This is a genomic window from Mesorhizobium australafricanum, assembly GCF_033977265.1.
Lineage (GTDB): Bacteria > Pseudomonadota > Alphaproteobacteria > Rhizobiales > Rhizobiaceae > Mesorhizobium > Mesorhizobium australafricanum.
The window spans coordinates 54,098-109,298 of the sequence record NZ_JAVIIT010000018.1 but is presented as its reverse complement, the minus strand read 5'-3'; the positions used below and the strand labels follow the sequence as shown (position 1 = coordinate 109,298).

The following is a 55,201-nucleotide window of genomic DNA, read 5'->3' as shown; positions in this document are numbered from 1 at the left end:
GGCAGCGCGCCGAAATAGCTCTCTAGGCTCGAAATGGCAGTCTCTCCTCAGTTCGACTGCCTGCCCAAAGAATCTCTTCCTAGCCCAACTTCAAGTCCCAAAAAGCCATATGCGATTCCCCTGCCCTTGCGGGGGAGATGCCCGGCAGGGCAGAGGGGGGTGCCTCGCGCCGGCATTGCAACGGTGTCGTTGCGCCGCGCAGCCCTTAAGCCAGAAACACCCTCTCGAACGCCTGCCTGCCTTTCGGCGAGAACACCACGGCGCGGCTGTCCTTTTCGCGCCGCGCCCATTTCTCGGCGATGATCTTGTCGAGGATGGCCGCGCCCAGCGTGCCGGCGAGATGCGAGCGCCGCACGCTCCAGTCGAGGCAGGCGCGGCACACCGGCCGCCTGGCCTTGGCATGGATCTCGATGCCGAGCGTGGAAAAATGCGAAGCGCCGGATGACGAGAGCCTGATCTCGCTGTCCTCTCGCAGCAAAAGTTTCTTGTCGAAGAGCCGGTCGAGCATGGCCACCGCCTGTTCGCCGGCGAGGTGATCGTAGCAGACCCGCGCCACTCGCATGGCCGCATCGCGCGGGCCGGGCCGTACCCGCTTGGGACCGACCGCCTCGGCGACACCGATGATCGCCTCGATCATGCCGGCCACCTGCGCGCTGGCGAGGCCGTAATAGCGATGGCGGCCTTGGCTCGCCAAAGTCAGCAACCCGCCATCCATCAGCTTCGACAGATGCGAGGACGCGGTGGGCAGCGACACGCCGGCTTCGAGCGCCAGTTCGGACGCGGTCAGCGCCGTGCCGCCCATCAGCGCATTCAGCATATTGGCACGCGCCGGATCGCCGACCAGGCTGGCGATGCGGGCGATGTCCGGTCCTTCACGCATGGTTCGATCTCCATCGAAGCATTCCCGTCAAGGAAGCACTATTCTGAGGCGAGCTCAAGCAGCCCAGGCAAACCCTCCTGACAGGAGAATGCCTAACACACCGGCATAAGCGATGCTTCGACCGCGGTCGAAGCATCGCCGTCCAAAGCCAACCGACGAGGAGACCGACATGACCATCACCTGCTTCATCCGCTACGAGATCGACCCGTTCGGCAAGGCGGCCTTCGAACAATATGCGCGGGCCTGGGGCCAGGCCATTCCGCGCTGCGGCGCCGACCTGATCGGCTATTACGCGCCGCATGAAGGCTCGGCCACCACGGCCTATGCCGCCTACAACATCGAGAGCCTCGCGGCCTATGAAGCCTATCGCGCGCGGCTTGCCGCCGACCCGGCGGGCAAGGCAAATTATGAGTTCGCGCGGCGCGAGAAATTCATCCTCAAGGAAGACCGCGTCTTCCTGAAGCTGGTGTCGGGGCCGCACGGCCCAAGGCAGGTTTTCAAGACCGACGTGACGGTGAGCGAAGGGATAGAAGCATGATCGCAGTCATCTTCGAGGTGGAGCCGGCGGAAGGAAAGCGCGATGCCTATCTCGGCATCGCTGCCGAGCTTCGGCCGCTGCTCGACGGCATAGACGGCTTCATCTCGATCGAGCGCTTCCAGAGCCTTGCCGATCCCAAGCGGATGCTGTCGCTGTCCTTCTGGCGCGACGAGGAAGCGGTGAAGGCCTGGCGCAACACCGAGGAGCACCGGCAGGCGCAGAAGGCGGGACGCGGCGGCATCTTTGCCGGCTACCGTCTGCGCATCGCCCATGTCGTGCGCGACTACGGGCTCACGGAAAGGGCGGAGGCGCCTCAGGATAGCCGCGCGGTGAATGGGTAAAGCGCGGCTCTCCCTTCTCCCACAAGGGGAGAAGGGAAAGATGACCCTACGCATTCCCGATCAGCACGCCGGCCCCAAACACCAGCGCGCCGCCGAGCACCACCTGGAAGGCCGCGCGCCAGAACGGCGTCTGCATGTAGCGGTTCTGGACGAAAGCGATCGCCCAGAGCTCGAAGAAGACCACCACGGCCGCGACCGCCGTGGCCGTCCAGAAATGAGGGATGAGATAGGGCATCGCGTGGCCGAGCCCGCCCAATGTCGTCATCAGCCCGACCGTCAGCCCGCGCTTGATCGGCGAGCCGCGGCCCGACAGCTTGCCGTCGTCGGAGGCGACCTCGGTAAAGCCCATCGATATGCCGGCGCCAATCGAGGCGGCGAGGCCAACCAGCAGCGTCTGCCAGGTGTCATGCGTGGCAAACGCCGCGGCGAAGATCGGCGCCAGCGTCGACACCGATCCGTCCATCAGCCCGGCCAGCCCCGGCTGCACATAGGTGAGGATGAACTGGCGCTGCTCGGCGCTCGCTTCCTCGATCTTGATCTCGCCCGGTACATGCTCCTGTTCCAGTTGATGCGCAGAGCTTTCATGGCCCTGTTCGGCCAGGGCGAGGTCGTCGAGCAGCTTGCGCGTCGAGGCGTCGGTGGTGCGCTTGGCCGCCTCGACATAGAAGCGATAGGCCTGCTGCTCCATCGCTTCGGCCTGCCGCCTGACATGCTCGATGCCGAGCGGCTTCACCAGCCAGTCGGGCTTGCGCTCGTAATAACCCCTCACATGCTCGCGGCGGATCAGCGGAATGCGCTCGCCGAAGCGCTTGCGGTAGAGCTCAATGAGCGAATCGCGATGGCCATCCTCCTCCTCGGCCATCGCCTCGAACACCTTGGCCGATTGCGGAAAGTCTTCCGCCAGCCCGTCCGCATAAGCGCGGTAGATGCGACCGTCATCCTCCTCGGAGGAGATCGCTAGCGCCAGGATCTCCTGCTCCGACAGGGAATCGAACGAACGGCGGCCGAAGCCGAAAACACGGGAAAGCATGATGGGATCACTCTAGTTTAGAATTGTTCTAAACTAAGATTTCGACTGCCGGACGTCAATTGCGAACGGCGCCGGCCGCGTCCGCAAATGGGTGATCCAGCGGAACCCGCCTCTTCATTATTGCCGAATGTTTGCTTATATCACTGGCGACAGCCGAAATTGAAGGAAGCCCGGTATGACGGACAAGAAGCCGCCGCACGCATTCGACCCGAAACCCATTCTCGATCTCATCGCCAGCATCGAGGCCGACCTGCAGCGCCTGAAGGGCCTTGTCGAAGAACAGCTCGAAAAGTTCGACCCGGCCAACCCGCACAACAAGACGCCGGACGGCAAGCTGACCGAGGAAGGTGCGGAGTGCTGCTACCGCATGTTCGACGAAGGCAAATCGCGCTACACGGTTTCCCAGCAGATGAAGATATCCTTCGCCGCCGCCACCCACCGCTTCAACAATTGGCGCAAGCTCGGCGGCAGCAAACGGACGAAAACGCTGCTGGGGTGAGTCCTCAAAGCGTCGGCGCGAAGCACCCCCCTCTGTCCTGCCGGACATCTCCCCCTCAAGGGGGGAGATTAGCCGCTTGACCCTATCGCAAATCCTGCAACGCTGAAGATTGGCGAAAGCCTGTGCGACATCCGATCTCCCCCCTTGAGGGGGAGATGCCCGGCAGGGCAGAGGGGGGTGGACGGCCGAGACATCGAAAATTGCGGACGCTATAACCCCAACATTGTCTCCATCACATTTTTTCGTTGGCGCGCCGGGATAATTTCCGTGCACGATAGCGGCCCCGATCTTCCGCGAGGCCCGCCATGCTCATCCCACCCGGCATCTCCGACATCCGCGCCGCCGCCGAGCGGCTTTCGGGGCTGGTCGTCGAAACGCCGCTGATCGAATCGCCCGAGCTCAACAAGCGCTATGGCGGCCGCATCCTGTTCAAGCCGGAGACTTTGCAGCGCACCGGATCCTTCAAGATCCGCGGCGCCTACAACAAGCTGTCGTGCTTAAGCGAAGAAGAGCGCAGCCATGGCGTCGTTGCTTTTTCATCCGGCAACCATGCGCAAGGCGTGGCGGCCTCGGCCGCGATCTTCGGCGTCAAGGCGGTCATCGCCATGCCGGCCGACGCGCCGGCGCTTAAGATAGGCAATGTCCGCAGGATGGGCGCCGAGGTCGTGCCGTTCGACCGCTTCAAGGACGACCGCATGACGGTCGTGCGCCCCTATATCGAACAGGGCATGGCGCTGGTGCCGCCCTTCGACGATCCGGCCATCATTGCCGGCCAGGGCACGATAGGCCTGGAGCTGATGCGGCAGGCGAAAGCGCTCGGCGTGGCGCTCGACGCCGTCGTCATCCCGTGCGGCGGCGGCGGCCTGTCGAGCGGCATCTCCGTTGCCGTCAAGGACGCCTCGCCGCAAACCGCGGTTTGGGCCGTCGAGCCGGAACATTTCGACGACACGCGCCGCTCGTTGGCCAAGGGCGAAAGGGTCGCCAACGAACCCGGCCACAGCTCGATCTGCGATGCGATCCTCACCGCCGAGCCGGGCTTGATCACTTTCGAGATCAACCGCAAGAATCTCGCCGGCGCAATCGCGGTCTCCGACAAGGCGGTCGCCCAGGCGATGCGCGACGCCATGGCCCATCTCAAGCTGGTGGTCGAGCCGGGCGGCTGCGTCGCGCTTGCCGCGCTCGCCTCCGGCGAGATCGACCTCGCCGGCAAATGCGTCGCCGTGGTGCTGTCCGGCGGCAATGTCGATTTCAGCACTTATGCGGAAATCATGGCGGCGGCGTAGGAGCGCTGCGGCGACCTCCGCGCAGGAAGCGCCGCGATCCTTCACACCCCCCTCTGTCCTGCCCATCCTCCGCGGCGGCTACGCCGCAGCTTCGGAGGGTAAACCGGACATCTCCCCCGCAAGGGGGGAGATCAGCCGTCATCCGCGCTTTCGGCAATTTTCCGCGTCTGAAAGAGATGTCCGGCGACGAAGCTGCCAATCTCCCCCCTTGCGGGGGAGATGGCCGGCAGGCCAGAGGGGGGTGCTGTCCCTCCGGCCTTCGGCTTTTGTGCGCGCGAACCCTTCCGAATCAATCCAGCGTCCGCCGGAACCGCACCAGCGCCACGCCGGCAAACAGCGCCACGAATGCCACCAGCCAGCCGATCTCCGTCGCCACCGCCGACAGTTCCGCGCTCTTCAGCATGACGGCGCGGGTGATGCGCAGGAAATGCGTCAGCGGAAAGATCTCTCCAAGGGTCTGCGCCCAGCCCGGCATGCCGCGATAGGGGAACATGAAGCCCGACAGCATGATCGAGGGCAGGAAGAAGAAGAAGGTGAGCTGCAGCGCCTGCATCTGCGTGCGCGCGATCGTCGAGATCGTATAGCCGAGCAGCACCAGCGCCAGCACGAACACCAGCACCGCCGATAGGAGCAGCGACAGCGACCCCATGAAGGGGATGGCAAACAGAAGCTTCGCCGCCGCCAGCACCACCACCACCTGCACGGCGCCCACCACCAGGTAAGGCAGCACCTTGCCAAGCATGATCTCCAGCGGGCTCGACGGCATCGCCAGAAGGTTCTCCATCGTGCCGCGCTCGGTCTCGCGCGTCAGTGCGATCGAGGTCATCATCACCATCGTCATTTGCAGGATGACGCCGAGCAGGCCGGGAACGATGTTGTATTGCGAGATGCCTTCGGGATTGTAGCGCCGGTGTACGACGACATCGAGCTGCCCGCGTGCCGCTTCCTTGGCGGTCTCCTCAGTGCCCTGGGCCCTGAGCAGCGCCTGGCTGGCCACGGTGCTGAGCGTCGAGATCGCTCCGCTGGCCACCGCCGGATCGGTGGCGTCGGCCTCGATCAGGATCTGCGGATTGTCGCCGCGCTCCACCCGCCGGGCAAAATCGGCGGGGATGGTGACGACGAAGGCGACGTCGCCGCGCGCCATCAGGAACTCGGCTTCCTCGGCACTTTGCGCCACATGGTCGAAGCGGTAGTAGCCGGTGGTCTGCAGCGCCGAGACCATGGCCCGCGTGTAGGGATCGCTGCTGGTCGCCACAAGTGCGGCCGGCAGGCTCTTCGGGTCGTTGTTGATCGCATAGCCGAACAGCACCAGCTGGATCAGCGGAACGCCGAGCATCATGGCGAAGGTGATGCGGTCGCGCCGCATCTGGATGAACTCCTTGATCAAGAGCGCGCCGAGCCTGGCGAAGGAGAAGACCGCTCTCAAGCCATTTTTCATGCCATGTTGTCCTTCGAGCCAGCCATGAACTGGATGAACACGTCTTCCAGACTGGTCTCGCCCGGCGTCACCGTCACGCCCTTGTGTTCCTTCTCGACCTCCGCAAGCGCCTTTTCGAGCGCCGCCTTGTCGGAACCGACGACATGCAGCGTCGCGCCGAACGGCGCCACCTGGTCGACGCCGGGTCGACCCTGCAACGCCTCGGCCACCTGGTCGAGCCGTGGCCCCTGCACAACGAAGGTCGTCAGCCCGGCATTCTTCACCACCTCATCCACCGTGCCGGTGGCCAGCATCTTGCCGTAGGAGATGTAGCTGATGCGGTGGCAGCGCTCGGCTTCGTCCATGTAGTGGGTGGAGACCAGCACCGTCAGCCCGCCGGCGGCCAGCCTATGGATCTCATCCCAGAACTCGCGCCGCGCCTTTGGGTCAACGCCCGCCGTCGGCTCATCGAGCAAAAGCAGCTTCGGCTGGTGCATGATGCAGGCGGCGAGCGCCAACCGCTGCTTCCAGCCGCCGGAAAGCGTTCCGGCCAGCTGGTTACGGCGCGTGGTCAGGCCGAGATCCTGCAGCGTTTGCGACACGTAGTGCTCGACCGGCCTCAGCTGGTAGAGTCGCGCCACGAATTCCAGATTCTCGCCGATCGTCAGATCCTCGTAGAACGAGAATTTCTGCGTCATGTAGCCGACTTCGCGTTTGATCCTGAGCGCGTCGCGGCGGATGTCGAAGCCCAGCACCGTGCCGTCGCCTTCGTCCGGGGTCAAAAGCCCGCACATGATGCGGATGGTCGTCGTCTTGCCCGAGCCGTTCGGCCCGAGGAAGCCGACAATCTCGCCCTCGGCGACCGTCATCGTCACATGGTCGACGACGGTCTTGTCGCCGAAGCGCTTGACCAGGCCGCGAACGTCGATGGCGTTCATTGCCCGAGATCCGCGAGATCGACATCGACGATCTGGCCGGGCTGCAGCGGCCCGGCATTGCCCTCCGGCCGCGCCTCGACGAGAAAGACCAGCTTCTGCCGGTTCTCGAGCGAGTAGATCACCGGCGGCGTGAATTCGGGATCGGGCGAGACGTAGCTGACGCGCGCCTTCAGTCCTGTCCCGCAACCGTCGCAGTGGACGTTGAGCTCACTGCCAACCTTGACCGCCGAGAACGCGCTTTCAGGCACATAGACGCTGAGCTTCACGGCGCCGTCCGGCAGCATCGAGATCACCGGCGCGGTCGGCCCGGCGGTGTCGCCGGGATTGCGGATGACGTCGTTGACGCGGCCGGGCGAGGGCGCGGTCAGCACCCGCTTCGACAGCCGCCATTCTGCCTGCTCCAGGCTCGACCGCGCCTGCTTGACCTGGTTGTCGGCGGCCTTGATGGTCTCGGACCGCGCCGGCAGATTGCCGACGGCGAGGTTGGCCTCCGCCTGGCCGACCTGGGCGGTGGCGGTCTCCAGCGAGGCCGAGGCGGTGTCGTAATCGGCCTGGGTGCCGGTGCCGCGTTTATAGAGGTCGCTCGAGCGGTCATATTTGCGCTTGGCATCGGCGGCCTGGGCTTTTGCCATGTCGACCTCGGCCTTGAGCGCCGCGATTTCTTCGGGGCGCTTGCCGACTTGCAGGTCGGCAAGCTGCGCCTGCGCCTGCGCAAGGGCGGCCTGCGCCTGCGCCACCTCGATCTTGGCGTCGGCATCCTCGAGCGTCGCCACCGCCTTGCCGCTCTCGACGCGGTCGCCGCGCCTGACCGTCACCGTCGCCACCTGGGCCACCTCGATCGGCGCCATCAGCACATATTCGCCTTCGACATAGCCGACGGCTAAAGGCGCGGCCGGTGCGCAGGCGCCGAACAGCTGGGCCGCGAGCGGCAGCGAACAGAGAAAGCTCATGATTTGCCCTTCTTGCCGACGGCCGGTCTGCGTGCTGCCAGCATTGCCCTGAGATTGTCGGTTGTGACCGCCACCACCTTGGCGGCCTCGGCATTGCCAATCTCGCGCCAGCCCATCCGGCGCATCACTGCCTCGCGGCCGATGCGGAAATAGATGACCTGGCCGATCATGGTGAAAACGGTGAGCCGGGTTGCCTCGCTCTCCGCCGCCTCGCCGGTAGCCTGCTCCCAGATATGGCACAGCCGCCGGTGCGTAGGCTCGAACACGCCGGCATAGATGCGGTCGAGCGCCGCGGTCGGATGCGACAGCTCGCGAAGTACGAATTGTACGATCTCGCCGGCCTGCGGACTGGCCACGACGAAGCCCACCATCCGCTCAAGTGCCGCGAAAAGCTGGGCCCGGGCTGCTTCCGGGTCCAGGGGCGCTGCTACCTGCGCGCCGCCCAGCGCCTGGCCGGCGATCCCTTGTATGGTGTCGACGATATGGTCGGCGGCGGCGGCGCGCAGGCCTTCCTTGCCGCCGAAATGATAGGCGATGGAGCCGATATTGGCCTTGGCCTCCGCCGCGATCTCGCGCGTCGATGTGCCGTCGAAACCTTGCCGCCCGAACAGCTTGAGCGCCGCATGCACAAGCGCCGCGCGCGTTTGATCGGCGGTGGTGGCCTCGCGCTGCTGCCTTTTTACGCCTGGTTGCCTATTCATGTTCCAAGTTTAATCAATCGATTGATTAAAGTCAAATTTGACCCCCGACTCGGCTTGCCTTCTCGACCCTCACAGGCTTTAGTGCGTGGCCATGGGCAAGGAAATCGAGCGTAAGTTCCTGGTCTCCAGTCCCGCCTGGCGCGACGAGGTCGAGGCGGAGATACGCATTCGTCAGTTCTATGTCGCAGCCCAGCCCGGCCGCACGGTGCGCGTGCGCATCAGCGATGGCCGCTCAGCCAATTTGACGCTGAAGTTCGGCGACAGGGCGCGCGAGCGTGACGAATTCGAATATTCGATCCCCCTCGCCGAGGCCGAGGAATTGATGGCGTTTGCCGTCGGACGTGTCATCGAGAAGACACGCCACCATGTTAGACACCTCGGCTATCTCTATGAAGTCGACGTTTTCGGCGGAAAGCTCGCGGGGTTGGTGATCGCGGAGCTGGAGACGCCGGAGGACGTATCTGACGAAATGCTGCCCGATTGGCTCGGTCACGAGGTCACCGGCGAGTCGAGGTTCTACAACGCGTCGCTGGCCCTCGGGGGGATTCCGGAGATCGCCGCATGAGCTTCCGCATCGATCCGCGCTTGCCGCTGACCGGCGAGGTCAGGCGCATATTGACCGACGAGATCGGCAAGGCAATCGGCCATCTTGAGACGGCGCGCGAGAAGCCGGAGCAGGGGCTGCACAAATGCCGCAAGCGGCTGAAAAGCGTGCGCGCCTTGCTGCGCCTGGTTCGTTCCGGGGACGAACCGTTCTGCCAGACCGAGAACGAATGCTATAAGCAGGTGTCGGCGCTGCTCGCCGGCCCACGCGAGGCGACCGCGCTGATCGAAACCGTCGACCGTCTGGCCGACGCCTTTCCGGAGCAATCGGCCGGCGGCGGTCTCGACCCGGTGCGCGAGCGGCTGGTGCTGCGCCAGCATGAACTCCATGCCGGTCCTGGCCTCGACGCCGCCATCAATGCGGCAATAGCCGCTTGCCGGGAGGGCCTGGAGCGCATCGACCGGCTGGCTCTGCCCGATCAGCCGGAGCAGGCCGCCGACATCCTGGCCGACGGCGCCCGCGCCACGTTGCGGCGGGCCAAGAAAGCGCTGGACAAGGCGGAGTCGCGCGGCCAGGGCGACGATTTTCACGACCTGCGCAAGGCAACCAAGACGCATTCCATGCATCTGTCGTTGCTCGGCCGCCTGTGGCCGACGCCGATCAAGGCGCGCCGCAAGGCGGTCGACAAGCTCGGCGAACAGCTCGGCGAATTGCACGACGTCTTCGTCATGCGCGCGCTGCTCGCCGCCGAAGGCGAGCCGCTCGGCCCCGCCGACGAGACCAGGCTTCTGAGCAAGCTGTTGAAGCGTTCCGAAAAGAGCCTGGCCAAGGCCTGCCTAGCCGATGCCGCCGACCTGTTCGGCGACAGCCCCAAGCGCTCGGCCAAAAAACTTGCCCGCAAGGCGCGCGACGATCTCGCCGGACCCCAGGAAGAAGCAAAAGCGGCCTGATCATGGCCTAAGTGGCGGGCCTGTGCTAATCGGCGTCTGGCATGACTGCGCCGGCCGACACCCTTCTGGATCGACTTGGCCGCTGGCTCGCCGGCCGGCTGCAGGATGAATCTTCGGGCTATGAGCCCTATACGCCATCCGATGCCGAAACACTGCGCCGTACGCTACAACCCGGCGATATCCTGCTCATCGAAGGCAACCAAAAAATATCGGCGGTGATCAAGTATCTCACCCAGTCGACCTGGTCGCATGCGGCCTTCTATGTCGGTGATGCCTTGCCGCAGCCCGATGACGGTTCGGAGCGGCCACGCCTGATCGAGGTCACGCTCGGCGAAGGTTGCGTCGCCGTACCGCTCTCGCGCTACCGAACCTACAATACACGCATCTGCCGGGCGAGCGGGCTCACTCCCGAGGATCGCGACAAGGTCGTTACCTTCATGATCGGCAAGCTCGGCCTGAGATACGACCTCAAGAACATTTTCGACATGCTGCGGTTTTTCCTCCCGGCGCCGCCGGTGCCGGTGCGCTGGCGCCGCCGGATGCTGGCATTCGGCTCCGGCGATCCGACGAGGGCGATCTGCTCTACGCTGATCGCCGAAGCCTATGGCCAGGTCCGCTATCCGATCCTGCCCGAGATCGCCCGTGCGCCCGGTCGCGCCTCGGCGCAGTCGAACTATATGCGACGGGAAATCCTGCACATCCGCCACCACTCGCTGTACACGCCACGCGACTTCGACCTGTCGCCCTATTTCCGCATCGTCAAGCCGACGCTGGAGTATGGTTTCGACTACCGGGCGGTGACCTGGGAAGACAAGGCAAGCGCAGACGCCGCAGCCGCAAAGACTGGAGCAATCGCCTCAGACACGTGATGGCTTTCGGCCTGAGGTCAGGACATGCCCTATGGCGCGGCCGCCCGCTATCCGGCCGAGGTGCAGGCGTTTCGCATGGCGGCCTGTATCACGCCGAAACCGCAATAGCGCCTTGGTCTTCGGCTCTGTGCTCGACCCAGACATGGACCGGTTCGTCCCGGCCGCGGATACTCACGGGCCCATGATCGCGCGCATTCAACTGTGTCGTGGGCGATTCCGCCTTTGCGGCCTCAATCAGTCGTGACCCAAAGCAAATATTCGCCTGAAGCTCGCGGCAGAGTGACTGCAAACGGCTGGCGACATTGACGGTGTCACCCACCACCGCGAAGGACAGATTGCGCTCGCTGCCGACCGCGCCGATGACGACTGCGCCATATTGCGCACCGATCCGAACGTCCAGGGGCGGGTATCCCCTGGACACACGCTGCACATTCCATGCTTCGAGGGCGGCGACCATCGCTTCAGCGCACTGGATGGCCCGAGTCGCGTCGTCATGGCTGGTTTGCGGAACCCCGAATGTCGCCATGATGCAATCGCCGATATAGTTATCGACGGTGCCATGGTGGTCGAAAACGACCTGCTCCATGCGACGGTGGAACTGACGCAGAAGTTCGAACACTGCTTCGGCCGGATGATCCTCGGAATAGTGTGTGAAGCCTACGATGTCGGCGAACAGCACCGCGATATCCTGCCGGCGGACCGGGCCGAAGGGCTCGTCATCCGTGGCGAGCTGGTCGACCACATTGGGCGAAAAATGCCGGGCGAGATTGGCGCGGGCGCGCTCTGCCTTGACATAGTCTTCCGACAGATGTCGGGAACGATAGACGACCAGCGCCATGATCGCGCCGATAATCAACACAACCAACACGTTGGTCGCCTGCGCGAATGTATCGACGAAGTTGGGGTTGAGATAGAGGTTCAGTCGCTCCGTCATCGGCAGCGAATAGAGGTTCGTCGCCGGAATGACGGTTCCCGGATGAAAAATCACCCATCCCACCCCGATCGCCCACGTCAAGGCCGCGAGCGCGCCGAGATAGAGCGCCAATCGTGTCGAAAGGGTCAGCGCGCCAAGGCATACGAAAATCAGCAGGAATTTGAAGCTGCCCTCGCGCAGTTGCATCGCGGCCGGCGCGACCTCCAGGGAAAACGGGTTGGGCGTCACCAGCAGAACGGTCAACAGAATGATGTCCAGCGTACCGACGAGGTAACCGATCCACCATGGCGCCGTGCGACGGCGCGCAAAGAGAAACTGGTTCAGGCCGACGAGCTGGAACAGCACGAGGCCCGCCAGCACGAAGAGCAGCGAGGCATCCCAGCGACTGATCAATGAAAAGAAGCAGGAGATCACGGCGAGCGATGCCGTACGCGCCCAGAACTGCAATCCAGCACCCTGGCGTTCTGCGCGCTCCCGCAAATTTTTCAGGCGCGAATAGCGGCGAAGTTCAAGTGTTGGCGCGGTCGGCATAGGGTCACTTCGATTTGACAGGGACGTGTCACGCATTCGGCAAACCCGCCCGCTACAATCTGGCAATCAGTGCGCGAACTCTATCATGACTCTGTGCCGTCGGAGTGGTGCGCGACAAGCTCAGCCGCCAGATGCAATACTGCTCGGGACGATTGGCCGTGTCAGGCCGGCAAAGGACGACGTCCCTTTGCAGGAGCGGCGCGCCGGTCGGCCGCCCCGGCATCCCTCGGGTGCGGCCCGATCGGCATGATCGCCGGAAACGGCGTCGCCCCGAAGGCAAAGGTCCATTTGTAGCCGGTGAGCTGGTCCTCCGGCGTGGTGTGCTGGTCGTGATGGGCAAGCAGCCTGGCGCGTTCGGCGAGCTCCTCGGCCTCGCGTCGCAGCATTTCCGCCGTTTCCGGCCGCATCCGCCTGGAAAAGCTGATGAAGGTCGCGGCCTTTTCCATATGGCCGATCGCCCAGCCGATGAAGTTCTTGTTGGTCATCTCGAAATGCGGCTTCAGCGGCCCCTCGAAATCCCACTGGATCGGCGTGTCGACGAGCAACCTTGCCGACAGCCCGCGCCCCAGCGCCACCAGCCCGAGTTCCTCGAGGTCGCGCAGATAGAGGAACATCGAAGCTTCGCTCAGGCCTTGCGAGCGCATGATGCCTTCGGCCGTGAATTTCTCCGACAGCATGATGAAGACGAAGAGCAGCGCCGGCCGCGCCGCCAGCCTGCGCTCGATTTCCGGCGCGACGCGGTTGGCCGGACCAGGCCCCCGGTTCATCGCGCCGAGCAGGTTCTCCAGCTCGACATCCGCCGCGGCGCAGATCTCCATCAGCCGGTCCAGCTTGCAGTTCCGCTCATGGAAGATGCGCTTCACCGTCGGCTCGGAAATGCCCATGCGCTCGGCCAGCGTGCGATAGGTCAGGCCCTTGGCCTTGAGCGTCCGTTTCAGCGCCTCGAAGATCGGACCGTTCATGGAATGCGCCTCGTTCATGCGAATTCGTATTGAATTGCGATACTAGTCTTGTTCCGGCTTCCAGGAAAGTATCGAAAATTCTAGCTCTCCGCTGTCATCACAGGAGAGCACCCATGAAACACCTCGTCGCTTCAACCCTCTTCGCCGCCATTGCCGCTGCCGCCGTGCCTGTCGCGCAGGCCGGCGAACTCTGGCGCGCCACCGGCTTCGAGCAGCCGGAATCCGCGCTTGTCGATGCCGACCACAACCGCATCGTCGTCTCCAACATCGCCGGCAATCCCGGCGATGCGGACGGCAATGGCTATCTGTCGCTTTTGTCGATGGACGGCAAGGTCGTCACCCGCCACTGGGTGGACGGCTTGGACGCACCCAAGGGCATGGCGATTTCGGGAGGCAAGCTCTACGCCGCCGACATCACCAAGGTGCGCGTCGTCGATCTCGCCAGTGGGAAACTGGTCGCCACCATCGAGGTGCCGGGCGCCGTGTTTCTCAACGACATGACGCAGGACAGCGCGGGCAAGGTCTATGTCAGTGATATGCTGGCCGACACGATCTACCGCATCGACGGCGACAAGCCGGAACTGTTCGTCAAGGATGCGCTGCTGGCCTCGCCCAATGGTGTGTTCGCCGATGGCGGCAGGCTGATCGTCGCTTCCTGGGGCAAGGGCATCAAGCCCGACTTCAGCACGGCGGAGCCGGGCGGCCTGCTGTCGGTCGACCTCGCCACCAAGAAGGTCGCACCGCTGCCGGGCGCTGAAGAATTCGCCGACCTCGACGGTGTCATCGCTATTCGCGACACCATCTACGCCACCGCCTACATGACCGGCACGCTTTACAGCTACAAGCCTGGTGGCGCGCCGCAGGCGGTCGCCAGCTTCAAGCCGGGCAGCGCCGACATCGGCACCGACGGCAAGCGGATCTTTGTGCCGCTGATGGGCGAAGGCGAGATCGTGGCGCTGTCACTGGATTGAGCCGTGCGGCGGTGGAGAAGCCTTGAAACGCTGGCGCGACAGAAGGGCTGTCCCGCCGACGTTTTGGATTTATGCACTGCAGTGGCATTCTGAAGCCGCCTCGGCCCGACGCGAGCCGCTCATTGCGTCCGTCCGATCCCTGCCAGCCTGTCTGGATTGCGGGCGGCTTGGCGGCTCAGCCTTGCGGGTTCTGCGCCGCGGTGATCTTGAGCCGCACGCCCCTGCCGCCGCGCTCGCTGGCCTGGTTCTCGCCGATCAGCTCCACGCCGACCTCGTCGAGCGCCTGGATGACCTTCATCAGCGTGTCGACCACGCCCCTGACGACCCCGGCGCTTGCTTCCATGCGCTGGATCGTCGGCAGCGAGACTCCGGCTCGCTCGGCGAGCGTCCTCTGGTCGATGCCGGTCAACGCCCGCGCGGCGCGCATCTGTGCGGCAGTGATCATCGGCCGGAATCCATCTCTGACTCTATAAAAGATGCATATTGTAAATATTACAATGTCTCAAGCATCATTTTGCATGCATTAAACATCGTCACCGTCGGCCACCATATTGCGTCGCTGCAGCAGGCGTGCCGCAAGCCAGCACAGCATGGCCCAGGCAAAGCCCGCGCACCAGCCGGCAAGCACGTCGGACGGCCAATGCACGCCGAGATAGACGCGGCTGGTGCCGACCAGCACGGTGATCAGCACGGCAAGGCAAAGCACGAAGATTTTCGTCCTGCGGTCCGGAAGGAAGCGCGCGGCGAGCGAGCCGAGCGTCAGATAAGTCACCGCCGACAGCATGGCGTGCCCGCTTGGAAAGGACAGCGACGTCTCGTTGACCAGATGCGAGACGAGATCGGGCCGCGGCCGGTCGACCTCGAGCTTGAGCAGGCTGGAAAGCACTTGCCCGCCGGCTATGGCAGCGAATACGAACAGCGCCGTCCCCGGCCTGCGGATCAAAAGCAGGTAGATGATCGTCGCCGTCGTGATCAGCACCAGCACGACGGTGCTGCCGAGGGCGGTGACGTCGCGAACAGCACCTTGCAGCCAGGCCGGGCCGATCGGGCTGTCCGGCTGCCCGACATGGCGGAAGGCAAGCAGGATTTCGGTATCGAAGGCGTGCGGCGTCGTCGCGCGCGCGGCCTCCATCGATTCCACGAATCCCCACATCCCGCCGGCGATCACCAGGCCGGCCAGAAGCAGGGGGAATTCGATCTTGGTGAGCAGTGCGCCGACGGATGACTTCATCAAAGGCCTTGTTCTGGTATCTAACGCAATTCCGGACGGAAAACCGCTTCACGCTTTTCCTGGAATTGCTTTTAGAGCTTCTGCATATAGGGCCCGAGCGTGATCAGCGCGACCGCGGCGATCGCCAGCGCCACGCCGGTCGCCTGTAGCGCATTGAGCCGCTCGCCGAAGAAGGCGAGCGCCACGACATTGACCGAGACCAGCTGGATCACCGCCGACAGGCTGAACGACACTGACATGCCGAACTCGCGCACCAGCCTGAGCATGATCAGATTGCCGGCGGAATAGAGGGCGAGCGTCAAAAGCATTTTGCCGAGGCTCGGCGCCAGCCCCCATTGCTTGGCCGCCGCTGCCGCCAGCAGGAACATCACCGTCGAGGCGCCAAGCTGCGCCAGTCCCCAGAAACTCACCTTGCCGTCCCCTTTTGAAGCGCCGTCGCCACGCCGGCTGCAGCCCTTGTTTCGCAAGCGGGTGAAGCCGTCAAGCTGATCGCGACGGACCGTGCGCGCTCACGAGGGGATCGAAGCAGGGTGCCGCTCGATCACGGATGGCGCATCCGAAACCAAGGCAAACTCATCAGCCGGCAAACAACTATTGCGATTTGATCACGGCGATGTCACGAAAATGTGATCGGCGCGCTTTAGAGGTCGAAAGGTGAAAATCCCAGCCACCTCAAGAAGCCAGAGGAAACCATATGACCGTGACCCCTGAGACCCGCTTCCGCACCAGCCAGCTCGAGGAAAATGACGGCCCGCCCGTCAACCCGACCGACAACCGCACCATGGGCGAGATCATCGCCGCGCGTTTCTCGCGCCGTGGTTTCCTCATGGGCTCGCTGGCCGTCTCGGCCATCGCCGCCACCGTCAGCCCGTTGGCGCTGGTCGCCGCCGACGAGGCGCGCGCCGCCGAAGGCTCCGCTTTCAAATTCGACGAGCTCGAGGCCGGCATCGACGACAAGCATCATGTCGCGCCGGGCTATGATGCCGACGTGCTGCTGCGCTGGGGCGATCCGCTGTTTGCCGATTCGCCGGAATTCGATCCGGCAAAACAGTCGGCCGAGGCCCAGGCCAGGCAGTTCGGCTACAACAACGATTATGTCGGCTATATCCCGATCGACGGCTCCGCCGAACATGGCCTCCTGGTCGTCAACCACGAATACACCAACCCGCATCTGATGTTCCCCGGCATCGTCAAGGTCGTCGAGAAGGATGGCAAGAAGGCTGCCGAGGTCGCGCCGCTCTCGAAGGAGCAGGTCGATGTGGAGATGGCCGCGCATGGCGGCACCATCGTCGAGATCCGCAAGGAGGCTGGCAAGTGGCAGGTGGTGCGCGAGGGCAAGCTCAACCGCCGCATCACCTCCAACACCGAAATGGCGCTTTCCGGCCCGGTCGCCGGCCATGACCGTGTCAAGACCAATGCCGATCCGTCCGGCGCCAAGGTCATCGGCACCGTCAACAACTGCGCCGGCGGCGTCACGCCCTGGGGCACCTATGTGATGGCCGAGGAGAACATCCACGGCTATTTCTCGGGCGAGCTGCCGGAGGGCCACGAGGAAGCCGCCAATTACAAGCGTCTCGGCATCCCGGAAGGCGCCTATGAATGGGGCGCGCATTACGACCGCTTCAACCTCGCCAAGGAGCCGAACGAGCCGAACCGTTTTGGCTGGATCGTCGAGGTCGACGTCAACGACCCGAACTCGGTGCCGCGGAAGCGCACCGCCATGGGCCGCTTCAAGCATGAGGGCGCCGAATCGATCGTCGCCAAGGACGGCCGGGTCGTCTTCTATCTCGGCGACGACGAGCGTTTCGACTATGTCTACAAATTCGTCACCGCCGGTAAGTTCAATCCCAATGACCGCGCGGCCAACATGGACCTGCTCGACGACGGCACGCTGCATGTGGCCAAGTTCGCCGAGGACGGTTCGGTCGAATGGATGCCGATCGTCTTCGGAGAGGGTCCGCTGACTGCGGAGAATGGTTTTGCTTCCCAGGCTGACGTGCTGATCGAGACACGGCGCGCCGCCGACCTGCTCGGCGCCACAAAGATGGATCGGCCGGAAGACATCGAGCCGAATGCCGGCAACGGCAAGGTCTATGTCATGCTGACCAACAACACCAAGCGCAAGGCCGACCAGGTCGACGCCGCCAACCCGCGCGCCGAAAACGCCTTCGGCCATATCATCGAGATCATCGAGGATGGCGGTGATTTCGCCGCAGCCAAGGGCAAGTGGGAAGTGCTGTTGAAATGCGGCGATCCTTCCGTTGCCGATGTCGGCGCCACCTTCTCGACCGCGACCACCGCCCATGGCTGGTTCGGCATGCCCGACAACTGCGCCGTGGATTCCGCCGGTCGCCTGTGGGTCGCCACCGACGGCCAGGGCCCGAAAGCCACCGGCCGCACCGACGGTCTGTGGGCCGTCGACACGGAAGGGGCCGCGCGGGCGACCTCAAAACTGTTCTTCCGCGTGCCGATCGGCGCCGAAATGTGCGGCCCGCTGTTCGCGCCGGATGACCAGACAGCCTTTGTCGCCGTGCAGCATCCGGGCGATGGCGGCGAGGATTGGGAAGGCTTTGGCCGTCCTTCCTATTACGAGGATCCGTCGACCCGCTGGCCGGATTTCAAGCCCGACATGCCGGTGCGTCCGTCCGTCGTCGCCATCACGAAACAGGGCGGCGGCAAGATCGCGGTCTAATGCATGTCGCCCAGAAGTGTACGCGGTTCTGGGACAACGACATGCATAAAAACAAGGACTTAAAGCGCGTCACCTGAATCCGTTTCAGCGCGACGCGCTTTAACGAAGGCGTCGGTCGAAAGAACCATCGCAAATGTTGGGGATCAGCGGAGCCTCCCCAGCGTCGTCATCCCAGCAGGAGCGAAGCTCCGTCGCGAGGCCCTGGGGCTCGTGCCCCTTGGTCGTAGGGTGCAGCGGAGCAGAATTCTGCACCGCTGCAGCGCCTTGGAGTCCCGGCATGGATCCTCGGGTCTGCGCGTCCGCTTCGCTCCCGCTCCGCCCGTGGATGACGAAGGCGCCTTCGAGCCGCGATGGGCGGCAGCGGGCGCTTTCGGACATTTGCCCTTCATTCGCCGCCAATTGCATCCTATATCGCGCTGGCGCGACGTGGGCGGCAATTCGGTCGCGTCAGCGATTCGGGCCTCCACAGCGGTCGCGCTGGGGGTCCTCCTATCCACCGGCACGCGGAGCTCATGGCGCCCCTGCGCATCTATTTCGACAGGCTTCTCGACGCCGTGGCGCCCAAGGTTCCGCGGCGCGAATTGACCGATGCTGAACGCCTGGCGCTGGTGCGCCGCCACGGCGATTTCTCGCTCGCCTATTCCACGGCCGTGCAGCAGAAACTGTCCTATTTCAGCGATGGCGACGGCTATATCGCCTTCGGCACCAAGATGAGCCGTCATTTCGCGCTCGGCGATCCGGTGGCCGATCCGGCCTACCGTCCGGCCTACATCAAGCGCTTCGTCGAGGCTGCCGGCGGCCCCTGGTTCGTCCAGATCGGTGCCGACACGGCCAAGGTCTTGGCCGGCCTCGGCTACCAGGTCAATCGCCTCGGCATCGACACCAGGCTGCAGCTGCCGGCGCATGATTTTTCCGGCAAGCGCAACGAGACCGTGCGCTATTCCGAGCGCTGGCTGATAAAGAAGGGCTTTGTCCTCGCCGAGGGCAAGGGTGACGTGCTGCAGGACGAGATCAAGCAGCTTTCCGCCGACTGGCGCCGCGAGCGCATCATCAAACGCTGGGAGATGGGTTTCCTCAACCGCCGTTTTTCCGAGGAGATCGGCGCCGACATGCGCCGCTTCCTCCTGCACAGTCCTGAAGGCCGGCTTCTCGCCATCCTCGATTTCGACCCGCTGTTCCGCGACGGCAAGGTGATCGGCTACACCACCTCCTTCAAGCGCAAGCAGGTCGACGCGACGCCGCATGCCGAAATCGGCCTGACCAAATTCGCTGTCGACCGCTTTCGCGAGGAGGGCATCTCGGAGGTGACGCTCGGCCTCTCGCCGCTGCTCGATATCGAGCCGAGCGGCTTTGCCGAGTCGGATTTCTGGCGCGGCGCCTTCCAGCGCGCCTACCAGTCGCCCTGGGTCAACCGCTCGCGCTTCAATCTGCAGGGCCAGGCAGCCTTCAAGCGCCGCTTCCACGGTGTCGAGGAGCCGACCTATATCGCGTTCCGCAAGGGGACCTTCGTGGAGATGCTCGGCCTGCTGCGGTTGATCAAGGCGATCTAGCGGAGCTACCAAGAGAAGAATCACTAGGCGCCGCGATCTTTCACACCCCCGGCAGGGCAGAGGGGGTGCTGTCCCGCCGGCATTTCGGATTTTCCTGGAACCACAGCGACGACCAACGTCGGTCCCCGTCAGTTCCTCAACCGGTACCCGGTCTTGAAGATCCACGCCACGATCGCAATGCAAACGGCCAGGAACACCAGCGTCATGCCGAGGCTGACGCCGACCGAAACATCGGCCTTGCCGTAGAAGCTCCAGCGGAACCCGCTGATCAGGTAGACGACCGGGTTGAACAGCGTGATCGTCTTCCAGATGCCGGGCAGCATGTGGATCGAATAGAAGCTGCCGCCGAGGAAGGTGAGCGGCGTGACGATCAAGAGCGGCACCAGCTGCAGCTGCTCGAAGGTTTTCGCCCAGATGCCGATGATGAAGCCGAACAGGCTGAAGGTCACCGCCGTCAGCACCAGGAAGGCGATCATCCAGAACGGATGCTCGATCCTCAGCGGCACGAACAGCGCCGCCGTGCCTAGGATGATCAGGCCGAGTATGATCGATTTTGTCGCCGCACCGCCGACATAGGCGATGATGATCTCCAGATAGGACACCGGCGCCGACAGGAGCTCGTAGATCGAGCCGACGAATTTCGGGAAATAGATGGCGAAGGAGGCGTTCGAGATCGATTGCGTCAACAGCGACAGCATCATCAGGCCGGGCACGATGAAGGCGCCGTAGCTGATGCCGTCGATTTCGGTGATGCGCGAGCCGATGGCCGAGCCGAAGACGACGAAATAAAGCGATGTCGAGATGACCGGCGAGATGATGCTCTGCAGCACCGTGCGGAAGGCACGCGCCATCTCCACCCGGTAGATCGCCCACACTGCACGAAGATTCATGGGCGCGCGGGGGTTCATGGCTCTTGCCTCAAAAGATTGACGAAGATCTCTTCGAGCGAGCTGTTCTTGGTGTCGAGATCGCGGAACTGGATTCCGGCCGCCTCGAGGTCGCGGATCAGCGAGGCGACGCCCGGCCGGTCGCTCTGGTTGTCGTAGGTGTAGGTGAGCTGGCTGCCGTCCGTGGACAGCTCCAGCGCGTAGCGCGACAGGCCGTCCGGCATGGCGGCAAGCGGCGCGCGCAGCTCCAGCTTCATCTGCTTGCGGCCAAGCTTGCGCATCAGCTCGGCCTTGCCCTCGACCAGGATGATCTCGCCCTTGTTGATGACGCCGACGCGGTCGGCCATCGCCTCGGCTTCTTCGATATAATGCGTGGTCAGGATGATGGTGACGCCGTCTTCGCGCAGCCGCCGCACCATCGCCCACATGTCCTGGCGCAGTTCCACGTCGACGCCGGCCGTCGGCTCGTCGAGGAACAGCACGCGCGGCTCATGCGACAGCGCCTTGGCGATCATCAGCCGGCGTTTCATGCCGCCAGACAGCGTGATCGCCTTCGAATCCTTCTTGTCCCACAGCGAGAGGTCGCGCAGCACCTTCTCGACGAAATCCTTGTTGGGCGCCTTGCCGAACAGGCCGCGGCTGTAGTTCACCGTCGCCCAGACAGTCTCGAAGGCATCGATGGTCAGCTCCTGCGGCACCAGCCCGATCAGGCTGCGCGCCGCTCGATAGTCCTTGCCGATGTCGTGGCCGTCGACGCTGACGCTGCCCGACGAGCGGTTGACGATGCCGCAGACGATCGAGATCAGCGTCGTCTTGCCGGCGCCGTTGGGGCCGAGCAGCGCGAAGATCTCGCCGCGCTCGATGTCGAGATTGATTTCCTTCAGCGCCTTGAAGCCGGTGGCATAGGTTTTCGTGACACCGGAGATCGAGATGATGGATGACATGCTGAAAAACGGCCGGCTGGAAATTGTGACCTGATATAGGTCGGATGCCGTTTTATGCAAACCGTTAATCGATGCCGCTCATGACAGCTCTGGACAGTGACATCCCAACTGACGGTCCTGCCCGACCAGGTATACCCGTCCGCGGCGAAGGATGGGCAGGGCAATCAGGGGCGACGCTAACTTGGCAAGCAAACGGTGCGCTTTTCGGGAGATGCCTATATCACAAACGCCGGCGCTGCCCCTCATCCGTCACTTCGTGACACCTTCTCCCCGTGAAACGGGGAGAAGGACTTAACCTTGCTCGGTCCAGAACGCGATCTCCTGCGCCTTGGTCCTGAGTTCCGTCTTCAGCCATGTGTCGTCGTCGTCCAGATAGCTCCATGGCGTCTTGCCCTGCGCCTGCATCTCGCGGATGTAGGAGCGGTAGCGGTAGTGGCTGTAGACCGACATCGCGTAGGTGGCATAGGCGGCGGCGAGCTTCCTGTGGCCGCGGATGATCACCAGGTTCTCGTCGTTCTTCTCGCTCGCCGGCGCCGAGAAATTGTGGCTGCCGGTCACCACCACGCAGTCGTTTGAATGCGGGTCGGTCACCAGGATCTTCGAGTGCACGATGGCGTGGCCGATCTGCGACAGGAAGATGCGCCGGTTGACCTCGGCGATCCATGGCCCGAGCGGCGCGTCGAGGCCCTGCGGCTGCGCCACCGTATAGCGGTCCGGCGTGAACGTCCGGTCGCTGCTCACCAGGTCGATGTCGAGGAAATTCTGTTCGGTGCCGCCCTCGTCCGCGCTCAGCGTCGAGACCACGCCGCGCACATACATGCCCTTTTCCTTGGCGCGCTGGCCGGCCAGCGTGTGCAACCCCTGCTTGCCCGGCGTGAACATCAGGAAAAGCACCGCCTGCCTGGCCGAGGTGATGACGTCGCGCAGCGCGTCCATGTCGGCCCCGTCGGAGGTGCGGGTGAACCACACGGTCGCCTTGGCCGCGCCGACCGAGAAGGTTTTCGGCGCGTCGTTGTCGGCCATCAGGGCCGGCGTGAAATTGGCGGGATCGGTGGTCGGCGGGGAGGCATCCTTCAACAGGTCCCAATGCTTGCGGTAATGCTCCGCGACCGCCGCGTCCTCGATCAGAAGGCCGTTGTTGACCTGCGTGCAGAGGCCCGTCGTGCTCCAGTTGGTGCTGCCCGTCCACACCATCTTCGGCTCGCCGCCTTCCGAAACGACGACGAACTTGTTGTGGCCGAGGCCTTTCGATTTCAGCATCCGGTCGATGGTCGCAATGCCGTGGTCGTTGAGGTTCTTGCGCGCGTCCTTGTTCCCGTCGCCGCTCTTGTCGGAGCCGTTGGCGAGGATGAGATGGAGCCGCGGCCCAAGCCCGATCAGCGCCGTCTCCAGCGTCGCGTCGCCGAGCTCGTAAAGCGCGGCATGCAATTCGTCGCCGGCGCCTTGCGTCAGCCCGACCATGCGCAGCCCGAGATCACCCTCGAGGAAAGCGCGGAACTTGGCGTCGCCATTGGTCTGCAGGCTTTTCTTGAAGGCCGCGGGCGAAAGCTTGTTCTTGGCCATGTAGCGGGCAACGAATTGCGAGAGCACCAGGCCGCGGTTGAAATAGCAGGAGAAACCGCCGCCGGCGTCGGTGGCAAGCGTCCTCCAGTCCGTCCAGTCGCTCGATGCGCCCTTGGTCAGCGGCTTGCCGGGGCCGGCGCTTATCATCGCGGTCACCCGGTAGCGCACGACATTGCCGACATCGGCGGCATGGTCGGTCCAGTTGAAGCGCTGGAACGGCCACACGTCGGACGGCCGGTGGTCACCCGATTTCGGCTTGTCCTTTGTGAAGCCGACACGGTTCTCCACCGGCTCGATCTTCTCGGTCGCGCCGACCTTGCGGCCGCGCTCCAGAAGGAAGCCCCGGCATCCCGCGATGAAGTCGCTGGGCGCCCAGGCGACGAAGGCGTCGTCGCCATTGGTGTAGACGGAAACTTTTATGTCGATGGCCATCTATCGTTCCTCCACGATGAGGCACCGGCATGTCCGGCCCATCAATGCAGCCAACAGTTCTCCGCGCCGGAAGCAGGGCTCCGGATCAGCCGAAACAGAATTTCGAAAGGGTGACGGCGATGATTATGTGGCGGCAGAAGATCGGATGTCAATGTTTTGCAGCGTCAAGTATAACTCTATGAACTGCTTCACATCGCGGTTTGTTTGCCAGCAAACAAAGTGCGAGCGGCTAGGTGGCCGCTTGTCGGCGGGCAGGATTTTCACCGTTCCTTACCGTGAAATCGGCGCAAACGCCGCGGATTGGCAGAAGCCAGCCCAACCTCGTCATTCCAGGGCGGAGCAGCCGCGAAGCGGCGTCGCGTAGACCCTGGAATCCATTCCGTGACCTTAGCCGTGGAATGCAGCGGAGCAGAATTCCGCACCGCTGCAGCGCTCGGACGTCACGGAATGGATCCTCGGGTCTGCGCTGCGTCGCTGCGCTCCTTGCTCCGCCCGTGGATGACGATCGCGATGGGCGTTTCGGCCAATCGCCAAGGCATGCCACCTGCCGACGCAAACATACCCGACGATCGAAATCCCTGTCTGTCAGCTCTTGCTGGAGGCCAGCACGAGCACCGGCTTCTCGCTGTAAAGCTGCGGGAACAGCGACTTCAAATTCTCGATCTTGGGCAGGTCGTTGTAGACGATATAGGGATAGGTCGGGTTCAGCGTCAGGAAGTCCTGATGGTAATTCTCGGCCGGGTAGAACGTCTTGCCGGTTTCGAGCGTGGTGACGATCGGCTTGCCGAACACCTTGGCCTTGTCGAGCTGGGCGATGTAGCTCTCGGCGACCTTCTTCTGCTCGTCATTCTCGGCGAAGATCGTCGAGCGGTACTGCGTGCCCGAATCCGGCCCCTGGTAGTTGAGCTGCGTCGGATTATGCGCGACCGAGAAATAGACCTGCAGCAGCTGGCCGTAGGTGACCTTCGACGGATCGTAGGTGATCTCGACGGATTCCGCATGCCCGGTGCGGCCGGAGCCGACCACCTCATAGACGGCGTTTTCGGCGCTGCCGCCGGTGTAGCCCGAAACCGCCTTGCTCACGCCCTTGACGTGCTGGAACACGCCCTGCACGCCCCAGAAGCAGCCGCCGGCGAAGATCGCCTTCTCGCTGCCGCTCGCCGCCTTTTCGTCCATCGCCGGCGGCGGAATCACCACCGCGTCCTCGGCCGAGCGGGCCGGGCTCCGCCAGAAGACGGCCGCCGCCGCGCTGAGCACCAGCGCCGCCAGCGCGCTCTTGGCAAGGAATGGCCGCCGCGCGGCTTTCTTTTCAATGCCGTTCATGTTGGGTCTCCTTGTTGTTGTTTCACTATATACGAATGAAGCCGCCAAGGGGTTCTCACTTTGCCGTGCGGCGGTGTGTAACCGCCGACGGCGCTCCCCCTCATCCGGCCGCTTCGCGGCCACCTTCTCCCCGAGGGGAGAAGAGAGCGCCGGCGCTGAAAGTCTCCTCTCCCCACCGGGGAGAGGTCGGCCGAGCGAAGCGGAGGCCGGGTGAGGGGCAGCTCGACCCACCCTTACTGAGCGGTGGTGTCCGCCGGCTTCATGGCGTCGGTTGCCGGCTTCATGGCATCCGTTGCCGGCTTCATCGCGTCGGCAGGCTTCATCGCATCCGTGGCCGGCTTCATCGCCTGGGTGCTCATCGCATCGGGCTTCATGGCATCGGCGGGCTTCATGGCGTCCGTCGCCGGTTTCATGGCGTCGGTCGCCATCGCGTCGGCCGGCTTCATGGCATTGGTCGTGTCGTCGGCGCGGGCGCCGGCAACGAAGACGGAAGCGCAAAGCGCGAAGGCGAGCGCCGGCAGCGTGAGGAACTTGGTCATGGATAGTCTCCTTGGGTTTTGGCGCGCGGAAGCGGGCCGGGGTTATGCGTTGCCGCTTTTCACGGCCCCGCGCGAAGAGAAAGAAAAGTCAGTTGACGGCCGCGGCCAGGATCGGCCCGCCGCGCGGCGCCTGCACCAGCACGGCGGTGCTGAGTCCGCCGCTGGCCGCCGGCAGCGGCAGCGTGGTCGCTTGCCCGTTCCAGCTGCCGAGTTTTGTGAGCGCGTGCACGACATTGGCATGCGGCAGCGTGCGTCCGGTGTTTTCGCCGCGCGCCACCGGCACCTCGACGACGCCCCGGTTGTAGCGCACCAGCCAGATGTCGGCGCCGCCGCCCGGTGCCTTGCCGGCGCCGATGCTGACCTTGCCCTGCCCAAGCGAAAGGTCCGGACCTTGCGTGCGGCCGCCCTTGGCGATCAGACTCTGGATCTCGCCCGACCGAGCACCGACGCCATCGGCGTGGCCATTCACCACCACCTGCGGCGTGAACGGCCCGTCATGGCCGAGCGGCGGTTCGTAGGTCACCTGGCGGTCGGTGAATTCCTTGCGGCCAAAAGTGTCCTTCCAGCCGAGATAGTCCCAGTAGGTAACGTTGAACGACAGCGCCAGCACGCCCGGCTGGTCCTTGACCTTGATCAGGTTGGCATTGGCCGGCGGGCAGGAGGAGCAGCCCTGGCTGGTGAACAGCTCGACCACGGTGAGCGGCTGCGCGGCAGCGGCGCCCATCGTCGCGGCGAGCATCGCGCCGGCAAGCAGCGCTTTGCCGATCCTTGTCTTCAATCCGGTCATGGGAAGCAGTCTCCGTTACGGCGGGTCATGCTCCCATTTCGCCGCCGCGGAGGGCTTCGTTACAGCTTCACCGGTTTGTGATTGAGTCTCTTGCCTTCTCCCCCTGTGGGAGAAGGTGGATCGGCGCGATAGCGCCGAGACGGATGAGGGGTGTTCCAGCGGAGTGAGACGCTGGCGTTCCCTGGAACACCCCTCATCCGTCGCCTGCGGCGACACCTTCTCCCGCAAGGGGAGAAGGGGAAGAGCTACTGCGTCAGCACCGTCTCCGACGGACGCTGGTTGTAGGCGCACTTGCCTTGCACGGTGTAGAAGAAGTCGGCTTGGGAATCGCCCACGGCGGTGGGCGTCGGCACGGCCGATCCGCCGTCTTCCCAAGCCTGAGTGCTCGTCTGACCGCAAGGCACCAGCGTGAAGATGTCGACGACCTGACCGTTCGGGATCTCGACCTTGTCGGCATACAGCCGGTTCGATGTTGCCGCGTCATTCGATTTGAGCACGGTTGGCTGCGGCGGTCTTGCCGTGGCCGCTGCCGGTACGTCCATCTGGAGATAGAGCTGGTCCATCTGGCTGACATCGATCACCGCGCCCGCGCTGCTCGCCGGATACATCGTGTTGGCGCAGGTCGTCACGTATTTCTGCCCATTGCCGTCGGTCTGGGTGATCGCCCCCGTAGGCAGATTGTTGAAATTTCTCACCGACGAGGTGGTGCACAACTGCTGCTGCACTGCTGTCTCCGTGCTGCCGTTCACAGTCTTCACTACGGTAGTGCCATAGCCTTTCGGATCGCCGGCGCCATTGTAGTTATAGGTGATCGTCATCAGCTTGTTGGCGGCGGTCTGACCGAACCTGGTTCCGTAGAGCGACATCGTCTTGTTCCAGTAGCCGGAGGCGAGCGTCACCTTGAACGTAGTCTGCACCAGCGCCGGCCTCTTGCGCACCGAGGCGCCGACGCCGACCTGCACCGTGTTGATCCGCGCGATCTGCATGAAATTGGTCGGCATCGGGTAGCTTGCCGTGGCGGTGAAAGTCGCCGTGCCGGACGTATCGACATTGACGCCCGTCAGCGTCGCCGCGCCCTGCCCGCTATTGGCGACATAGGCCTGCTGCAGCGCCGTCTGGCGGTCGGACAGCGATGTCGTGGTCGGCAGCGTGGTGATCGCGATGATCGCCGCGTCAAGCGCGTTCTGCATGTCGCTGCGGGTCGTCACCGCCGAGGTGTAGTCGACCGAGAAGCCGATGGCCGTCACCAGCGGGATCGTCATCAGCACCATCATCGGCATCATCGAGCCGTCGCGGCACGCGAGGAATTGCATCACCGCCCCAGCCGGGCTGAACTTTCGGGCAGAACTGGACATTCTTGGGGCCTTCGTCGTCGCGGCGGAGCCGGTTTACCATCCGGGGGCGAAAGATGGCCTAAAGCGGTGCATGAATGTTTAAGCGCTTTGAATGTTTCGTGAGCGGGACGTGTAGTACAGCTGATCTCCCCCCTTGCGGGGGAGATGCCCGGTAGGGCAGAGGGGGGTGCTGTCCCGCCCAACATTTCATCCAGTGCGGATGCTCACGCGTGGGCAATCGGTTAGGGTTGAAAAGCCCGAAAAAAATGGGATCAACGCCGCGATCCGTCGCACCCCCCCCTCTGGCCTGCCGGCCATCTCCCCCGCAAGGGGGGAGATCAGCAGTTGCCCCCGCCGCTTGCCCCTCAACCCTGCCCCTGCTAAAGCGCGCCGCATGACCACCCCGCTCGACCACATCCGCAATTTCTCCATCGTCGCCCATATCGACCATGGCAAATCCACGCTTGCCGACCGGCTGATCCAGCTCACCGGCGGGCTGGAGGCGCGCGACATGAAGGAGCAGGTGCTGGACTCGATGGATATCGAGCGCGAGCGCGGCATCACCATCAAGGCGCAGACGGTGCGGCTGAAGTACCGGGCCAACAATGGCGAGGACTATATCCTCAACCTCATCGACACGCCCGGACATGTCGACTTCGCCTATGAAGTGTCGCGCTCGCTCGCCGCCTGCGAGGGCTCGCTGCTGGTCGTCGACGCCAGCCAGGGCGTCGAGGCGCAGACGCTCGCCAATGTCTATCAGGCCATCGACAACAACCACGAGATCGTCGTGGTGCTGAACAAGGTCGACCTGCCGGCGGCCGAGCCCGAGCGCATCCGCGAGCAGGTCGAGGAGGTGATCGGCATCGATGCCTCCAACGCCGTGCTGATCTCGGCCAAGACCGGCCTGGGCGTGCCGGACGTGCTGGAGGCGATCGTCCACCAGCTGCCGCCGCCGCGCGAGGGCGACATCGCGGCCCCCTTGAAGGCCATGCTGGTCGATAGCTGGTACGACGCCTATCTCGGCGTCATCGTGCTGGTGCGCATCATCGACGGCGTGCTGAAGAAGGGCCAGACCATCCGCATGATGGGCACCGGCGCCAAATATCTGGTCGAGCGTACCGGCGTCTTCACGCCGGCCCGCGTCAATGTCGACGAGCTCGGCCCCGGCGAGTTCGGCTTCTTCACCGGCTCGATCAAGGAAGTGGCCGACACCCGCGTCGGCGACACCATCACCGAGGACCGCCGCCAGACGGCCAAGGCGCTGCCCGGCTTCAAGCCGGCGCAGCCGGTGGTGTTCTGCGGCCTATTCCCGGTCGACGCCGCCGATTTCGAGGACCTGCGCGCCGCCGTCGGCAAGCTGCGCCTCAACGACGCCAGCTTCTCCTATGAAATGGAAACCTCGGCCGCGCTCGGCTTCGGCTATCGCTGCGGCTTCCTCGGCCTGTTGCATCTGGAGATCATCCAGGAGCGGCTGGAGCGCGAATTCAACCTCGACCTCATCGCCACAGCTCCATCCGTCGTCTACCGCCTGAACCTCAATGACGGCACGGTCAAGGAACTGCACAACCCGGCCGACATGCCCGACGTGGTCAAGATCGCCTCGATCGAGGAGCCGTGGATCCGCGCCACCATCCTGACGCCCGACGACTATCTCGGCGGCATCCTGAAACTCTGCCAGGACAGGCGCGGCATCCAGGCCGACCTCTCCTATGTCGGCAAACGCGCCATGCTGACCTACGATTTGCCGCTCAACGAGGTCGTGTTCGATTTCTACGACCGGCTTAAGTCGATCTCCAAGGGCTACGCCTCCTTCGACTATCATCTGACCGACTATCGCGAGGGCGACCTGGTCAAGATGTCGATCCTGGTCAATGAGGAGCCGGTCGACGCTCTATCCATGCTGGTGCACCGCACGGCCGCGGAAAAGCGCGGCCGCGCCATGTGCGAGAAGCTGAAGGAGCTGATCCCGCACCACCTGTTCAAGATCCCGATCCAGGCCGCGATCGGCGGCAAGGTCATCGCCCGCGAAACCATCTCGGCGCTGCGCAAGGACGTCACCGCCAAATGCTACGGCGGCGACGTGACCCGCAAGCGCAAGCTGCTCGACAAGCAGAAAGAGGGCAAGAAGCGGATGCGCCAGTTCGGCAAGGTGGATATTCCGCAGGAGGCGTTTATTCAGGCCTTGAAGATGGGGGATTGAGAGCGGGCTGTTGAGCAAGCCGCCAACCTCCTACAAGTGAATCAATGGAAGCCTTCGACGACAGGTTGCGGCCCGGCGCCACAGTTAAGTTTCGTACCAGGGGTTCGCTTGTCGACGAGAAAATCGAGTCCGCTCAATGGGTTATAAGCAACCGTCACTAAGCGACTGATTCGTTTGATTTTTTCTCGGCCATGCGCTAACATATGCCCCGGCGGGGTACGCCGGAGCACCCTTGGGCGGCATCGTAGATGTCGCAGTCGGATGGACGGTTGCCCACCGGATGGTGGCCTATAAGCCCCCGATGGTAACAAGGCCGGGACCCGCCGCTTTCATATGTGGTAGCCGTAGAATCGGAATATCTTTTTTTGGGCCTCTGTTAGGTCTAGCGTCCAGTTTCGCCACGGCAGCAACGTAACTCCAAAGTGAGAGTAGCCGTACTTATTTGACGCTATTCGAGGTTTCAGGGCTTCAGCATACTCCGTATTCCAGCGCTTGGCTCCTGCATTTGCAGCCTGAAAAAAGGAACTGGCGACGACGTCCGCTATTTGGCAGCCGGCACTCTTGTTGTGATCGATGACGTCGATCAATCGATGATCTAGAACCCGAAAATCTGGCACCTTCGCGGTCTGATATATCCGGCCTAGCTCGGATTGTTTCGCGAGCAAGTGCGTGTATGTCTCCACGTGTCGATATGAATGTCCGCCGCGACGGGAGAAAACCAATTTGACGAGTTTTGATTCTCCAGTTTCTCGGGTAGACCAATTCGCACACCACTCGCTTAAACGCTCAAGGACAATTCGGATACAGTAGTTGTAGAACCAATTGTTAGGGTGCAGGGAGACCGCCTCGGCTTTGGGGTTGCGATACCTTCGCATGTTCTTTTTGTTGGAGACGACTACAAACATTCGGCATGGCGAGGCCGCCAGCGCGTCGCAAACTGACTTCTTTTTATGTTCTACGAGATTTCGAAAATGGAGGTCAGGGCTTTGCGTAGAGTAGATCGAAGCCTTCGTGGACTGGATGAGGCTGACCAAGTTCGGCTCATTGGAAGCACGAACAACAACACAGCCGACAGAAAACCACTCGCTGGCACCGTTAGGGTCAATAGGTGCAACTGTTTTAATGCCAGGATCGCCAGCTTCGTCGAAGTAGGCGATGAAATATGGCTCGGGTAACCCATCGGTAGATGCGGTCAGGACTGCCGCCAAAGCTTGCTGAGATTGATTTGAATCATCCACGCGAACAGACCAAGCCAATAAACGACAGACAATTCCCCGAGAGTACAGCGACCGATTCGATCCGAATAGAATAACACAACCTACACGTGATGCGGGGTGGCATTCCATCCCTACCTTCACCGTCGCCCCACATCGGCGTATCCTCCTCCCCGGCTCGGGAGACACCACATGCGCTCCACCTCAGACACTGTCGCCGCGATCGGCCTCGCCATCGGCGGCGCGTTGGGCATGGGGGGCACGTTCGTTGCCAGCGACGCGCTGCGCGAGACGCTGTGGACCATCGACGGCGTGGGCGTGGTCGTCGCGGCAGCACTTCTCACCATGAAATACCAGCGGCTGGGCAATGATCTCGTCGCGGCCGGCTTCCTGACGTTCCTCGCCGGCGAAAGCCTGCTTCTGGCCGGCAATGCGGCGGGCCTGCAGGCGAGCGTGCCTTCCTATGTCGGCGGCATAGCGCTCTGGGCGGCGGGGCTGGTCATGGTCAGCGCGCAAGCCACCTTCGCGCTCTGGATGCGGCTCACCGCTTTCGTTGCGGCCCTGCTCTTCACCGTCTCGGCGGCGATGATCCTGTGGGGCGCGCCGCTTTTGCCCACCTCGGCGCCGCTGCCGGCGCTCGGCTATCCGTTCCTGGTCCTCACCTTCATCGGCTGGATCTGGACGCTGTTGAAATCCGGGCGTTGAATGGGCGAAAAATGGCCGCCCCGCTCGAACTCCGCAACAGCCCCTCGGGAAAGATTCTCCCGGCGCTCGGGCCGTTCCTGATCGGCGGCATTTTCGGCTTCGGCGCGCTGCAGGGCGTGGCCTCGGGCGCGGATGGTGGGCATGTGCTGTGGATCGCGCTGCTCGGCCTCGCCTGCCTCGCGCTCGGCGCTTTCATCGCGCGCGGCGCCTTCGACACGTCGGTCAAGGTCACCCTTGACAGCCATGGCTTCCGCGATGCTCGCGCCGGCGACGTGCTGGTGCCGTGGAACAAAGTCATGAGCGTGCGTCTCGCCGCCGGCGGCAAGGGCGCGGCGATGCTCAATTTCGAGCTCACCGAGGAGCCGCCAGACGAGATCAAATACGCTGCCGCCAACGCCTTCGGCCTGATGCCCTTCGGCAAGACCATTGTGCACATGGAGATCTCCTCGCTCGACGTGCGCGGCCAGGACCTTGTGGACGCGGTGAAGACCTTCGCGCCGCATGTGGTGGTGAGGCGGTAGGGCTCCCCCTCATCCGGCCGCTTCGCGGCCACCTTCTCCCCGAGGGGAGAAGGGCAGCTGAGGCGCCGGCGATCTCCTCTCCCCTCGGGGAGAGGTCGGATTCCCCCGAATTGCCATTCGCAATTCGGCTGGCAATCCGGGTGAGGATGCTTCCACGTTCCACCCGTGCTCTACTCCCCCTCGGGGACCCCGCCATGATTCGCGCTCTGCTCGCCTTCCTCCTCCTCGCCACGCCGGCCTTCGCCGCCGACATGTCCGTCTTCGTGCGCAACAAGCGCTCGGACGGCGTCGCGGTGGAACTGTTCAGCCGCGACAGCGGCAAAGTCTGGCCGGGCGACGACAAGGTCTACCTCATCCGGCCGAAGGCGCGAAAATCCGTACCGATCTCCTGCGAGCCGGGCGAGCACATCTGCTGGGGCGCCTGGGTCGACGGCAACGACCAGGTCTCCGCCGGCGTCGGCCCCGACAACGACCAGCCCTGCGACACCTGCTGCTTCATCTGCGCCGAGCATTCGACCGAGACGGTGGACCTGGCGGAGTAAGCGGGGGGTCTTCCCCTTCTCCCCTTGTGGGAGAAGGTGGCTCGGCGCGCAGCGCCGAGACGGATGAGGGGTGTTCCAGCGGAGTGAGGCACCGGGTATTGGAGCCGTCATCAACATTGGCGTAGTCTGCTTTGATGCCGCACCAGCCTGTAACCCCGGCCAAACGGAATTTCGCCCGGTCGATGCGCCGTGAGCCGACCGAGGCGGAAGATCGCCTGTGGCATGAATTGCGCAGCCGCCGTCTCGACAATATCAAAGTTCGTCGTCAGGTTCCGATCGGCCGGTTCGTGGCCGATTTTCTTTGCGCAGAAGCGCGGCTGATTATCGAAATTGACGGCAGCCAGCATGCGGAATCGCGCCGTGACCAGGAGCGCGACGCCGAACTGAAGTCGAGAGGATTCCGGGTGCTGCGTTTCTGGAACGACGATGTTTTGAAGGAGTTGGACGCAGTTTGCGATACCATCATCGCTTATGTGAGAGATGAAGGTTTGCAACCTTGGCGGTAACGATGGCGAACGCCCTTGCCAAGCTGGAACACCCCTCATCCGTCTCGGCGCTAAGGCGCCGATCCACCTTCTCCCACAAGGGGAGAAGGGGAAGCCGCGCCAATTCCCCAATTCACTCAGCTATTTTCGCCCCACCCCTTGGCAGCGGCCCGCATCGTGCCATCATCCCGCGATCGGCCGTGGGGGCCGATTCGACCCCGGGGGTTTTCATGTCGATCCTTTTCGCGCGCCGCCTTGCCGCCGCGCTTTCGCTTGCTGTCCTGTTCGTGCCCGCCGCTCACGCCGGCGACGTCACCTTCCAGATCAAGAACAACCACCCCAACGCCATGCGCGTCGAGCTCTACAGCCAGGACCGCGACTATGTCTGGCCGGGCGATGGCAAGGATTTCTACCTCGACGACGGCGAGACCAAGCAATTGCCGATCTCCTGCAACGAGGGCGAAAAGATCTGCTACGGCGCCTGGGTCGACGGCGACGAGGAAACCTATTGGGGCGTCGGCCCCAACAACAAGGAAACCTGCGAAGACTGCTGCTACACCTGCAGCGGCGGGCAGACCGAGGAGATCGATTTGCAGGAGTAGCGGCGCCTCTTCCCTTCTCCCCCTGTGGGGTGAGAAGGAGAAGCTGCGCATCCGGCCAGCTTGACGCCGTTCCCACCGCCGCCCTAGCCTGTCTCCCATCAACAGGAGAACCCTACCCAAATGGCAGGCACGGTCGAAGGCGAGAAGATCGACGTCGGTTTCAGCGGCAAGCGCTGCATCCATTCGCGCAATTGCGTGCTCGGCAACCCGCATGTCTTCGTGCCCAACGCGCCGGGCGAGTGGATCCATCCGGAAGCGGCCAGCGTCGATCAGGTCGTGGCGCTGGCGGAAAACTGCCCGTCCGGCGCCATCACCTACAACCGCAAGGATGGCGGGCCGCAGGAGAAGCCGCCGGCGGTCAACACCGTGCGCGTCAGGGAAAACGGCCCGCTGGCGGTGCATGCCGAGATCGTGCTGGGCGACGAGACCTTCTTTCGCGCCACGCTCTGCCGCTGCGGCCTGTCGCAGAACAAGCCGTTCTGCGACAACAGCCACATCAAGGCCGGCTTCACCGCCACAGGCGAACCGCCGCTGAAGGAAGCGCAGGTGCTGGAAGCGCGGGATGGCCCGCTCAACGTGACGCCCACCGCCAACGGCCCGCTGAAGGTCGAAGGCAATGCCGAAATCGTCACCGGCACCGGCCACACCATCGCCCGCACCACAAAAGTCTTCCTCTGCCGCTGCGGCCACTCGGCCAACAAGCCGTTTTGCGATGGCTCGCATAAAAGAGTGGGGTTCGTGGCATGAAAAGCGCCGTGCCGGCGTTAGTTAAGGATGAGGTTTCGCATTCAGGAGGATATCCATCATGCGCACCATGCTCGTTCTTGCTCTGCTTGCCCTGGCCATGCCCGCCTATGCCGCCAATCACGCGGTCCAGATCAAGGGCATGAAATTCAACCCGTCGAAGGTCAGCGTCGCCGTCGGCGACACCATCACCTTCACCAATGCCGACCCGATGACGCATACTGCCACGGCGGATGACGGATCCTTCGATTCCGGCCAGCTTGCCAAAGGCAAGAGCGCCAAGGTCAAGATATCGGCCGCCGGCGCGCACCCGTTCCACTGCGCCATCCACGTCTCGATGAAGGGCACCGTCACGGCGAAGTAGGAGGCACCGACGGCGGAGCCGATCTCCTGCTTTGATGATTTGAGAGGCCGGCGGGACAGCACCCCCCTCTGTCCTGCCGGACATCTCCCCCGCAAGGGGGGAGATCGGCAGTTGGGTGCGCCGGCGCTCTCTCTGCGGCGTTGGCGATTGGCGAAAGCGGGCGCGACATCTGATCTCCCCCCTTGCGGGGGAGATGTCCGGCAGGACAGAGGGGGGTGCCTCGCGCCAGCGTCTCATCAATCCTCCTCAGCACCAACGCCGCCCCTTGGCCCATCCCTCCCTTCTTTATCCGCAACGCCGTATCGGCTAAGGGGCAGGCACCCGATCCTCTTGTCCCGGACTGCCCCCTCAAAATGACCGCCAAGCCAAAACCTCTCTTCCTCGGCATCGACACCGGCGGCACCTACACCGATGCGGTGCTGTGGTCGGAAGAGGGTGGGCCCCTGAATCAGCCTACCAAAGGCAAGGTGCTGGCCAAGGCCAAGTCGCTGACCACGCGCCACGATCTCGCCGTCGGCATTGCCGGGGCGGTCGATGCGGTGCTGGAGAAATCCGGCACTGACCCGGCCGCGATAAAGCTGGTCTCGATGTCCACGACTTTAGCCACCAACGCGCTGGTCGAGGGCCAGGGCGGGCGCGTGGCGCTGGTCATGATCGGCTTTTCCGAGGCCGATCTTGCCCGCGACGGGCTGAAGACGGCTCTGGGCACCGACCCGGTGGTGTTCTGCCCCGGCGGCCATGACGTGCACGGCAATGCGGCAAAACTCGATCTTTCCGGCCTCGAGGCAGCCCTTCCCGAGCTTGGGCGTTCGGTGTCGGGCTTCGCCGTCTGCGCCTATTTCGCCACCCGCAATCCGGCGCATGAGCTGGCCGCGCGGAACCTAATTCGCGACATCACGGGCCTGCCGGTCACCGCCAGCCATGAGCTGTCGGCCAAGCTCGGCGGGCCGCGGCGCGCGCTCACCACCTTGCTCAACGCCCGCCTGATCTCGATGATCGACCGGCTGGTCGCGGCGACCGAAGGCTTCCTCGCCAAACGCGGCATCGCCGCGCCCCTGATGGTGGTGCGTGGCGACGGCGCGCTGGTCTCGGCGGCCTTTGCCCGCCAGCGGCCGATCGAGACCATCCTCTCCGGCCCCGCCGCCAGCCTCGTCGGCGCCCGCCACATGACCGGGCTGGACGACGCCATGGTCTCGGATATCGGCGGCACCACCACGGATGTCGCAGTGCTCGATGGTGGCCGGCCGCGTCTCGATCCCGAAGGCGCCACCGTCGGCGGCTTCCGCACCATGGTCGAGGCGGTCGCCATGCGCACCTTCGGCCTCGGCGGCGATTCCGAAGTCACGCTGGAGGACGGCGCGCTCGACCCGAAGATCCTGCTCGGACCGCGCCGCCTGGTGCCGCTCGCGCTGGCTGGCCTGGTGCATGGCGAGGCGGTGACGTCGGAACTGGAACGGCAGTTGCGCGCGCCCAATCCCGGCCGCATGGACGGGCGCTTTGCCGTGCGCACCGGCGTGCCGGACCGGCTCGCCGCCGGCCTCACCGGGCCGGAAGCGAAACTCTATGAGACGATCGGCGCCACCCCGCTGGCGCTCGACAGGCTGCTTGCTTCCAACGCGCAGAACGCCACGCTGAACCGGCTCGTGGCGCGGGGGCTCGTGCATATATCGGGCTTCACGCCGTCCGACGCCGCCCATGTGCTGGGCAAGCAGTCGAACTGGGATCCAGCCACCGCCCGCCTCGGCGCCGAGCTTTTCGCCCGCCGCCGCGACGGTCGCGGCCAGGCGATCGCCGCGACGCCGGAAGCGCTGGCCGAGCGCGTGCTTGTCACGCTGACCCGCTGGTCGGCCGAATATATCCTGGAGACCGCTTTCGCCGAGGACGGGCTGGACGGTGCCGCGACCGTCGCGCATGCGCTGGTGCAGCGCGCGGTCGATGCCCATCCCGGCATCGCCCGCTTCACCGTCGCGCTCGACCGCCCGGTCATCGGCCTCGGCGCCTCGGCGCCGCTGCACTATGCCGGCCTGCCGCCGCTGATCGGCAATGGCTGCATCGTGCCGGAGGATACCGATGTCGCCAACGCGCTCGGCGCGGTGGTCGGCCAGGTGCGCGTCTCAGCCGAAGCCCGCGTCAGCCAGCCCAGGGAAGGCCTCTTCCGCCTCGCCTCCGGCCAGACGGTGCGCGACTTCACCGAGGAGGAAAAAGCGATCGCCGCGGCCGAAGCCGATGTGCGGGCGATCGTTGCCGAACGCGCCAAGGATGCCGGCACCGACAATGCCGAGATCGAACTCGCCACCGAGTTCAAGGTCTCGACCATCGAGGGCCAGCGCATGTTCATCGAGGCGCATGTGGTTGCGGTGGCATCAGGGCGGCCGAGGATTGCGGTGTGAGGCGCCTTTTCCTTCTCCCCGTTTACGGGGAGAAGGTGCCCGAAGGGCGGATGAGGGGCGGCGCTAGCGTATGCTCTTGTTCTCCCCGACCGACACGCCGCCGCATGTTAATTGTCAGCGCCGCGCCGCCCCTCATCCGGCTGCCGCCACCTTCTCCCCGTGAACGGGGAGAAGGAAGCCTTCACCCTAAGCCGAATTGACCCCTGACCCCCAAACATGCCAAAGGCCCGGCAAGCCTACCTATCTGGAGACGTGCTGATGACCGATCGCATCGAGATCGCCGGGTTGCGGATTGCCCGGGAGCTCCATGACTTCGTGGCCGAGGAGGCAGCAGTCGGCACCGGCGTCGACCCGGAGAAATTCTGGACCGGCCTCTCAGAGATCGTCCACGACCTTGCGCCGAAGAACCGCGCGCTGCTGGCAAAACGCGACGCCATGCAGGAAAAGCTCGATGGCTGGTACCGCCAGAACGGCGCGCCGATCGACATGGAAGGCTACAAGAATTTCCTGAAGGAGATCGGCTATCTGGTGCCGGAAGGGCCGGCCTTCAGCGTCTCGACCGAGCATGTCGACCCTGAGATCGCCGTCGTCGCCGGGCCGCAGCTCGTCGTGCCGGTGATGAACGCGCGCTATGCGCTCAACGCCGCCAATGCGCGCTGGAGCTCGCTTTATGACGCGCTCTACGGCACCGACGCCATTCCCGAGACCGGCGGCGCCGAGAAGGGCAAGGGTTTCAACCCGGCGCGCGGCGCCAAGGTGATCGCCTGGGCCAGGGATTTCCTCGACCAGTCGGTGCCGCTGACCACCGGCAAATGGGCCGGCGTCAACGGGTTGTCCGTCGCCAACGGTGCTCTGAAGGCCAGTGAGGGCGCCGGCGCCACCACGCTCGCCGATCCAAAGCAGTTCGCCGGCTATCGCGGCGATGCCGAGAATCCGGAAGCCGTGCTTTTGGTCAAGAACGGGCTCCACATCGAGATCGTCATCGACCGCGCCAACCAGATCGGCAAGACCGATCCCGCCGGCATTGCCGACGTCATCCTGGAATCGGCTCTGACCACCATCCAGGACTGCGAGGATTCGGTCGCCGCTGTCGACGCCGAGGATAAGGTCGTCGTCTACCGCAACTGGCTCGGCCTGATGAGGGGCGATCTTTCCGAAGAGATCACCAAGGGCGGCAAGAGCTTTGTCCGCACGCTTAACCCGGACCGCCGCTACACGGCGCCGAACGGCGGCCAGCTGCTGCTCCCCGGCCGCTCGCTGATGCTGGTGAGAAACGTCGGCCACCTGATGACCAATCCGGCGATAACCGATCGCGACGGCCACGAGGTGCCGGAAGGCATGATGGATGCGGCCATCACCGCGCTGATCGCGCTGCATGATGTCGGCATCAATGGCCGCCGCGCCAACTCCCGCGCCGGCTCGATGTATGTGGTGAAACCCAAGATGCACGGGCCGGAAGAGGTCGCCTTCGCCGTCGAGATCTTCGATCGCGTGGAAGTGCTGCTCGGCATGGCGAAAAACACCATCAAGATGGGCATCATGGACGAGGAGCGGCGCACCACCGTCAACCTCAAGGAAGCGATACGCGCCGCGAAGGAGCGCGTGGTGTTCATCAACACTGGCTTCCTCGACCGCACCGGCGACGAGATCCACACCTCGATGGAAGCCGGCCCGATGATCCGCAAGGGCGACATGAAGCAGGCCGCCTGGATTTCCGCCTATGAGGCCTGGAATGTCGACATAGGGCTGGAATGCGGGCTGGCCGGCCATGCCCAGATCGGCAAGGGCATGTGGGCGATGCCGGACCTGATGGCGGCGATGCTGGTTGAGAAGATCGCGCACCCCAGGGCCGGCGCCAACACTGCCTGGGTGCCGTCGCCGACGGCGGCGACGCTGCACGCCACGCATTATCACAAGATCGATGTGTACGCCGTGCAGGCGGCGCTGAAGAGCAGGCCGAAGGCGAAGCTCGACGATATTTTGTCCGTGCCGGTGGCGGTGCGGCCGAACTGGACGCCGGACGAGGTCCAGCGCGAGCTCGACAACAATGCGCAGGGCATTCTGGGCTATGTCGTGCGCTGGATCGACCAGGGCGTCGGCTGCTCGAAAGTGCCCGATATCAACGATGTCGGCCTGATGGAGGACCGCGCCACGCTGCGCATCTCCTCGCAGCACATCGCCAACTGGCTGCGCCACAAGGTGTGCTCGGAAATCCAGGTCAGGGATTCGCTGCAGCGCATGGCGGCGATCGTCGACCGCCAGAATGTCGGCGACCCGCTCTACCGCCCCATGGCGCCGGACTTCGACAGTTCCATCGCCTTCCAGGCCGCCTGCGACCTGGTGTTCAAGGGGACGAGCCAGCCCAATGGCTATACGGAGCCGGTGCTGCATAAGCGGCGGCTGGAGCTGAAGGCGCAGGACTGAGACAGCGCCGGCGTCCCCCTCCCCTTGAGTGTCCCTTGAGGGAGGGTGGCCCCGAAGGGCCGGGGGTGGGGTCCTGCGTGAAGCGCGCCGCCTCATTCCAACGCCACGAAGCGATGTCGCCGCTGGGGGCGGCCAGCGCGGCCATAAGCGAACGATCGTCACATAAATGAGATGTCGAGGTGATCGGCGATGCCTTGACGATCACGAATCTACCTACTAGTTGGTAGGTAATTCAAACGAGAGATCTCCATCATGCCTGCACAAATGAATGATCAGAGCCGCGCCCCGTCATCAAACGCCTGGCTCAAAAGCTATTATTTCCTGCGGTTTGCCGTATCGGCGGCCTGGGTTGCGCTGGCTTTCACCGTCGCGAAAAACAGTCCACCGCTCGCCGCTGTCATGCTGGTGGCCTATCCAGTATGGGACGCGCTCGCCAACTATATCGATGCGAAGCGCACCGGCGGACTCAGCCGCAACAAATCGCAGCTGCTTAATTTTATCGTCAGCATCGTCACGGCGATCGCGGTCGCCATCGCGCTTGGCCGCGGCATGAATACGGTGCTCTCGGTCTATGGCGTCTGGGCCGTTTTCTCCGGCGCCTTTCAGCTTCTCACCGCCGTGCGTCGCTGGAAAACCAACGGTGCGCAATGGGCGATGATCCTGAGCGGCGCCCAGTCGGCGCTGGCCGGCCTGTTCTTCGTAAAGATGGCCGGCGGCACCGAGGCCATCGGCATCGCCAACGTTGCGCCCTATGCCGCTTTCGGCGCCTTCTACTTCCTGGTGTCCGCCGTGTGGCTTTCCGTGAGCGATGTCCTTCGCAAGCCGCGACAGGTCGCGCGTTGAGGTTTCCTCCGCTGGAAGTTAGGCAGGTCTATGAACAAGCCCTCGAACACTGCCGATGACATCCTGGCCGCCGCGCGAACCTTCATTGTCGCCGGCGGCTATGACGGGTTCAGCTACGCGGACATCGCCGAGGTGATCGGTATCCGCAAGGCCAGCATCCACCACCATTTCCCCAGCAAGGTCGACCTGGTGCAAACCTTGGTGAGGCGTTACCTCGAGGATGCCGTCACGGGCATGACGGAGCTTGAGCGCAATGTCCCTGACCCGCCTGCGTTGCTTCGAACCTATACCGGCTTCTGGGCTCAGTGCATTGAGGATGCGAGCAGGCCGTTCTGCGTCTGCGCCCTGCTCGCCAGCGAGCTTCCGGCTCTTCCGCCCGAAATTGCCGTGGAGGTCCGAGCGTATTTCCGGTTTCTCTCGGGGTGGCTGACCGGCGTCATCGAGCGCGGCGCCGGGCAAGGCACATTGACAATCTCCGCCGCGCCGCGCGCCGAGGCGGAGGCCTTCATGGCGACCGTGCACGGGGCCATGCTTTCCGCGCGAGCCTATGGCGATACCGCGGCTTTCGGCATGATCCTGGCGCCGACGCTGCGGAAGCTGATCCCCGAGGCCGATTGAAGACGGAACGCAAGCCCCGGGAGCCGATGGAGAAGCGGACCTGGGCCCTTGCGATCCTTTGTGATTACGCCGCCTGCGCCATCCGCTCGGCACTCATGCGGTAAGAAATCGCCTCGGCGAGATGGATGCGGCCGACCGTCTCGCTGGCGTCGAGGTCGGCCAGCGTCCGCGCCACTTTCAGCACGCGGTGATAGGCCCGCGCCGAAAAGCCGAGCTTTTCGCTGGCATCCTTGAGCAGCGTCAGGCCGGCCGTGTCGGGCTTGGCGATCTCCTCGATGATCGAAGGCGGGCAATGCGCGTTGGTGGTGGTGCCGGCGCCCAGCTTTTCCAGCCGTTCGCGCTGCATGGCGCGCGCCCGCGCCACGCGCTGCGCTACCGAAGCACTTGTCTCCGCCTTGTCCGGCCGGATCAGGTCGCTTGCCGAGACCGCCGGCACTTCGATCCGAAGGTCGATGCGGTCCAGCAGCGGGCCGGAAATGCGCGCCTGGTAGTCGGTGCGGCAGCGGTCGCCGCGCAGGCAGCGATAGCCGGGCTCTCCCGACATGCCGCAGCGGCACGGATTCATCGCCGCCACCAGCTGGATGCGCGCCGGATAGGTGACGCGGTGGTTGGCGCGCGCGATCATGCAGTCGCCGGTCTCCAGCGGCTGGCGCAGCGCATCCAGCGTCTGCGGCGTGAACTCCGGCAACTCGTCGAGGAACAGAACCCCGTGATGGGCGAGCGAGATCTCGCCCGGCCGCGCGCGTAAGCCGCCGCCCACCATCGCCGCCATCGAGGCCGAATGATGCGGGGCGCGGAACGGCCGCCGGTCGGTCAGCTTGCCTTCGCCGAGCTCGCCGGCCACCGAAGCGATCATCGACACTTCCAGCAGCTCCTTCGGCGCCAGCGGCGGCAGGACCGAGGGCAGGCGCTGCGCCAGCATCGATTTGCCCGAACCCGGCGGCCCGACCATCAACAGGTTGTGCCCGCCGGCGGCCGCCACTTCGAGCGCCCGCTTGGCGCTTTCCTGGCCCTTGATGTCGGCGAGGTCAGGCAGGTCGCGCGCCGCGAGCTGGATGCCGGCTTCGGGCCGCGACAGCACCTGGGTACCGCGAAAGTGGTTGGCGATCGCGATCAGGCTGCGTGGCGCCAAAATGTCGAAATCCTTGCCCGCCCAGGCCGCCTCAGGCCCGCAGGCAAAGGGGCAGATCAGGCCCTTGCCTTCGGCGTTGGCGCCGATTGCCGCCGGCAGCGCGCCGGCCACGCCCGCGATGGTGCCGTCGAGCGACAATTCGCCCAGCACCACATAGCCTGCCAGCATGTCGCCGGGTATGGCGCCGAGGGCCGCCATCAGGCCGAGCGCGATCGGCAGGTCGTAATGGCTGCCTTCCTTGGGCAGATCCGCCGGCGCGAGGTTCACCGTCACCTTCTTCGACGGCATCGACAGGCCCGATGCATGCAGCGCCGCCTGCACGCGCTCGCGGCTTTCGGCCACCGCCTTGTCCGGCAGGCCGACGATCTGCATGCCGACCTTGCCCGGCCCGACCATCACCTGGACATCGACCGGCACGGCCTCGATGCCCTGGAAAGCGACCGTGCGAACCCGCGCCACCATTTTCAAAGCCCCCAATACCGGCTCGCGGGCGGCCTTGCGATCAAGCCGCGAGTGAGATCAGACTACACAACCACAGATTTTCGCTCTGGGCAAGAACATTACGGGAACGTTGGCGCGGGTGCCCGACGAGACTGTGCGCAACTCAGCCCCGGCAGGAAAAGTCAATGCCGGGTGGAAAACGTCCAGGCGCCCGGATCGAGTTACAAATGTTATAAATGTCCAAAACCCGTTCGTATCTTAAAATACGATAGCCGAAATCTCCAATAGTCTCCCGCCGTCACTTCCTAGAAATGGTGTGTAGGTCCACCATGTCGTGAAGTGCATTTGGAAACTCAACCCTAGAAAGGAGAATTACTATGGGAGCCGCGGCAGTATCAATCCCTGTCATCTCCGCGCTTTCTCAGGTGAAAGCGGCTGCACTCGACTTTTCGACCATCAAGACCGTCGAACAGTTCGGCAAGCAGGTGATTGGCCGCGCCGACCTCTCTCGCCTGGCATGCGAAATCGCGTTGAAACAGTCGGTTCGTGCTGATGCCAAGGAGTTCGCCACCTACGAGCTCATGGAAGCCGAAACGGTCATCGATGTGCTGAACCACCTCGGCGTCGCCACGCCGGTTATGGGCAAGGACGCGTTGGGAGTGCTCGACCACATTCGCAATTCTGAAGGGGTCGCTTTCGACAAGGCCTATATCGGCGCCGAGTACGAAAACCACGTGTTCCTGCGGGACCTCGCGTCCGCCTACCTGAAGAACTCGGCCGGTTCGCAGAGCGTTGACGAGCGGCACGGACGACAGCTCGCCAGCCTTGCGCTGTTCGCATTCACCGAACACGCCGCCATCACGCATCGGATTTCGCAGAGCATTACCGCGTAATCCATCATCCTCGATCCGACAATCGCGGTCCGCCAGGCGGAACCGCAAACCAACAGGACAATGTCATGTCTTTGAAATCGACCTGTCTCGGCGTCGCCGCCGTTTCCCTTCTTTCCGGCGCTGCGGCCGCAAGCCCCTGCCTGAGTTCAAGAAGGTGTTCATGTCGATGCCGGACGACATGCGCGATGAAGTGAAGCGGGAATGCAACGATGCGGCGATGAGCAAGCCGTATGCGGTGTTCTGCGCCGACGTGAACGCGCTCGCCGGCTCGTGAATCTGCCTGGCCTGCCTCCCGTCCCCAGGAGGCCGACGGCAAGGATGGCGGGTTGTTTGACCCGCCATCCGGCCGGCAAGCTGCAGCCAGTCGGCACACGCAAAAAACCGGCACTTTGGACCTTAAGCGCCGCCAACCTCACGCCGCCAGGCTCCCGGGCTTACGCCCGTAACTTTGGTAAAGGTTCTGGTAAAGTGACTTTGGTCGGCGAAACCACACGCAAGCGCTACCTCCGACAGCGATTTGCCGCCACGCCGCAAAAGAGCCTTGGCGGCGTCGATGCGCCTTGCCAACAGCCATTGATGAGGCGCCATCCCGGTTGAAGCGCGAAACGCACGGGAAAAATGGCCGACCGAAAGGCCGCATTCGTTCGAGAGCATTCTCAACGGGACTTCTCCGTCCAGGTTGGCGCTCATAAGCTCCTTCACACGCTGCTCCTGCCAGGTAGGCAATCCGCCTTTCACCGGCTTGGAGACGTGTTTGATGCCTGCGTAAGTCGTGGCGATGTGAATCCCGATTCCGAGCGTCACATGGTCCACGAAAAGGCGGCCAACGCGATCGGGGTGATCGAATGCGGTGAGAAGCGAAAAGCCGAGATTGCGGATCGTAATGTCATCGACCGTGGCACCTGGGGTACACGTCAACTCGTCAACGCGCGGTGCATCCATCTCATCGGCAAATGCGTAGAGTGCTGTCCTGGGCAGATAGAACATCAGCGATTGAAACGGCTCCCGCATCTCCGCTATCGGATCTCGCGTCAGGTCATAGAAGAACGTGGCGCCGGCCTGGTAGGGGGCATGCCCGAAGGCTTTGCCATCGAACCATAGTTCATGATGGTCGCACCCCCGTATCTGCAAGGCGATGAGATAGGAATCCTCCGCGGGTATGGAGCTTGTGCGAACGGGGGACCAGAAATCGCCCTTGATATGCGTGACCGCCAATTCGGCCTTGCTAAGCGTTTTGGTGACAAGGACGGGGGCATCTTCAATCCCGAAGCGCTCTCCGAGTCTTCGACCATAAGCCTCACGTGGAGCCATGTCAGTTCCCGCTGAAGAGGGCCTGAAGCCCTTGCCTTATCAAGATTCGTGCACGGATCGAGCAGGAGACACCCGCTCAAGGTATCAAACGAATATATTCGCCCCCGTCGCCACGCAATTCGGGCGGCGCGAGATCGTGAGAGTTGCGTCATTTTCAGACAAAACGCGTTCCCTTTCTGAAATAGCCACGAAGCGGATTCGTTAACATTCAACCAGGTGACGACAGGCGGAAAATCGAGATTGTGAGAGCCGTGACCGTCGTGAACAGCTTTAGGAATGAGAACTCGCATGCGACAGCGGGGAGCATACGGGGAGCAGCTGGCCGAAACGTTCCGTCTCGGGCGTGCTCCGGCCTTTGTGACGCGGAGCCTGCCAAAAAGTGCATTTGCAGTCACCGAGATCGATTGCGGATTTGAAAACAACGGAATGACGGTGCCGATCCCTCGCGAAGATGCTTTCCTTGTAACGCTGCAACTGCTCGATTGTCCCGCCCATGACCTATGGATCGACGGAAAGGCGCGCGATACGAGTTTCCTGGCGGCCGGCACGACATGCATCTACGATCTGCGGTGCAGCCCCGTGGTCAACAGCGTCAGCCGGTTCCGCAATCTGCATTTCTATTTTCCACGGGTGGCGCTCGACGCGATATCCGAGAGGGAGGATCTGGCGCCGATCGCCGACTTCCACCACAATCCGGGCACCGGGATCAACGACCCTGTGATCCGTGGCTTGGGACTTTCGCTGCTCCCGGCCTTTGAACGTCCGGCAGAAGCCACGCGTCTTTTTGTGGACCACGTTACGATCGCTACCGCTTCGTACCTGGCCCGAACATTCGCCAGGAATACAAGCGCCGGCCGACAGTCGAAATGGCCGTCTCTCTCGACGCTCGAGGAAAGCCTCGTCAAGGAGCTTATCGACTCCCGGCTTGGCAGCGATCTGTCGCTCGCGGAACTTGCCTCGGAATGCGCAATGTCCGAAAGACAATTCGTCCGTGCCTTCCGGGAAAGAACCGGGGTTCCTCCGCACCGCTGGCTGATCCAACGTCGCATGCACAAGGCCCTGGACCTGCTTGCCACGTCGAAAGAAGCGTCGCTCGCCGACATAGCGTTGGCCTGTGGGTTTATGAACTCATCACACCTCGCACGCACATTGGCCCGCGCCCACGGGCTATCGGTCAGCGGCTGGTTAAAGGCCGCAAGTTTGCACCGAAGATCAGCATGACGATTATGCAAAACCCGCCTGTTTCGTGAATAAATAGAGCTTCGTGGTGATGCTGCTATGCTTTGCCAGCACCGGCGAGCGCAGCGTTCTTTGCTGCTACATGCCGTGTCGCGGCCGCCAATCGCGGCCTTGCAGAACATTAAGACTTGAAAATTATGGGAACGGCGCGTCTCGTTACGGCGCAGCAGTCGAACATTGCCGCGGCAACGGAACCTTCGAGAACATCTTATTCAAGCTTCTTAGGTGCGGCTTGGTAAATCGACGGCGGTAGTAGTAAGTTGCCAGGGCGGAAGACCAGTATTTTCTTCTCAACCCTATGAGGCCAAGGATCATCTTTCGTCTACGGGCGGATTTCAAAACCATTGTTCCCGCAGGAATATTCAATCCCGACATGGTTCTGTAGAAATTGAAAACATCCGCAAAAGGCACGCGCTTGTAGCGCCAGGGCTTGGCCGATCCCGCATAGTGGATCACCTTGGGAAGCCGCCGTTCGATTTGCACATACCGGTCTGAAAAGAAATTCCATTCCCTGTCCAGGATAAGAACTCGTCCGCGCACCACCGTATTCAAGGCTGTCTGGTCGAGGTATCGCGAATGGGCGGTTTCCCGAACTTTTGCAAAGATCCTGTCCGCAATGCCTTCGCTGCGCCATGCGGCGAGGTTCATCGTCAGGACACCGGAATTGATGTACTCATTCCGGGACATTCCGACGTCATCGAGTTCCTCCTGCTCGACGAAGCCGTCAATCACGCCGGCGACCAAATTGTCGCCCAAGTCCGCCGACCAGAGGTCGCTGAGATCGGACACCACCAGCGTATCCGCATCCATGTAGATGGCCTTATCACAATCAGGCAATATCTCGGGAATGAGTATCCGGGCATATGCGGCAGTGGTCAGCAGCTTGCCTCTTGTCGGCAGATCGGAAATCCGCTTGCCATCTGCTTGGACGAGCTGACAATCAATTCCATTTCGTTCACAAAAACGGCGAAGCTCTATCACGGTGGCAGGCTCTATTCCTGCGTCGATAACAAGGAATTTCGCCCCGCGATTATGAACCCAAGCAGAAAAGATGAATACAAAAAGCCCGGGCACAAAGTTATTGTCGCTTGCGGTAACAATTATCATGAAATTGCTTTTCCTGGAAAGCGGGAGGCTAGACCATGCTGTAGCGCATAGGTCGCGGGAGCGCTCACGGTCAGAGGCAGCACGTTGACAACTTGCCCCCCCAAAAAGCTCATCGTCAGATCTACTCCTTCCAGCGCATTTGGCAGACCGGTCGTATGGGAGGCTTACGTCCTCTTCCCTTCCACGCAATCCCAGAACAAGCCCGCAATATCCGCCCCGCCGAAACGCTGCACTTCGCGCACGCCGGTCGGCGAGGTGACGTTGATCTCGGTCATGTAATCGCCGATCACGTCGATGCCGACGAGGATGAAGCCGCGTTCCCTGAGCGACGTTCCGATGCGGGCGCAGATCTCGCGCTCGCGCTCGGTCAGATCCGTCTTCTCGGCGCGGCCGCCGACATGCATGTTGGAGCGGGAATCGTGCTCGGCCGGCACGCGGTTGATGGCGCCCACCGGCTCGCCGTCGATCAGGATGATGCGCTTGTCGCCCTTGCGCACGTCCTTGAGGTAGCGCTGCACGATATAGGGCTCGCGGAACAGCTGGCCGAACATTTCCAGCAGCGAGGCAAGGTTGCGGTCGGCCTCGTGCAGATGGAAGATGCCGGCGCCGCCATTGCCGTAGAGCGGCTTGACGATGATGTCGCCGAATTCCTTGCGGAAGGCGGCCACCTCTTGCGGGTCCTTGGTGATCAGAGTTTCCGGCATCAGGTCCGGGAATTCGGTGACGAAGATCTTTTCCGGGCTGTTGCGCACCCAGGCCGGGTCGTTGATCACCAGCGTCTTCGGATGGATGCGCTCCAGAATGTGCGTGGTGGTGATGTAGTTCATGTCGAAGGGCGGGTCTTGCCGGAGCAGCACCACGTCCATCTCGGAGAGGTCGGTGCGCACCTTCTCGCCCAGCGAATAGTGGTTGCCCTTCTCGTCGCGCACCTGCATCTCCTCGACGCGCGCGAACACCTTGCCGTCGCGCATCGACAGCCGGTCGGGCGTGTAGTGGAAAAGCTTGTGGCCGCGCCGCTGCGCCTCCAGCGACAGCGCAAACGAGGTGTCGCCGGCGATCGACACGGTGGAGACATGGTCCATCTGGACGGCGATCTTCAGCGGCATTTTCGGTCTCCGGGAAACTCAGACGCCCGATATAAGGAAATAGGCGGCGCCTGCCAATCGTGCTCGCTTGGTGCAGAAGCTCAGCGGTCGAAGACCAGGCGCGAATAACCCAGGAAGGATAGCGCCATGGCGACGATCGAGGCAAAGGCGAGGGCCGCCAGCGGCGGCAGCCCCGGCAGCGCGAACAGGGCGGCGCAGTAGACCAGATAATTGACGACGCTGGTGGCGATGCCGACGCCGCCGTAGCGCGCGCCTTCCTGCGCGATGCCCCGGCTCGACGGCGAGAAGGTCAGATGGCGGTTTACCTGCCAGGTGACGCAGAGCGCGAAGCCGATCGACAGCACGCGCGCCGAGAGCGCGCCGAGCGGCGTCGCCGAAAGCAGCAGCCAGAGTGCCGCCGCGTCGGCGGCGAAGCCGATGCCGCCGGCAAGGGCGAAGCGGACAAGGCGGTCCACTATGCCGCCCGCGAGGCCTTGCGCGGCTCGCTTTTCGGCGAGGCCTGCCCGGATGGCGGGCGCTCGGCGCGACCGGAGGAAATCGACAGGTAGAAGATGCGCTTCTGCTCGGCCCGGCCGCGCGAAACCGAATCGAGGATCAACCCGGTCATCATGGAGAGCATGGCCAGAAGCAGCATGCCGATCGACAGCACCCAGGTCGGCATGCGCGGCACCAGCCCCGTCTCGGCGAACTCGACCAGCACCGGGATCATCAGGCCGATGCTGGCCGCCAGGAAGAACAGCGCGAACGTGCCGAAGAAGCGCAGCGGCTGCGTCTCCTTCATCAGCATGGCGAACATCCACAGGATCCTGGCGCCATCGCGGAAGGTCGACAGCTTCGACGACGAGCCTTCCGGGCGGCGGCCGTAATCGAGCGCCATCTCGCTCACCGGCAATTTCAGCTGCGAGGCATGCACCGACATCTCGGTCTCGATCTCGAAGCCGCCGGAGACGGCCGGGAAACTCTTGACGAAGCGGCGGGAAAAGATCCGGTAGCCCGAAAATATGTCGGTGAAGTCCGTGCCGAACAGGCTTTTGTAGAGGCGGTTGAAGACACGGTTGCCGAAGGCGTGGCCGTTGCGGCCGGCATCGTCGGTCACGCCGCGCCTGGTGCCGACCACCATGTCGGAGCGCTCGGTCAGCAGCACGTTGATCAGCTGCGGCGCATCCTCCGGCGCATAGGTGCCGTCGCCGTCGGCCATCACATAGATGTCGGCATCGATGTCGGCGAACATGCGCCGCACCACATTGCCCTTGCCCTGTCGCGGCTCGCGCACGACGTTGGCGCCGGCGGCGCGGGCTTTCAGCGCCGTCAGGTCCTTGGAATTGTTGTCGTAGACATAGATCGCGGCCGACGGCAGGGTCTCGCGGAAACGCCGCACGACCTCGCCGATCGTCAGCTCTTCGTTGTAGCAAGGCAGGAGCACGGCGATAACCGGCTCGTGGCGGACTGCATGCGGCATGTCTGTCTCCGGGCGCCCGACCAGCCTCCGGCCGTGCTCATGCCGGCCCCGTCGAGCCGTTTTACTATTTATTGAAGCCGTTAAGGCTAGGTTTAAACCGATCCTCTCCCTTCAAAGGCCAAGGCAATGGGCACAGCCGAGAACGGCGCCGCCACCTGGAAGTCCGATCTCATGCTGGCGCTGCTTGCCGCCTTGCTCGCGTTCGCGCTCGATGCGTGGACCGGTTTTGGCCCGCTGACCGATGCCGGCGGCGACAACGACAATCTGTTGCGCCTCGTCGAGGTCCGCGACCTGCTCGCCGGCCAGGGCTGGTTCGACCTGCACCAGTACCGGATGGGCCCGGAAGGCGGCTTCGTCATGCATTGGTCGAGGCTGGTCGACGCGCCGATCGCAGCGATCGTGCTTGCCGCCTCAGTGCTTACCGGCAGCAGGCCGCTCGCCGAGGACGTGGCGCAGGTGCTGTGGCCGGCGCTGCTGTTTTGGTCGACCTTGTTCTTCACCGCGCGCGCCGCGCGCAGCTTCGGTGGTGGTGGCGCGGTGCTGCCCGCCATCCTGATCGGTGGCGCCGGCTATCACGTCCTGGGCATCTATGCACCCGGCGCGCTCGATCACCACAACGCCCAGTTGATGCTCACCATGGCGAGCCTCGCTTTGCTGATCGAGGCGCCTGCCCGACGCTGGGCCGCGCTGTTGTCCGGCTTCTGCGCCGCTCTGACGCTCGCCGTCGGCATGGAAACCGTGCCCTATGTCGCCGCCATCGGCGTCTGCGTGGCGCTGCTGTTCGTTGCCGATGCCGGCGGCGAGCGGGCGATCGCCCGGGATTTCGGCCTCGGCTTCGCCGGCGTGGCGGCGCTTGTCTTCGTCACCACCGTCCCGCCTTCCACATGGGGCGTGGCGCAATGCGATGCCTTCTCGGTCGCGCAGTTCCTCGTCGCGGCCGTTGCCGGCATCGGGCTTGCGGCGATCGCCTCGATCGAACCCGCCGCCCGCGGCTGGCAGCGCAGGCTGGCATCGCTTGCCGCGCTCGGCGTCGTCCTCGGCGTGGTCGTGGCGGCGCTGTTCCCGCATTGCCTCGCCGCGCCCTACGCCAATCTCGACCCGCGACTCAAGGAACTGTGGCTCGACCATATCGACGAGGCCCAGTCGCTGTTCACGCTGCTTGTCCGTAATCCGGCGCGCGTGGCGGCGCGTTACGGGACGCCGCTGGTCGCGATCATCCTGATGACGCTGCGCTTCCGCCGCGGCGGCTGGCGGCGGCAGGACAGCCTCGTTGCAGCACTGCTCGCCGTCGCTTTCGTGGTCGGCGCCTGGCAAGTGCGCGGCACCACCTTCTCGATCGCCTTCGCGGTCATTCCGCTCTCGGCCTGGATCGCCAAATGGCGGGCGCGGGCCGAAACCAGTTCTTCGCTTGGCGTGGCGCTGCGCCTGGCGGCCGTCTGGCTGGTCTCGATCAACCCGGTCTGGACAGGCGTCGCCGCTGCCGCCTCGGTGGCGTTCGATAAAGGCACGGCTGTCGCCGACGGCGGCGCCATGGACAAGACCTGCCAGAAGAAGGCCACCTTTGCGCCGCTCGGCGGCATGACCGGCACCACCGTGCTGACGATCTCCAATCTCGGAGCGCCGGTCCTTGCCTATAGCGGCCATCGCGTCTTCGCCGGCCCCTATCACCGCAATGTCGCCGGCAATCTCCTGGCGCTGGACGCCTTTCTCAGCTCGGCCGATGACGCGCGCGCCATCGTCGAGGCGCATCGTGTCGGCCTCGTCGCCGTCTGTCCCGGCAGTGTCGAGACCCTGACCCTGACCCGGAAGGCGCCGCATGGCTTCCTTGCCGGCCTGCAGCGCGGCAGCGTGCCGGACTGGCTCGAGCTGGTCAGCGAGAAGGGCAGTCCGATCGAGCTCTATCGCGTAAGGCAAGCCGGCTAAGGCGATCCACGAATGGCGCGAAGCGGCTGGCTTCGGCGGTTGCGCGGCAGCCTCCGTCCGCAATTGCTTAATCTTGGGGTAGATCGGCGTTCCTTGTCGGAAGCTGAACCATTGCCGGAGACGCAAGCGACTTTTGGACGATGGAAAATCGATTTTCCGATACTCTTCCTAAACGCTTTGCTGCCAGTCTGGCCGCAAATACCGACATCACGACAGAGGCATGATGCAAACGACGTTTGGCACCGGTCAGCCAGGCAAGGAAAACACGGATCTGGCTTTCACCGATTCGTTGACCGGGCTCGGCAACCATCGTCGCTTCTTCGACAAGGTCGATCGCCTGATCAGCGACCGCGCCGACGATCCCGCGCCCTTCACTGTCGGCATCCTCGACCTCGACGGCTTCAAGCCGATCAACGACCTGTTTGGCCACAAGGCCGGCGACGACATCCTGATCCAGGTGGCGATGCGGCTGCGCGCCTCGATGGACGGCTATTCCACCGTCTGCCGCATCGGCGCCGACGAGTTTGCCTACCTCTACCCGATGGTGTTCTCGGAGGAGCAGGCGGCCGAGAAGTCGCGCATGCTGATCGAGATATTGTCGGCGCCATATGACGTCGGCGAGCGCACCGCGAGGCTGTCGGCCTCGGTCGGCTGCTCGCTGTTCTATTCCGGCGACGAGACCACCGAGATCCTCATCAACAAGGCCGAAACGGCGCTCTATCACGCCAAGCGCTCGGGCCGTGGCCGCGTCGTCGTCTACACCCGCGAGATGGAGGAGGCGGCCAAGCGTGTCACCCGCATCGAGCAGGCGCTGCGCCGCGCCGTCTCGGCCGGCGAGGTCGAGCCGCATTTCCAGCCCATCGTGGACCTCAACAGCCGCCGCACCATCGGCTTCGAAACCCTGGCGCGCTGGACCGACCGCGACCTCGGCGTCGTGCCGCCATCCGTCTTCATCCCGATCGCCGAGGAACGCGGCATCATCGGCCCGCTGTCGCAGCTGGTGCTGCGCAAGGCGACCGAGGCCGCGCGCAACTGGCCTAAGGAGCTGTTCCTGTCCTTCAACCTGTCGCCGTCGCAGCTCGTCGACCAGAACACCGGCCTGCATATCCTTGCCATCCTCGACCGCACCGGCTTCGATCCGCGCCGGCTGGAGATCGAGATCACCGAGACCGGCCTGATGAACGATCCGGCCTCGGCCGAGAAGATCGTCGAGGACCTGCGCCGCGTCGGCATTCGCGTCTCGCTCGACGATTTCGGCACCGGCCAGTCGTCGCTCGGCCGCCTGCGCGAATTCCACTTCGACAAGCTCAAGATCGACCGCGCCTTCGTCTCCTCCATTCTCGACGACCGGCCCTCGGAACACATCATCCGCGCCATCCTCGCCATGTGCGAGGGGCTCGGCATGGATGTCGTCGCCGAAGGCATCGAGGACGAGGCGCAGGCCGACCGTCTCGTCCAGTTCGGCTGCGCCGGCGGGCAGGGCTACCTGTTCGGCAAGCCGGCCGATGCCGACGCCACGCTCGGCTATCTGCGCGATTCCTATCGCGGCGCGCTGCATGCCAAGGCGATCTGACCGCGCCTTTCAGTTGTTCGGAAGACCAGCCGCCGCCGATCTGGCGTGGCGCCGGTCATTTGTCTGACATTAATGCATGTCGCCCAGAAGTGTGCAGCGGTTCTGGGACAACGACATGCATCAAAACAAAGACTTAAAGCGCGTCGCCTGAATCCGGTTCAGCGCGACGCGCTTTAGCTCGGAAATCCGACGTTTCTCCCTTGCCCCCGCGCTTTGTCTGGATAGGATGCGCGCCGGCCAAACGGAGAAAGAGATATGATGCCATCGGCGCGGTTCGCCGACCTCGACGGCGCCTCGGTGCTGATCACCGGCGGCGGCTCCGGCATCGGCGCGGCGCTGACCGAAGGCTTCATGCGGCAGGGCGCCAGGGTCGCTTTCATCGACATAGCCGACAAGTCCAGCACGGCTCTTGCCGACCGGCTGGACAAGGAGCTTGGCCGCCGCCCGCTCTATCTCAAGGCCGACCTGCGCGACATCGAGGCGCTGCGTGCCGCCGCGGCAAAAGCGGCTGAAGCGCATGGCGATGTCACGACGCTCGTCAACAACGCCGCGCTCGACGACCGCCACGCGGTGGAAGACGTCACCGTCGAGTTCTGGGACAACAACCTCGCGGTCAATCTGCGGCCGCATTTCTTCACCGCGCAGGCCGTGGCCCCCGGCATGAAGCGCGCCGGCGGCGGTTCGATCATCAATTTCACCTCCACCTCCTATCTGATCAACCATCCCGATATGCCGGCCTATACCGCCGCCAAGGCAGGCATACTCGGCCTGACCAAGGGCCTTGCCGGCAAGCTCGGCGCCGACCGCATCCGCGTCAACGCGGTGGCGCCAGGCTGGGTCATCACCGAACGGCAGCGCGAGCTCTGGGTGACGGACGAGGGGCTCGCCGCCCATGTCGCCAAGCAATGCATCAAGGATGTCATGTTGCCCGACGACATGGTGGGCACGGTGCTGTTCCTGGCATCGGATGCCTCGCGCATGCTCACCGCCCAGATGCTGATCGTCGATGGAGGCTTCCTGTGAGCCCGGCACCTGCGGTTGCCGCGCTCGACTGGGGCACGACGCGGCTCAGGGCCTGGCTGCTCGACAGCTCGGGAAAGGTGCTTGCCGAGCGGCGCGGCGACGACGGGCTGATCACCGCCCGCGAGAAGGGTTTTGCCAAGGTGCTGGAAGGCCACCTTGCCGCCATGGGCGCGCCGGACACGTTGCCGGTCATCATCTGCGGCATGGCCGGTTCCCGGCAAGGCTGGATCGAGGCGCCTTACGTCACCGTGCCGGCGCCGATCGGCGCCATTTTGCGCGGTGCCGCCCGCATCGAAAGCGAGCGGCGCGACATCCGCATCGTGCCTGGCTTGGCGCAACGCCTGGCCGATGCGCCGGATGTCATGCGCGGCGAGGAAACCCAGCTTGCCGGCGCCGGTTTGCCGGCAAAGGGACGCCACCTCGTCTGCATGCCGGGCACGCATTCGAAATGGGTCGCGGTCGAGGAGGGCGCGGTCGCGGGCTTTGGCACATGGCCGACCGGGGAATTGTTTTCGGTGCTCGCCACGCACTCGATCCTGAAACATTCGCTGGGCGAGCATCCTGCCCCGGTCGTCGCGGACAGCCCGTTCTTCCGTCAGTGGTGCGAACGGGCACTCGGCGAAGGCGGCGACGTCACGTCAAAGCTGTTTGCCATCCGTGCGGCCGGGCTTCTGCAGGACCTGCAGCCCGCCGATGCGGCGGCATGCCTGTCCGGACTTCTG

Annotated in this window: 53 protein-coding genes (1 of these 53 only partly in view); 28 read left to right on the top strand and 25 right to left on the bottom strand. The window is 63.9% G+C overall.

Annotated features, from left to right (window positions below):
* Nucleotides 1-205: 205 nt before the first annotated feature.
* Nucleotides 206-880 (bottom strand): ArsR/SmtB family transcription factor, encoded by a 675-nt coding sequence (locus RFM98_RS26610; protein ID WP_320311580.1) that lies wholly within the window; start codon nucleotides 878-880, stop codon nucleotides 206-208.
* A 169-nt stretch (nucleotides 881-1,049) separates the two neighbouring features.
* Here RFM98_RS26610 and RFM98_RS26605 point away from each other — a divergent pair, with 169 nt between their 5' ends.
* Nucleotides 1,050-1,418 carry an NIPSNAP family protein gene (locus RFM98_RS26605; protein ID WP_320311579.1) on the top strand — a complete coding sequence of 123 codons (369 nt, stop codon included), beginning with the start codon at nucleotides 1,050-1,052 and terminating at the stop codon, nucleotides 1,416-1,418.
* Nucleotides 1,415-1,759: an antibiotic biosynthesis monooxygenase family protein gene (locus tag RFM98_RS26600; RefSeq protein WP_320311578.1), complete on the top strand. Its 345-nt coding sequence runs from the start codon at nucleotides 1,415-1,417 to the stop codon at nucleotides 1,757-1,759. The genes RFM98_RS26605 and RFM98_RS26600 overlap by 4 nt, the downstream gene beginning before the upstream one ends.
* Nucleotides 1,760-1,805: 46 nt before the next feature.
* On the opposite strand, the gene mbfA is transcribed toward RFM98_RS26600, so the two are convergent.
* On the bottom strand, nucleotides 1,806-2,789 hold the full coding sequence (mbfA, locus tag RFM98_RS26595) for an iron exporter MbfA (RefSeq protein ID WP_320311577.1): 984 nt from the start codon (nucleotides 2,787-2,789) through the stop codon (nucleotides 1,806-1,808).
* 175 nt (nucleotides 2,790-2,964) lie between these two features.
* Here mbfA and RFM98_RS26590 point away from each other — a divergent pair, with 175 nt between their 5' ends.
* Both RFM98_RS26590 and RFM98_RS26585 read left to right on the top strand, forming a co-directional pair.
* Nucleotides 2,965-3,288, top strand: coding sequence for a hypothetical protein (locus RFM98_RS26590; RefSeq protein WP_320311576.1), 324 nt, complete (start codon nucleotides 2,965-2,967; stop codon nucleotides 3,286-3,288).
* 305 nt (nucleotides 3,289-3,593) lie between these two features.
* Nucleotides 3,594-4,571, top strand: coding sequence for a threonine/serine dehydratase family protein (locus RFM98_RS26585; RefSeq protein ID WP_320311575.1), 978 nt, complete (start codon nucleotides 3,594-3,596; stop codon nucleotides 4,569-4,571).
* A 289-nt stretch (nucleotides 4,572-4,860) separates the two neighbouring features.
* Here RFM98_RS26585 and RFM98_RS26580 read toward each other — a convergent pair whose 3' ends face one another.
* The 4 genes from RFM98_RS26580 to RFM98_RS26565 are packed head-to-tail and all read right to left on the bottom strand — an operon-like array spanning nucleotide 4,861 to nucleotide 8,577.
* Nucleotides 4,861-5,997, bottom strand: coding sequence for an ABC transporter permease (locus tag RFM98_RS26580; RefSeq protein ID WP_320311584.1), 1,137 nt, complete (start codon nucleotides 5,995-5,997; stop codon nucleotides 4,861-4,863).
* An 8-nt stretch (nucleotides 5,998-6,005) separates the two neighbouring features.
* The gene (locus tag RFM98_RS26575; protein ID WP_320311574.1) at nucleotides 6,006-6,926 is read right to left on the bottom strand and encodes an ABC transporter ATP-binding protein; all 921 of its coding nucleotides are present in this window, start codon (nucleotides 6,924-6,926) and stop codon (nucleotides 6,006-6,008) included.
* Nucleotides 6,923-7,876 carry an HlyD family secretion protein gene (locus RFM98_RS26570; RefSeq protein ID WP_320311573.1) on the bottom strand — a complete coding sequence of 318 codons (954 nt, stop codon included), beginning with the start codon at nucleotides 7,874-7,876 and terminating at the stop codon, nucleotides 6,923-6,925. Before RFM98_RS26570 ends, RFM98_RS26575 begins: the two co-directional genes overlap by 4 nt.
* Nucleotides 7,873-8,577 (bottom strand): CerR family C-terminal domain-containing protein, encoded by a 705-nt coding sequence (locus RFM98_RS26565; RefSeq protein WP_320311572.1) that lies wholly within the window; start codon nucleotides 8,575-8,577, stop codon nucleotides 7,873-7,875. Before RFM98_RS26565 ends, RFM98_RS26570 begins: the two co-directional genes overlap by 4 nt.
* Before the next feature lie 91 nt (nucleotides 8,578-8,668).
* Between RFM98_RS26565 and RFM98_RS26560 the strand changes: the two genes are divergently transcribed.
* From RFM98_RS26560 to RFM98_RS26550, 3 genes are read left to right on the top strand one after another with little or no spacing between them, the layout of a single operon-like run.
* Nucleotides 8,669-9,142: a CYTH domain-containing protein gene (locus tag RFM98_RS26560; RefSeq protein WP_320311571.1), complete on the top strand. Its 474-nt coding sequence runs from the start codon at nucleotides 8,669-8,671 to the stop codon at nucleotides 9,140-9,142.
* Complete coding sequence (locus RFM98_RS26555; RefSeq protein ID WP_320311570.1) at nucleotides 9,139-10,071, top strand: CHAD domain-containing protein; 933 nt, start codon at nucleotides 9,139-9,141, stop codon at nucleotides 10,069-10,071. The genes RFM98_RS26560 and RFM98_RS26555 overlap by 4 nt, the downstream gene beginning before the upstream one ends.
* Before the next feature lie 41 nt (nucleotides 10,072-10,112).
* Nucleotides 10,113-10,940, top strand: a complete 828-nt coding sequence (locus tag RFM98_RS26550; protein ID WP_320311569.1) for a C40 family peptidase — start codon at nucleotides 10,113-10,115, stop codon at nucleotides 10,938-10,940.
* An 88-nt stretch (nucleotides 10,941-11,028) separates the two neighbouring features.
* On the opposite strand, the gene RFM98_RS26545 is transcribed toward RFM98_RS26550, so the two are convergent.
* Complete coding sequence (locus tag RFM98_RS26545) at nucleotides 11,029-12,405, bottom strand: adenylate/guanylate cyclase domain-containing protein (RefSeq protein ID WP_320311568.1); 1,377 nt, start codon at nucleotides 12,403-12,405, stop codon at nucleotides 11,029-11,031.
* A gap of 161 nt (nucleotides 12,406-12,566) precedes the next feature.
* The gene (locus tag RFM98_RS26540; RefSeq protein ID WP_320311567.1) at nucleotides 12,567-13,367 is read right to left on the bottom strand and encodes a helix-turn-helix domain-containing protein; all 801 of its coding nucleotides are present in this window, start codon (nucleotides 13,365-13,367) and stop codon (nucleotides 12,567-12,569) included.
* Nucleotides 13,368-13,480: 113 nt separating this feature from the next.
* On the opposite strand from RFM98_RS26540, the gene RFM98_RS26535 reads away from it, so the two are divergent.
* On the top strand, nucleotides 13,481-14,338 hold the full coding sequence (locus RFM98_RS26535) for an SMP-30/gluconolactonase/LRE family protein (RefSeq protein WP_320311566.1): 858 nt from the start codon (nucleotides 13,481-13,483) through the stop codon (nucleotides 14,336-14,338).
* Nucleotides 14,339-14,513: 175 nt separating this feature from the next.
* Here RFM98_RS26535 and RFM98_RS26530 read toward each other — a convergent pair whose 3' ends face one another.
* From RFM98_RS26530 to RFM98_RS26520, 3 genes are all read right to left on the bottom strand, one after another.
* Complete coding sequence (locus RFM98_RS26530) at nucleotides 14,514-14,783, bottom strand: helix-turn-helix domain-containing protein (RefSeq protein WP_320311565.1); 270 nt, start codon at nucleotides 14,781-14,783, stop codon at nucleotides 14,514-14,516.
* A gap of 78 nt (nucleotides 14,784-14,861) precedes the next feature.
* Entirely contained in the window at nucleotides 14,862-15,569 is a 708-nt protein-coding gene (locus RFM98_RS26525) for a phosphatase PAP2 family protein (RefSeq protein WP_320311564.1), read from the bottom strand.
* 71 nt (nucleotides 15,570-15,640) lie between these two features.
* Nucleotides 15,641-15,979 (bottom strand): hypothetical protein, encoded by a 339-nt coding sequence (locus RFM98_RS26520; protein ID WP_320311563.1) that lies wholly within the window; start codon nucleotides 15,977-15,979, stop codon nucleotides 15,641-15,643.
* 284 nt (nucleotides 15,980-16,263) lie between these two features.
* Here RFM98_RS26520 and RFM98_RS26515 point away from each other — a divergent pair, with 284 nt between their 5' ends.
* Both RFM98_RS26515 and RFM98_RS26510 read left to right on the top strand, forming a co-directional pair.
* Complete coding sequence (locus RFM98_RS26515; RefSeq protein ID WP_320311562.1) at nucleotides 16,264-18,261, top strand: PhoX family protein; 1,998 nt, start codon at nucleotides 16,264-16,266, stop codon at nucleotides 18,259-18,261.
* Between the two features lie 512 nt (nucleotides 18,262-18,773).
* Nucleotides 18,774-19,811 (top strand): phosphatidylglycerol lysyltransferase domain-containing protein, encoded by a 1,038-nt coding sequence (locus tag RFM98_RS26510; RefSeq protein WP_320311561.1) that lies wholly within the window; start codon nucleotides 18,774-18,776, stop codon nucleotides 19,809-19,811.
* A 128-nt stretch (nucleotides 19,812-19,939) separates the two neighbouring features.
* On the opposite strand, the gene RFM98_RS26505 is transcribed toward RFM98_RS26510, so the two are convergent.
* The 7 genes from RFM98_RS26505 to RFM98_RS26475 form a co-directional block, all read right to left on the bottom strand.
* On the bottom strand, nucleotides 19,940-20,701 hold the full coding sequence (locus RFM98_RS26505; protein WP_320311560.1) for an ABC transporter permease: 762 nt from the start codon (nucleotides 20,699-20,701) through the stop codon (nucleotides 19,940-19,942).
* A 14-nt stretch (nucleotides 20,702-20,715) separates the two neighbouring features.
* The gene (locus RFM98_RS26500) at nucleotides 20,716-21,642 is read right to left on the bottom strand and encodes an ABC transporter ATP-binding protein (protein ID WP_320311559.1); all 927 of its coding nucleotides are present in this window, start codon (nucleotides 21,640-21,642) and stop codon (nucleotides 20,716-20,718) included.
* 291 nt (nucleotides 21,643-21,933) lie between these two features.
* Complete coding sequence (locus RFM98_RS26495) at nucleotides 21,934-23,637, bottom strand: phospholipase D-like domain-containing protein (protein WP_320311558.1); 1,704 nt, start codon at nucleotides 23,635-23,637, stop codon at nucleotides 21,934-21,936.
* A gap of 585 nt (nucleotides 23,638-24,222) precedes the next feature.
* Nucleotides 24,223-24,960: a peptide-methionine (S)-S-oxide reductase MsrA gene (gene msrA / locus RFM98_RS26490; RefSeq protein ID WP_320311557.1), complete on the bottom strand. Its 738-nt coding sequence runs from the start codon at nucleotides 24,958-24,960 to the stop codon at nucleotides 24,223-24,225.
* A gap of 233 nt (nucleotides 24,961-25,193) precedes the next feature.
* A complete protein-coding gene (locus RFM98_RS26485) occupies nucleotides 25,194-25,499 on the bottom strand; it encodes a hypothetical protein (RefSeq protein ID WP_320311556.1) in 306 nt (101 codons plus the stop codon).
* A gap of 88 nt (nucleotides 25,500-25,587) precedes the next feature.
* On the bottom strand, nucleotides 25,588-26,286 hold the full coding sequence (locus RFM98_RS26480; RefSeq protein WP_320311555.1) for a DUF1223 domain-containing protein: 699 nt from the start codon (nucleotides 26,284-26,286) through the stop codon (nucleotides 25,588-25,590).
* A gap of 245 nt (nucleotides 26,287-26,531) precedes the next feature.
* Nucleotides 26,532-27,599: a TadE/TadG family type IV pilus assembly protein gene (locus RFM98_RS26475; RefSeq protein WP_320311554.1), complete on the bottom strand. Its 1,068-nt coding sequence runs from the start codon at nucleotides 27,597-27,599 to the stop codon at nucleotides 26,532-26,534.
* A 415-nt stretch (nucleotides 27,600-28,014) separates the two neighbouring features.
* Here RFM98_RS26475 and lepA point away from each other — a divergent pair, with 415 nt between their 5' ends.
* A complete protein-coding gene (gene lepA, locus RFM98_RS26470; protein WP_320311553.1) occupies nucleotides 28,015-29,820 on the top strand; it encodes a translation elongation factor 4 in 1,806 nt (601 codons plus the stop codon).
* 329 nt (nucleotides 29,821-30,149) lie between these two features.
* Here the strand turns inward: lepA and RFM98_RS26465 are convergent, their stop codons facing one another.
* Nucleotides 30,150-31,058: a DUF3800 domain-containing protein gene (locus tag RFM98_RS26465; RefSeq protein ID WP_320311552.1), complete on the bottom strand. Its 909-nt coding sequence runs from the start codon at nucleotides 31,056-31,058 to the stop codon at nucleotides 30,150-30,152.
* A gap of 168 nt (nucleotides 31,059-31,226) precedes the next feature.
* Here RFM98_RS26465 and RFM98_RS26460 point away from each other — a divergent pair, with 168 nt between their 5' ends.
* The 11 genes from RFM98_RS26460 to RFM98_RS26410 all read left to right on the top strand — a co-directional run bounded on the left by RFM98_RS26460 (nucleotide 31,227) and on the right by RFM98_RS26410 (nucleotide 41,272).
* Nucleotides 31,227-31,739, top strand: a complete 513-nt coding sequence (locus RFM98_RS26460) for a hypothetical protein (RefSeq protein WP_320311551.1) — start codon at nucleotides 31,227-31,229, stop codon at nucleotides 31,737-31,739.
* Between the two features lie 11 nt (nucleotides 31,740-31,750).
* Nucleotides 31,751-32,260: a hypothetical protein gene (locus RFM98_RS26455; protein ID WP_320311550.1), complete on the top strand. Its 510-nt coding sequence runs from the start codon at nucleotides 31,751-31,753 to the stop codon at nucleotides 32,258-32,260.
* A 194-nt stretch (nucleotides 32,261-32,454) separates the two neighbouring features.
* Nucleotides 32,455-32,802, top strand: a complete 348-nt coding sequence (locus tag RFM98_RS26450) for a hypothetical protein (protein WP_320311549.1) — start codon at nucleotides 32,455-32,457, stop codon at nucleotides 32,800-32,802.
* Nucleotides 32,803-32,936: 134 nt separating this feature from the next.
* Nucleotides 32,937-33,308 (top strand): endonuclease domain-containing protein, encoded by a 372-nt coding sequence (locus RFM98_RS26445; protein WP_320311548.1) that lies wholly within the window; start codon nucleotides 32,937-32,939, stop codon nucleotides 33,306-33,308.
* A 209-nt stretch (nucleotides 33,309-33,517) separates the two neighbouring features.
* Entirely contained in the window at nucleotides 33,518-33,889 is a 372-nt protein-coding gene (locus tag RFM98_RS26440; protein WP_320311547.1) for a hypothetical protein, read from the top strand.
* A gap of 120 nt (nucleotides 33,890-34,009) precedes the next feature.
* On the top strand, nucleotides 34,010-34,636 hold the full coding sequence (locus RFM98_RS26435; protein ID WP_320311546.1) for a CDGSH iron-sulfur domain-containing protein: 627 nt from the start codon (nucleotides 34,010-34,012) through the stop codon (nucleotides 34,634-34,636).
* A gap of 58 nt (nucleotides 34,637-34,694) precedes the next feature.
* Nucleotides 34,695-34,997, top strand: coding sequence for a cupredoxin domain-containing protein (locus RFM98_RS26430; RefSeq protein WP_320311545.1), 303 nt, complete (start codon nucleotides 34,695-34,697; stop codon nucleotides 34,995-34,997).
* 353 nt (nucleotides 34,998-35,350) lie between these two features.
* On the top strand, nucleotides 35,351-37,387 hold the full coding sequence (locus tag RFM98_RS26425) for a hydantoinase/oxoprolinase N-terminal domain-containing protein (protein WP_320311544.1): 2,037 nt from the start codon (nucleotides 35,351-35,353) through the stop codon (nucleotides 37,385-37,387).
* Between the two features lie 258 nt (nucleotides 37,388-37,645).
* Entirely contained in the window at nucleotides 37,646-39,811 is a 2,166-nt protein-coding gene (locus RFM98_RS26420) for a malate synthase G (RefSeq protein WP_320311543.1), read from the top strand.
* 252 nt (nucleotides 39,812-40,063) lie between these two features.
* Nucleotides 40,064-40,654: a DUF308 domain-containing protein gene (locus RFM98_RS26415; protein ID WP_320311542.1), complete on the top strand. Its 591-nt coding sequence runs from the start codon at nucleotides 40,064-40,066 to the stop codon at nucleotides 40,652-40,654.
* 30 nt (nucleotides 40,655-40,684) lie between these two features.
* Entirely contained in the window at nucleotides 40,685-41,272 is a 588-nt protein-coding gene (locus tag RFM98_RS26410; RefSeq protein ID WP_320311541.1) for a TetR/AcrR family transcriptional regulator, read from the top strand.
* Nucleotides 41,273-41,336: 64 nt separating this feature from the next.
* Here RFM98_RS26410 and RFM98_RS26405 read toward each other — a convergent pair whose 3' ends face one another.
* Nucleotides 41,337-42,866: a YifB family Mg chelatase-like AAA ATPase gene (locus RFM98_RS26405; RefSeq protein WP_320311540.1), complete on the bottom strand. Its 1,530-nt coding sequence runs from the start codon at nucleotides 42,864-42,866 to the stop codon at nucleotides 41,337-41,339.
* Nucleotides 42,867-43,222: 356 nt separating this feature from the next.
* Between RFM98_RS26405 and RFM98_RS26400 the strand changes: the two genes are divergently transcribed.
* On the top strand, nucleotides 43,223-43,738 hold the full coding sequence (locus RFM98_RS26400) for a DUF4142 domain-containing protein (protein WP_320311539.1): 516 nt from the start codon (nucleotides 43,223-43,225) through the stop codon (nucleotides 43,736-43,738).
* A 396-nt stretch (nucleotides 43,739-44,134) separates the two neighbouring features.
* On the opposite strand, the gene RFM98_RS26395 is transcribed toward RFM98_RS26400, so the two are convergent.
* Complete coding sequence (locus tag RFM98_RS26395; protein WP_320311538.1) at nucleotides 44,135-45,049, bottom strand: helix-turn-helix domain-containing protein; 915 nt, start codon at nucleotides 45,047-45,049, stop codon at nucleotides 44,135-44,137.
* A 288-nt stretch (nucleotides 45,050-45,337) separates the two neighbouring features.
* On the opposite strand from RFM98_RS26395, the gene RFM98_RS26390 reads away from it, so the two are divergent.
* Entirely contained in the window at nucleotides 45,338-46,270 is a 933-nt protein-coding gene (locus RFM98_RS26390) for a helix-turn-helix domain-containing protein (RefSeq protein WP_320311537.1), read from the top strand.
* A 174-nt stretch (nucleotides 46,271-46,444) separates the two neighbouring features.
* Here RFM98_RS26390 and RFM98_RS26385 read toward each other — a convergent pair whose 3' ends face one another.
* The 4 genes from RFM98_RS26385 to RFM98_RS26370 form a co-directional block, all read right to left on the bottom strand.
* A complete protein-coding gene (locus RFM98_RS26385; protein WP_320311536.1) occupies nucleotides 46,445-47,395 on the bottom strand; it encodes a glycosyltransferase family 8 protein in 951 nt (316 codons plus the stop codon).
* A gap of 164 nt (nucleotides 47,396-47,559) precedes the next feature.
* A complete protein-coding gene (gene gshB, locus RFM98_RS26380; RefSeq protein WP_320311535.1) occupies nucleotides 47,560-48,501 on the bottom strand; it encodes a glutathione synthase in 942 nt (313 codons plus the stop codon).
* 80 nt (nucleotides 48,502-48,581) lie between these two features.
* Nucleotides 48,582-48,956 carry a GtrA family protein gene (locus RFM98_RS26375; protein ID WP_320311534.1) on the bottom strand — a complete coding sequence of 125 codons (375 nt, stop codon included), beginning with the start codon at nucleotides 48,954-48,956 and terminating at the stop codon, nucleotides 48,582-48,584.
* Nucleotides 48,956-49,960, bottom strand: coding sequence for a glycosyltransferase (locus RFM98_RS26370; RefSeq protein WP_320311533.1), 1,005 nt, complete (start codon nucleotides 49,958-49,960; stop codon nucleotides 48,956-48,958). Before RFM98_RS26370 ends, RFM98_RS26375 begins: the two co-directional genes overlap by 1 nt.
* Nucleotides 49,961-50,086: 126 nt before the next feature.
* Here RFM98_RS26370 and RFM98_RS26365 point away from each other — a divergent pair, with 126 nt between their 5' ends.
* From RFM98_RS26365 to RFM98_RS26350, 4 genes are all read left to right on the top strand, one after another.
* Nucleotides 50,087-51,883: a GtrA family protein gene (locus RFM98_RS26365; protein ID WP_320311532.1), complete on the top strand. Its 1,797-nt coding sequence runs from the start codon at nucleotides 50,087-50,089 to the stop codon at nucleotides 51,881-51,883.
* Between the two features lie 223 nt (nucleotides 51,884-52,106).
* Nucleotides 52,107-53,456, top strand: a complete 1,350-nt coding sequence (locus tag RFM98_RS26360) for a putative bifunctional diguanylate cyclase/phosphodiesterase (RefSeq protein ID WP_320311583.1) — start codon at nucleotides 52,107-52,109, stop codon at nucleotides 53,454-53,456.
* Nucleotides 53,457-53,711: 255 nt separating this feature from the next.
* The gene (locus tag RFM98_RS26355; RefSeq protein WP_320311531.1) at nucleotides 53,712-54,479 is read left to right on the top strand and encodes an SDR family NAD(P)-dependent oxidoreductase; all 768 of its coding nucleotides are present in this window, start codon (nucleotides 53,712-53,714) and stop codon (nucleotides 54,477-54,479) included.
* On the top strand, nucleotides 54,476-55,201 hold the 5' portion of the coding sequence (locus tag RFM98_RS26350) for a 2-dehydro-3-deoxygalactonokinase (protein ID WP_320311530.1). It continues 210 nt past the right edge of the window; only the first 726 of its 936 coding nucleotides appear in the window; it begins with the start codon at nucleotides 54,476-54,478; its stop codon lies off the right edge, out of view. The genes RFM98_RS26355 and RFM98_RS26350 overlap by 4 nt, the downstream gene beginning before the upstream one ends.

Bases quoted from the DNA above. Each gene is read 5' to 3' on its own strand.
- RFM98_RS26610 (WP_320311580.1), bottom strand. From the start codon at position 880: ATGCGTGAAGGACCGGACATCGCCCGCATCGCCAGCCTGGTCGGCGAT.
- RFM98_RS26605 (WP_320311579.1), top strand. From the start codon at position 1,050: ATGACCATCACCTGCTTCATCCGCTACGAGATCGACCCGTTCGGCAAG.
- RFM98_RS26600 (WP_320311578.1), top strand. From the start codon at position 1,415: ATGATCGCAGTCATCTTCGAGGTGGAGCCGGCGGAAGGAAAGCGCGAT.
- mbfA (WP_320311577.1), bottom strand. From the start codon at position 2,789: ATGCTTTCCCGTGTTTTCGGCTTCGGCCGCCGTTCGTTCGATTCCCTG.
- RFM98_RS26590 (WP_320311576.1), top strand. From the start codon at position 2,965: ATGACGGACAAGAAGCCGCCGCACGCATTCGACCCGAAACCCATTCTC.
- RFM98_RS26585 (WP_320311575.1), top strand. From the start codon at position 3,594: ATGCTCATCCCACCCGGCATCTCCGACATCCGCGCCGCCGCCGAGCGG.
- RFM98_RS26575 (WP_320311574.1), bottom strand. From the start codon at position 6,926: ATGAACGCCATCGACGTTCGCGGCCTGGTCAAGCGCTTCGGCGACAAG.
- RFM98_RS26570 (WP_320311573.1), bottom strand. From the start codon at position 7,876: ATGAGCTTTCTCTGTTCGCTGCCGCTCGCGGCCCAGCTGTTCGGCGCC.
- RFM98_RS26565 (WP_320311572.1), bottom strand. From the start codon at position 8,577: ATGAATAGGCAACCAGGCGTAAAAAGGCAGCAGCGCGAGGCCACCACC.
- RFM98_RS26560 (WP_320311571.1), top strand. From the start codon at position 8,669: ATGGGCAAGGAAATCGAGCGTAAGTTCCTGGTCTCCAGTCCCGCCTGG.
- RFM98_RS26555 (WP_320311570.1), top strand. From the start codon at position 9,139: ATGAGCTTCCGCATCGATCCGCGCTTGCCGCTGACCGGCGAGGTCAGG.
- RFM98_RS26550 (WP_320311569.1), top strand. From the start codon at position 10,113: ATGACTGCGCCGGCCGACACCCTTCTGGATCGACTTGGCCGCTGGCTC.
- RFM98_RS26545 (WP_320311568.1), bottom strand. From the start codon at position 12,405: ATGCCGACCGCGCCAACACTTGAACTTCGCCGCTATTCGCGCCTGAAA.
- RFM98_RS26540 (WP_320311567.1), bottom strand. From the start codon at position 13,367: ATGAACGGTCCGATCTTCGAGGCGCTGAAACGGACGCTCAAGGCCAAG.
- RFM98_RS26535 (WP_320311566.1), top strand. From the start codon at position 13,481: ATGAAACACCTCGTCGCTTCAACCCTCTTCGCCGCCATTGCCGCTGCC.
- RFM98_RS26530 (WP_320311565.1), bottom strand. From the start codon at position 14,783: ATGATCACTGCCGCACAGATGCGCGCCGCGCGGGCGTTGACCGGCATC.
- RFM98_RS26525 (WP_320311564.1), bottom strand. From the start codon at position 15,569: ATGAAGTCATCCGTCGGCGCACTGCTCACCAAGATCGAATTCCCCCTG.
- RFM98_RS26515 (WP_320311562.1), top strand. From the start codon at position 16,264: ATGACCGTGACCCCTGAGACCCGCTTCCGCACCAGCCAGCTCGAGGAA.
- RFM98_RS26510 (WP_320311561.1), top strand. From the start codon at position 18,774: ATGGCGCCCCTGCGCATCTATTTCGACAGGCTTCTCGACGCCGTGGCG.
- RFM98_RS26505 (WP_320311560.1), bottom strand. From the start codon at position 20,701: ATGAATCTTCGTGCAGTGTGGGCGATCTACCGGGTGGAGATGGCGCGT.
- RFM98_RS26500 (WP_320311559.1), bottom strand. From the start codon at position 21,642: ATGTCATCCATCATCTCGATCTCCGGTGTCACGAAAACCTATGCCACC.
- RFM98_RS26495 (WP_320311558.1), bottom strand. From the start codon at position 23,637: ATGGCCATCGACATAAAAGTTTCCGTCTACACCAATGGCGACGACGCC.
- msrA (WP_320311557.1), bottom strand. From the start codon at position 24,960: ATGAACGGCATTGAAAAGAAAGCCGCGCGGCGGCCATTCCTTGCCAAG.
- RFM98_RS26485 (WP_320311556.1), bottom strand. From the start codon at position 25,499: ATGACCAAGTTCCTCACGCTGCCGGCGCTCGCCTTCGCGCTTTGCGCT.
- RFM98_RS26480 (WP_320311555.1), bottom strand. From the start codon at position 26,286: ATGACCGGATTGAAGACAAGGATCGGCAAAGCGCTGCTTGCCGGCGCG.
- RFM98_RS26475 (WP_320311554.1), bottom strand. From the start codon at position 27,599: ATGCAATTCCTCGCGTGCCGCGACGGCTCGATGATGCCGATGATGGTG.
- lepA (WP_320311553.1), top strand. From the start codon at position 28,015: ATGACCACCCCGCTCGACCACATCCGCAATTTCTCCATCGTCGCCCAT.
- RFM98_RS26460 (WP_320311551.1), top strand. From the start codon at position 31,227: ATGCGCTCCACCTCAGACACTGTCGCCGCGATCGGCCTCGCCATCGGC.
- RFM98_RS26455 (WP_320311550.1), top strand. From the start codon at position 31,751: ATGGCCGCCCCGCTCGAACTCCGCAACAGCCCCTCGGGAAAGATTCTC.
- RFM98_RS26450 (WP_320311549.1), top strand. From the start codon at position 32,455: ATGATTCGCGCTCTGCTCGCCTTCCTCCTCCTCGCCACGCCGGCCTTC.
- RFM98_RS26445 (WP_320311548.1), top strand. From the start codon at position 32,937: ATGCCGCACCAGCCTGTAACCCCGGCCAAACGGAATTTCGCCCGGTCG.
- RFM98_RS26440 (WP_320311547.1), top strand. From the start codon at position 33,518: ATGTCGATCCTTTTCGCGCGCCGCCTTGCCGCCGCGCTTTCGCTTGCT.
- RFM98_RS26435 (WP_320311546.1), top strand. From the start codon at position 34,010: ATGGCAGGCACGGTCGAAGGCGAGAAGATCGACGTCGGTTTCAGCGGC.
- RFM98_RS26430 (WP_320311545.1), top strand. From the start codon at position 34,695: ATGCGCACCATGCTCGTTCTTGCTCTGCTTGCCCTGGCCATGCCCGCC.
- RFM98_RS26425 (WP_320311544.1), top strand. From the start codon at position 35,351: ATGACCGCCAAGCCAAAACCTCTCTTCCTCGGCATCGACACCGGCGGC.
- RFM98_RS26420 (WP_320311543.1), top strand. From the start codon at position 37,646: ATGACCGATCGCATCGAGATCGCCGGGTTGCGGATTGCCCGGGAGCTC.
- RFM98_RS26415 (WP_320311542.1), top strand. From the start codon at position 40,064: ATGCCTGCACAAATGAATGATCAGAGCCGCGCCCCGTCATCAAACGCC.
- RFM98_RS26410 (WP_320311541.1), top strand. From the start codon at position 40,685: ATGAACAAGCCCTCGAACACTGCCGATGACATCCTGGCCGCCGCGCGA.
- RFM98_RS26405 (WP_320311540.1), bottom strand. From the start codon at position 42,866: ATGGTGGCGCGGGTTCGCACGGTCGCTTTCCAGGGCATCGAGGCCGTG.
- RFM98_RS26400 (WP_320311539.1), top strand. From the start codon at position 43,223: ATGGGAGCCGCGGCAGTATCAATCCCTGTCATCTCCGCGCTTTCTCAG.
- RFM98_RS26395 (WP_320311538.1), bottom strand. From the start codon at position 45,049: ATGGCTCCACGTGAGGCTTATGGTCGAAGACTCGGAGAGCGCTTCGGG.
- RFM98_RS26390 (WP_320311537.1), top strand. From the start codon at position 45,338: ATGCGACAGCGGGGAGCATACGGGGAGCAGCTGGCCGAAACGTTCCGT.
- RFM98_RS26385 (WP_320311536.1), bottom strand. From the start codon at position 47,395: ATGATAATTGTTACCGCAAGCGACAATAACTTTGTGCCCGGGCTTTTT.
- gshB (WP_320311535.1), bottom strand. From the start codon at position 48,501: ATGCCGCTGAAGATCGCCGTCCAGATGGACCATGTCTCCACCGTGTCG.
- RFM98_RS26370 (WP_320311533.1), bottom strand. From the start codon at position 49,960: ATGCCGCATGCAGTCCGCCACGAGCCGGTTATCGCCGTGCTCCTGCCT.
- RFM98_RS26365 (WP_320311532.1), top strand. From the start codon at position 50,087: ATGGGCACAGCCGAGAACGGCGCCGCCACCTGGAAGTCCGATCTCATG.
- RFM98_RS26360 (WP_320311583.1), top strand. From the start codon at position 52,107: ATGCAAACGACGTTTGGCACCGGTCAGCCAGGCAAGGAAAACACGGAT.
- RFM98_RS26355 (WP_320311531.1), top strand. From the start codon at position 53,712: ATGATGCCATCGGCGCGGTTCGCCGACCTCGACGGCGCCTCGGTGCTG.